The sequence below is a fragment of the Gilliamella sp. W8128 genome (assembly GCF_016100545.1).
GTDB classification, from domain to species: Bacteria; Pseudomonadota; Gammaproteobacteria; order Enterobacterales; family Orbaceae; genus Gilliamella; species Gilliamella apis.
Window position 1 is genome coordinate 288,357 of sequence record NZ_JACFSE010000001.1, and the last position, 57,671, is coordinate 346,027.

At 34.2% G+C, this 57,671-nt stretch carries 52 protein-coding genes (2 of these 52 cut by a window edge); 37 read left to right on the forward strand and 15 right to left on the reverse strand.

The window, feature by feature from the left end; all coding sequences use genetic code 11:
• Nucleotides 1–407, forward strand: the end of a protein-coding gene (gene fucO / locus H3U97_RS01315) for a lactaldehyde reductase (protein WP_065651827.1). 748 nt of this gene lie to the left of the window's left edge; 407 of the gene's 1,155 nt are visible here — the last part of the coding sequence; the start codon falls outside the window, past its left edge; it ends in the stop codon at nucleotides 405–407.
• A gap of 68 nt (nucleotides 408–475) precedes the next feature.
• On the forward strand, nucleotides 476–790 hold the full coding sequence (rhaM, locus tag H3U97_RS01320; RefSeq protein ID WP_065651828.1) for an L-rhamnose mutarotase: 315 nt from the start codon (nucleotides 476–478) through the stop codon (nucleotides 788–790).
• Between the two features lie 70 nt (nucleotides 791–860).
• Here rhaM and H3U97_RS01325 read toward each other — a convergent pair whose 3' ends face one another.
• The 3 genes from H3U97_RS01325 to H3U97_RS01335 all read right to left on the reverse strand — a co-directional run bounded on the left by H3U97_RS01325 (nucleotide 861) and on the right by H3U97_RS01335 (nucleotide 4,646).
• Nucleotides 861–1,706, reverse strand: coding sequence for a helix-turn-helix domain-containing protein (locus H3U97_RS01325; RefSeq protein ID WP_034903780.1), 846 nt, complete (start codon nucleotides 1,704–1,706; stop codon nucleotides 861–863).
• Between the two features lie 17 nt (nucleotides 1,707–1,723).
• A complete protein-coding gene (gene rhaS / locus H3U97_RS01330; RefSeq protein WP_198197695.1) occupies nucleotides 1,724–2,542 on the reverse strand; it encodes an HTH-type transcriptional activator RhaS in 819 nt (272 codons plus the stop codon).
• A gap of 688 nt (nucleotides 2,543–3,230) precedes the next feature.
• The gene (locus H3U97_RS01335; protein WP_198197697.1) at nucleotides 3,231–4,646 is read right to left on the reverse strand and encodes a sodium:proton antiporter; all 1,416 of its coding nucleotides are present in this window, start codon (nucleotides 4,644–4,646) and stop codon (nucleotides 3,231–3,233) included.
• A 202-nt stretch (nucleotides 4,647–4,848) separates the two neighbouring features.
• On the opposite strand from H3U97_RS01335, the gene rlmF reads away from it, so the two are divergent.
• From rlmF to H3U97_RS01360, 5 genes are all read left to right on the forward strand, one after another.
• On the forward strand, nucleotides 4,849–5,826 hold the full coding sequence (gene rlmF, locus H3U97_RS01340) for a 23S rRNA (adenine(1618)-N(6))-methyltransferase RlmF (protein ID WP_065579276.1): 978 nt from the start codon (nucleotides 4,849–4,851) through the stop codon (nucleotides 5,824–5,826).
• Between the two features lie 536 nt (nucleotides 5,827–6,362).
• Complete coding sequence (locus tag H3U97_RS01345; RefSeq protein WP_198197699.1) at nucleotides 6,363–7,598, forward strand: hypothetical protein; 1,236 nt, start codon at nucleotides 6,363–6,365, stop codon at nucleotides 7,596–7,598.
• 32 nt (nucleotides 7,599–7,630) lie between these two features.
• Nucleotides 7,631–8,164 (forward strand): hypothetical protein, encoded by a 534-nt coding sequence (locus tag H3U97_RS01350; RefSeq protein WP_065579274.1) that lies wholly within the window; start codon nucleotides 7,631–7,633, stop codon nucleotides 8,162–8,164.
• A 272-nt stretch (nucleotides 8,165–8,436) separates the two neighbouring features.
• A complete protein-coding gene (locus tag H3U97_RS01355; RefSeq protein WP_065579273.1) occupies nucleotides 8,437–9,225 on the forward strand; it encodes a siderophore-interacting protein in 789 nt (262 codons plus the stop codon).
• A 16-nt stretch (nucleotides 9,226–9,241) separates the two neighbouring features.
• Nucleotides 9,242–9,817, forward strand: coding sequence for an ACP phosphodiesterase (locus tag H3U97_RS01360; RefSeq protein WP_034901972.1), 576 nt, complete (start codon nucleotides 9,242–9,244; stop codon nucleotides 9,815–9,817).
• Between the two features lie 78 nt (nucleotides 9,818–9,895).
• Here the strand turns inward: H3U97_RS01360 and H3U97_RS01365 are convergent, their stop codons facing one another.
• Entirely contained in the window at nucleotides 9,896–11,944 is a 2,049-nt protein-coding gene (locus H3U97_RS01365; protein WP_198197701.1) for a 3-hydroxybutyrate oligomer hydrolase family protein, read from the reverse strand.
• A gap of 60 nt (nucleotides 11,945–12,004) precedes the next feature.
• Nucleotides 12,005–12,907, reverse strand: coding sequence for an HTH-type transcriptional activator IlvY (ilvY, locus tag H3U97_RS01370; protein ID WP_034901974.1), 903 nt, complete (start codon nucleotides 12,905–12,907; stop codon nucleotides 12,005–12,007).
• A 199-nt stretch (nucleotides 12,908–13,106) separates the two neighbouring features.
• On the opposite strand from ilvY, the gene prfC reads away from it, so the two are divergent.
• The 12 genes from prfC (at nucleotide 13,107) to H3U97_RS01430 (ending at nucleotide 28,365) form a co-directional block, all read left to right on the forward strand.
• On the forward strand, nucleotides 13,107–14,699 hold the full coding sequence (gene prfC / locus H3U97_RS01375; protein WP_086357175.1) for a peptide chain release factor 3: 1,593 nt from the start codon (nucleotides 13,107–13,109) through the stop codon (nucleotides 14,697–14,699).
• A 339-nt stretch (nucleotides 14,700–15,038) separates the two neighbouring features.
• Nucleotides 15,039–17,918: a pitrilysin gene (ptrA, locus tag H3U97_RS01380; RefSeq protein ID WP_198197703.1), complete on the forward strand. Its 2,880-nt coding sequence runs from the start codon at nucleotides 15,039–15,041 to the stop codon at nucleotides 17,916–17,918.
• Nucleotides 17,919–18,018: 100 nt separating this feature from the next.
• A complete protein-coding gene (locus tag H3U97_RS01385) occupies nucleotides 18,019–18,891 on the forward strand; it encodes a helix-turn-helix domain-containing protein (protein ID WP_065651838.1) in 873 nt (290 codons plus the stop codon).
• 27 nt (nucleotides 18,892–18,918) lie between these two features.
• The gene (gene aroA, locus H3U97_RS01390) at nucleotides 18,919–20,202 is read left to right on the forward strand and encodes a 3-phosphoshikimate 1-carboxyvinyltransferase (protein ID WP_370545667.1); all 1,284 of its coding nucleotides are present in this window, start codon (nucleotides 18,919–18,921) and stop codon (nucleotides 20,200–20,202) included.
• Between the two features lies 1 nt (nucleotide 20,203).
• Complete coding sequence (gene cmk, locus H3U97_RS01395) at nucleotides 20,204–20,884, forward strand: (d)CMP kinase (RefSeq protein ID WP_034901979.1); 681 nt, start codon at nucleotides 20,204–20,206, stop codon at nucleotides 20,882–20,884.
• Nucleotides 20,885–21,012: 128 nt separating this feature from the next.
• Nucleotides 21,013–22,695 (forward strand): 30S ribosomal protein S1, encoded by a 1,683-nt coding sequence (gene rpsA / locus H3U97_RS01400; RefSeq protein ID WP_034901981.1) that lies wholly within the window; start codon nucleotides 21,013–21,015, stop codon nucleotides 22,693–22,695.
• Between the two features lie 99 nt (nucleotides 22,696–22,794).
• Nucleotides 22,795–23,085, forward strand: a complete 291-nt coding sequence (gene ihfB / locus H3U97_RS01405) for an integration host factor subunit beta (RefSeq protein ID WP_034901983.1) — start codon at nucleotides 22,795–22,797, stop codon at nucleotides 23,083–23,085.
• Between the two features lie 226 nt (nucleotides 23,086–23,311).
• Nucleotides 23,312–25,597 (forward strand): DNA internalization-related competence protein ComEC/Rec2, encoded by a 2,286-nt coding sequence (locus H3U97_RS01410; protein ID WP_198197708.1) that lies wholly within the window; start codon nucleotides 23,312–23,314, stop codon nucleotides 25,595–25,597.
• Between the two features lie 90 nt (nucleotides 25,598–25,687).
• Nucleotides 25,688–26,701 (forward strand): tetraacyldisaccharide 4'-kinase, encoded by a 1,014-nt coding sequence (gene lpxK, locus H3U97_RS01415; protein WP_198197709.1) that lies wholly within the window; start codon nucleotides 25,688–25,690, stop codon nucleotides 26,699–26,701.
• Entirely contained in the window at nucleotides 26,698–26,883 is a 186-nt protein-coding gene (locus H3U97_RS01420; protein ID WP_086360439.1) for a Trm112 family protein, read from the forward strand. The genes lpxK and H3U97_RS01420 overlap by 4 nt, the downstream gene beginning before the upstream one ends.
• Nucleotides 26,884–26,904: 21 nt before the next feature.
• Entirely contained in the window at nucleotides 26,905–27,669 is a 765-nt protein-coding gene (gene kdsB / locus H3U97_RS01425; RefSeq protein ID WP_065579265.1) for a 3-deoxy-manno-octulosonate cytidylyltransferase, read from the forward strand.
• A 3-nt stretch (nucleotides 27,670–27,672) separates the two neighbouring features.
• Nucleotides 27,673–28,365: a DUF2461 domain-containing protein gene (locus H3U97_RS01430; protein WP_198197710.1), complete on the forward strand. Its 693-nt coding sequence runs from the start codon at nucleotides 27,673–27,675 to the stop codon at nucleotides 28,363–28,365.
• Between the two features lie 43 nt (nucleotides 28,366–28,408).
• Here H3U97_RS01430 and H3U97_RS01435 read toward each other — a convergent pair whose 3' ends face one another.
• Nucleotides 28,409–29,071, reverse strand: a complete 663-nt coding sequence (locus tag H3U97_RS01435) for a MarC family NAAT transporter (RefSeq protein ID WP_133052222.1) — start codon at nucleotides 29,069–29,071, stop codon at nucleotides 28,409–28,411.
• A 238-nt stretch (nucleotides 29,072–29,309) separates the two neighbouring features.
• Between H3U97_RS01435 and H3U97_RS01440 the strand changes: the two genes are divergently transcribed.
• Entirely contained in the window at nucleotides 29,310–29,675 is a 366-nt protein-coding gene (locus H3U97_RS01440) for an AraC family transcriptional regulator (protein WP_198215730.1), read from the forward strand.
• Nucleotides 29,676–29,776: 101 nt separating this feature from the next.
• Here H3U97_RS01440 and ssb read toward each other — a convergent pair whose 3' ends face one another.
• Nucleotides 29,777–30,292 (reverse strand): single-stranded DNA-binding protein, encoded by a 516-nt coding sequence (gene ssb / locus H3U97_RS01445; protein ID WP_065613309.1) that lies wholly within the window; start codon nucleotides 30,290–30,292, stop codon nucleotides 29,777–29,779.
• 216 nt (nucleotides 30,293–30,508) lie between these two features.
• Here ssb and corA point away from each other — a divergent pair, with 216 nt between their 5' ends.
• The 4 genes from corA to H3U97_RS01465 all read left to right on the forward strand — a co-directional run bounded on the left by corA (nucleotide 30,509) and on the right by H3U97_RS01465 (nucleotide 33,299).
• Nucleotides 30,509–31,450: a magnesium/cobalt transporter CorA gene (gene corA / locus H3U97_RS01450; protein ID WP_065613307.1), complete on the forward strand. Its 942-nt coding sequence runs from the start codon at nucleotides 30,509–30,511 to the stop codon at nucleotides 31,448–31,450.
• A gap of 199 nt (nucleotides 31,451–31,649) precedes the next feature.
• Nucleotides 31,650–32,609, forward strand: a complete 960-nt coding sequence (locus H3U97_RS01455; RefSeq protein ID WP_198197712.1) for a glucokinase — start codon at nucleotides 31,650–31,652, stop codon at nucleotides 32,607–32,609.
• A gap of 22 nt (nucleotides 32,610–32,631) precedes the next feature.
• Nucleotides 32,632–32,880: a YcgL domain-containing protein gene (locus tag H3U97_RS01460; protein WP_081298923.1), complete on the forward strand. Its 249-nt coding sequence runs from the start codon at nucleotides 32,632–32,634 to the stop codon at nucleotides 32,878–32,880.
• Nucleotides 32,877–33,299: a YcgN family cysteine cluster protein gene (locus H3U97_RS01465; RefSeq protein ID WP_086320071.1), complete on the forward strand. Its 423-nt coding sequence runs from the start codon at nucleotides 32,877–32,879 to the stop codon at nucleotides 33,297–33,299. The genes H3U97_RS01460 and H3U97_RS01465 overlap by 4 nt, the downstream gene beginning before the upstream one ends.
• 27 nt (nucleotides 33,300–33,326) lie before the next feature.
• Here the strand turns inward: H3U97_RS01465 and H3U97_RS01470 are convergent, their stop codons facing one another.
• Together H3U97_RS01470 and H3U97_RS01475 are read right to left on the reverse strand one after the other, a co-directional pair.
• Nucleotides 33,327–33,884 (reverse strand): YggT family protein, encoded by a 558-nt coding sequence (locus H3U97_RS01470; protein WP_065579258.1) that lies wholly within the window; start codon nucleotides 33,882–33,884, stop codon nucleotides 33,327–33,329.
• 36 nt (nucleotides 33,885–33,920) lie between these two features.
• Entirely contained in the window at nucleotides 33,921–34,622 is a 702-nt protein-coding gene (locus H3U97_RS01475) for a YggS family pyridoxal phosphate-dependent enzyme (protein WP_065613303.1), read from the reverse strand.
• Between the two features lie 36 nt (nucleotides 34,623–34,658).
• On the opposite strand from H3U97_RS01475, the gene H3U97_RS01480 reads away from it, so the two are divergent.
• Nucleotides 34,659–35,603 (forward strand): type IV pilus twitching motility protein PilT, encoded by a 945-nt coding sequence (locus H3U97_RS01480; RefSeq protein ID WP_086320068.1) that lies wholly within the window; start codon nucleotides 34,659–34,661, stop codon nucleotides 35,601–35,603.
• Between the two features lie 155 nt (nucleotides 35,604–35,758).
• Here the strand turns inward: H3U97_RS01480 and H3U97_RS01485 are convergent, their stop codons facing one another.
• Nucleotides 35,759–35,923, reverse strand: a complete 165-nt coding sequence (locus tag H3U97_RS01485) for a hypothetical protein (RefSeq protein ID WP_198197716.1) — start codon at nucleotides 35,921–35,923, stop codon at nucleotides 35,759–35,761.
• A 167-nt stretch (nucleotides 35,924–36,090) separates the two neighbouring features.
• Here H3U97_RS01485 and H3U97_RS01490 point away from each other — a divergent pair, with 167 nt between their 5' ends.
• The 4 genes from H3U97_RS01490 to H3U97_RS01505 all read left to right on the forward strand — a co-directional run bounded on the left by H3U97_RS01490 (nucleotide 36,091) and on the right by H3U97_RS01505 (nucleotide 39,549).
• The gene (locus tag H3U97_RS01490; RefSeq protein ID WP_198197718.1) at nucleotides 36,091–37,467 is read left to right on the forward strand and encodes a hypothetical protein; all 1,377 of its coding nucleotides are present in this window, start codon (nucleotides 36,091–36,093) and stop codon (nucleotides 37,465–37,467) included.
• A gap of 141 nt (nucleotides 37,468–37,608) precedes the next feature.
• Complete coding sequence (locus H3U97_RS01495; protein ID WP_198197720.1) at nucleotides 37,609–38,163, forward strand: hypothetical protein; 555 nt, start codon at nucleotides 37,609–37,611, stop codon at nucleotides 38,161–38,163.
• 71 nt (nucleotides 38,164–38,234) lie between these two features.
• Nucleotides 38,235–39,044, forward strand: coding sequence for a pyrroline-5-carboxylate reductase (gene proC, locus H3U97_RS01500; RefSeq protein WP_198197722.1), 810 nt, complete (start codon nucleotides 38,235–38,237; stop codon nucleotides 39,042–39,044).
• 295 nt (nucleotides 39,045–39,339) lie between these two features.
• Nucleotides 39,340–39,549 (forward strand): cold shock domain-containing protein, encoded by a 210-nt coding sequence (locus H3U97_RS01505; RefSeq protein WP_065579252.1) that lies wholly within the window; start codon nucleotides 39,340–39,342, stop codon nucleotides 39,547–39,549.
• Nucleotides 39,550–39,976: 427 nt separating this feature from the next.
• Here the strand turns inward: H3U97_RS01505 and H3U97_RS01510 are convergent, their stop codons facing one another.
• From H3U97_RS01510 to H3U97_RS01520, 3 genes are all read right to left on the reverse strand, one after another.
• Nucleotides 39,977–40,459, reverse strand: coding sequence for a thermonuclease family protein (locus H3U97_RS01510; RefSeq protein ID WP_086361774.1), 483 nt, complete (start codon nucleotides 40,457–40,459; stop codon nucleotides 39,977–39,979).
• Nucleotides 40,460–40,552: 93 nt separating this feature from the next.
• The gene (fabA, locus tag H3U97_RS01515) at nucleotides 40,553–41,074 is read right to left on the reverse strand and encodes a bifunctional 3-hydroxydecanoyl-ACP dehydratase/trans-2-decenoyl-ACP isomerase (protein WP_065579250.1); all 522 of its coding nucleotides are present in this window, start codon (nucleotides 41,072–41,074) and stop codon (nucleotides 40,553–40,555) included.
• Nucleotides 41,075–41,211: 137 nt separating this feature from the next.
• Nucleotides 41,212–42,987 (reverse strand): Lon protease family protein, encoded by a 1,776-nt coding sequence (locus H3U97_RS01520; RefSeq protein WP_198197724.1) that lies wholly within the window; start codon nucleotides 42,985–42,987, stop codon nucleotides 41,212–41,214.
• A gap of 190 nt (nucleotides 42,988–43,177) precedes the next feature.
• Between H3U97_RS01520 and H3U97_RS01525 the strand changes: the two genes are divergently transcribed.
• Nucleotides 43,178–44,950, forward strand: coding sequence for a DUF3413 domain-containing protein (locus H3U97_RS01525; RefSeq protein WP_198197726.1), 1,773 nt, complete (start codon nucleotides 43,178–43,180; stop codon nucleotides 44,948–44,950).
• 25 nt (nucleotides 44,951–44,975) lie between these two features.
• Here the strand turns inward: H3U97_RS01525 and lipA are convergent, their stop codons facing one another.
• Nucleotides 44,976–45,935 (reverse strand): lipoyl synthase, encoded by a 960-nt coding sequence (gene lipA, locus H3U97_RS01530; RefSeq protein WP_198197728.1) that lies wholly within the window; start codon nucleotides 45,933–45,935, stop codon nucleotides 44,976–44,978.
• Between the two features lie 10 nt (nucleotides 45,936–45,945).
• Nucleotides 45,946–46,566, reverse strand: a complete 621-nt coding sequence (lipB, locus tag H3U97_RS01535; protein WP_198197730.1) for a lipoyl(octanoyl) transferase LipB — start codon at nucleotides 46,564–46,566, stop codon at nucleotides 45,946–45,948.
• 377 nt (nucleotides 46,567–46,943) lie between these two features.
• Here lipB and aceE point away from each other — a divergent pair, with 377 nt between their 5' ends.
• The 7 genes from aceE to H3U97_RS01570 all read left to right on the forward strand — a co-directional run.
• Nucleotides 46,944–49,610, forward strand: coding sequence for a pyruvate dehydrogenase (acetyl-transferring), homodimeric type (aceE, locus tag H3U97_RS01540; RefSeq protein ID WP_198197732.1), 2,667 nt, complete (start codon nucleotides 46,944–46,946; stop codon nucleotides 49,608–49,610).
• 12 nt (nucleotides 49,611–49,622) lie between these two features.
• Nucleotides 49,623–51,215: a pyruvate dehydrogenase complex dihydrolipoyllysine-residue acetyltransferase gene (gene aceF / locus H3U97_RS01545; RefSeq protein ID WP_198197734.1), complete on the forward strand. Its 1,593-nt coding sequence runs from the start codon at nucleotides 49,623–49,625 to the stop codon at nucleotides 51,213–51,215.
• A gap of 16 nt (nucleotides 51,216–51,231) precedes the next feature.
• Nucleotides 51,232–52,656, forward strand: a complete 1,425-nt coding sequence (gene lpdA, locus H3U97_RS01550; RefSeq protein ID WP_065651856.1) for a dihydrolipoyl dehydrogenase — start codon at nucleotides 51,232–51,234, stop codon at nucleotides 52,654–52,656.
• Nucleotides 52,657–53,079: 423 nt separating this feature from the next.
• Nucleotides 53,080–54,165 carry a peptide chain release factor 1 gene (prfA, locus tag H3U97_RS01555; protein ID WP_065579244.1) on the forward strand — a complete coding sequence of 362 codons (1,086 nt, stop codon included), beginning with the start codon at nucleotides 53,080–53,082 and terminating at the stop codon, nucleotides 54,163–54,165.
• Complete coding sequence (gene prmC / locus H3U97_RS01560) at nucleotides 54,162–54,998, forward strand: peptide chain release factor N(5)-glutamine methyltransferase (protein WP_198197736.1); 837 nt, start codon at nucleotides 54,162–54,164, stop codon at nucleotides 54,996–54,998. The genes prfA and prmC overlap by 4 nt, the downstream gene beginning before the upstream one ends.
• A 17-nt stretch (nucleotides 54,999–55,015) precedes the next feature.
• Nucleotides 55,016–55,870, forward strand: a complete 855-nt coding sequence (kdsA, locus tag H3U97_RS01565) for a 3-deoxy-8-phosphooctulonate synthase (RefSeq protein WP_198191948.1) — start codon at nucleotides 55,016–55,018, stop codon at nucleotides 55,868–55,870.
• Nucleotides 55,871–56,306: 436 nt separating this feature from the next.
• Nucleotides 56,307–57,671, forward strand: partial view of an OprD family outer membrane porin gene (locus H3U97_RS01570; protein ID WP_198197738.1) — the 5' portion only. The gene runs 51 nt beyond the window's last position; only the first 1,365 of its 1,416 coding nucleotides appear in the window; the start codon lies at nucleotides 56,307–56,309; the stop codon falls past the right edge of the window.

The following is a 57,671-nucleotide window of genomic DNA, read 5'->3' on the forward strand; positions in this document are numbered from 1 at the left end:
GAATGGGTTTTTCAAATGTGGGTTTAGGATTAGTTCATGGAATGGCACATCCACTCGGAGCTTTTTATGGTACACCTCATGGTGTGGCTAATGCCGTCCTTTTACCTCATATAATGGCTTACAATGCTGAATTTACTGGTGAGAAATATCGCGATATCGCTAAAGCAATGGGAGTCGCTGCGACGGAAAACATGACAATCGAACAAGTTAGAAAAGCTGCTGTTGATGCAGTTAAACAACTTAACGTTGATGTTGGTATTCCTGCAACATTAAAAGAGATCGGCGTAAAATTAGATGATATTCCTGCGCTAGCCCAAGCTGCTTTTGATGATGTTTGTACCGGAGGTAATCCTCGCGATACTAACGTAAGAGAAATTGAGCAACTATATCATTCTATTTACCAATAAAAATGACACAATGAAAGTGAAATAGGTTAAACACAAAGTTAACCTATTTCAAATAAAAAGGAATTATTATGATAAGAAAAGCGAGTATTATGCAGGTTCATCCTGATAAACATGCAGAGTATAAGAAGCGGCATGATGAAATATTTCCTGACTTAGTGAAGGAACTTAAAGCACATGGAGCTCACAATTACTCAATCTTTTTAGACAGCAAAAGAAATCTACTTTTTGCCTATGTCGAAATTGAATCTGAGGAACGTTGGGATGCTGTAGCTAAAACAGCTGCTTGTCAAAAATGGTGGGCTTTTATGCAAGATATCATGCCAAGCAATTCTGATAACAGCCCGATTAGTGAATCATTAACTGAAGTTTTTTATTTATTATAAAATATTCCTCTCTTTAATACACATAAAAGAGAGGAAACTAAATATATAATCATTTCTATACACTCAATTATCACTTCTTATCGTTAAATTGGGCTCGATATTCGGAAGGAGTCTGATTGGTCAGCTTTTTAAACACAGATGAAAAATAGTTACTATCATCATAACCACATTCTGCCGCAATCATACTAATCGAATAATCAGTAGTTCTAAGTAAAGACATTGCATCACATAGACGTCTTTTTTGTAAGTAGCCAGTAATAGTCATCCCTGTTTGACTTTTAAATAAGCGACTAAGTGAACGGCTTGCGATATGATTTTCTTTGCAAAAAACATCAATATTAAATGGCGTCGCAATACTGTTATGAAGAGCTGTGAACAATAAATCCAATTGATGAGTAGCAGTAGGTAGAGCTACCGTTGGAGCTTGTTTAATCCGATCTAACAAAATAACCAACTGCAAAAACAGAGCCTCAGATAAATGAACGGAGGCTAAATTGTTTTTCTTAGACTCAACATCTAACTGTTCAATAAGTGGTGATAAAAGTTTAAGGGATGAAGGTTGAATACGCCAAGAACGTTCATTATGTCTAGCAGTCACTTTAGGTAAATAAGACTCAATAGTGGATGATAAAAATAGTGATTCTCTCAAATATAAAATATTATCCAATCTAAGGTCATTAACAGATTCATAGCCATGCACATCTTTCGGATTAATATATAAAATATCACCACTGGTAATAGGATAAACATATTCATTCCAATGATGCAGCCCATTACCAGAACAGACAATCACAATTTCATTAAAATCGTGGTTATGCAAAGGAAAGGGTTGTTGATGATCACGTCTTTCGACAGTAACAGTATTTATCTCCGAAATAAAATAGTCTTGTTTATATAAACGTAAACATTTTTCCATAGACTGTTCCTGATTGATTAATGATAACGTTTATCTGGATTATTACGTAATGTTTGTGGCGAAAACGTAAATTCTTGTTTAAAACAGGTTGAAAAATAAGCACTGTCATTAAAACCACACTCTTGTGCAATAGTTGTGATGGATTTATTGCTGTAAATTAACTGTGTGTAAGCATTAGCCAACCGTAGCTTTATTAAATATTTTTGTGGTGTGATACCAATTTCATTCTTTATATGTCGATGAAAAGAGCGTAATGATAATGAAAATTGCTCAGTTAATTGTGCCCAATTAATTGGCTCCTTAAAATTGATTTGTAACCAACGTAGAAGTTGTTTAACGCGATTATCATAGGAACCAGAACCCTGATTAACATAAAGATTATTATTAAAAATCAAAAGTAATTGTAAAAATAAACTCTCCTGAATAGCATTTGATTGATTTGGCGTTAATTGCTTAATAATCGATTGAATATTTTCATCAGTTTTTTTATCAAAAAAGTAATGTGACTGAGTTGGGTCAGGATTTGGGATTAACTGGTTTATCCCATTGATAAAATGAAAATTTTCAGGGTCTCTAAACAAAATATTGGTCAAATGCAAATCATCAACGTTCTCGTATAAATGACAGTCGGAAGCCTTAATATAAAACATCATGCCTGGATATAAATCAAAAAGTCGCCCATTCAATATGTGTTTACCGTATCCGCTAGTTACAATAACGATCTCATTGAAATTATGGGTATGTTCAGGATAAACAGGTTGTGGTGTTCGAGGCTCAATGGCGATATTTTGATCGCTAGACGAGAAAAAATCTTTATCAAGTAACATCTCAATCATTCTGAACCTCACTTCTTTTTAAAACTTACCACCACATTCTAAAAAGTAAATCGAAATCTCACCTTTAATATTTGGACAGCTAACCTAATATTTTGGCTATAAATTATAGCTATGCAGGACTTTTTATTAAAAATGTGCGAAGCTTCACATTTTTAAAATTTTTCCGTTTAAAAGTTCATCAGAACGCGATTGAATACCAAGCAGTTGAAGTTTTTTTATAGAATAAAAATTCTAAAATTTTTATTTGTTTCGATAACGTTAGTTATGATATTTATTGTTTGCTATAAATTGATTTATAGTAAAAATAAAAAATATATATGGTGATATTAATTATTTTTCTGACTTGGTGAGGGTGTTTTTTATACAAAATAGCAGAGCATTTTTAATTATCATCAAAACTTTCAGGTATATCTGTTTCTTTCAAAATGCAAAAAAATAATTAACCGTGAACTAAAAAACTACTCAAGTCACTCTGACTTATTATTATGGAGGTGCTCATTTTTTTAGTTATAGTTTATAGAGCGATGTTAGCAAAGATGATAAAAGAGAAAAAATAACGTTTGTGCAATGCTTAAGGGGGGCACACAGAAAGTGTTTTTAAATGTTAGCCTATCATTGTTACCCACACAAATTCATAGATGTTGCAATTGAAATTTATCTTAATGTTTTATAACGAACTATGGAACATTTACAATACAAAAAATACCAAATTATCAATAATAAATATTGGGATTAAAATCCCTATTGACCATTTCATATAGCCAAAAAAGCTTGGCATAATAATTTTATGTTGTGTGGCAATACTTTTAACCATAAAGTTAGGTGCATTACCAATGTAACTTAATGCCCCCATAAATACGGAACCCATTGAAATTGCCAATAGTGTGTCTGCATAAGTGGTCATTAAAGTAGTTGCATTACCGGATGCTAAATTAAAAAACACCAGATAAGTTGGTGCATTATCTAAAAATCCTGACAATGAACCCGATAACCAAAAATACATACTGTTTATTGGTGTGGCTTGTTCACTGGTGACCAATGATACTACTGAACTTAACGTGCCATCATTACCGGCACGTAAAATTGCCAGAACGGGCACTATAGTAATAAAGATACCAATAAATAGTTTGGCAACTTCTTTGATTGGATCCCAATTAAATTCATTGCCAGCTCGTACTTGCTTTGGCGTGATCAGTATTGAAAGAATCGTTATAGCAATAAAAAGACCATCACGAACTAGATTTTCTAATTCAATTTGTGATCCTAATAACATGAAATTTATCGCTGGATGCCAAATACCAGATAAAAGCACACTAGCAATTATCGCCATTAGCAAACCGATATTTTTTAGACCGTATAATTTAACTACTTCTGACCTTTGAGAAAGGGGAATATTGCCATATTGCTTAACATAATAATATCTATCGATAAAATAATAGATGATGAGTAATAAACCTGATGTCAAAATAACTGGCAATAACATATGGTTAACAGTCCAGAAAAAATCCACTCCTTTTAAAAAACCAATGAATAATGGTGGATCACCTAACGGCGTCAAACCACCACCAATATTGGCGACTAAAAAGATAAAGAAAATTACTGTGTGAACTGAATGGTGTCGTTGCCGATTAGCTCGCAGTAATGGCCGAATCATTAACATAGCTGCGCCAGTTGTTCCCATAATTGAAGCGAATACCACACCAATGGCTAATAAAATAACATTTGATTTTGGCGTACTTATTTTATCGCTTTTGATAAGGATACCACCAGAAACAGTGAACAATGCCAACAGTAATAATATAAAAGGGATATACTCTTCAATAATGGCATGAGCTGTTAATTGAATTGTGGTAGATAAGCCAAAAGAAAATAATGCAGAGCCTAGAAATAGTAACGTCCAAACCAAAACAATTTTGCCATAATGATGATGCCACAGTCGGGCTAAAAATAGTGGACATAATGCGATAGAAAGCAAAATTCCAACAAATGGGATAGTCCAAAATAACGATAACTCCTGCCCATTAAACTCGCTTGCATGTAGTTGAAAAGAGATTAGCATTAAACTAATAAATGGTATTATTGATAATTTGGATAGACGTTTCATTGCGTTATTATGTGAATTGAAAGTGGCAGATTATAACAAATCCACAATTAATTTTCGAATTAGTTACACTTAAATAAAATTTAGTTTAACAGTAATAAAAAATTTGAGGAGAGGGGTTTTTTTAACCTAAAAGCTTTGGCTATTTTCGCATATTTATGTAAAAAGGCTATAATAGCCGGCAATTTTTCATATCGGATTATTCATGCAGACAACATCGCCAATGATTAATAAAGATGTTTTACATCGACGTAATAAGCATATTAATGGTTACCCATTTGATTTACTTATTAAAACGTTACCAGCATTATCTAACTTTGTTAAACCTAACCAATATGGTCGGGTAACGATTGATTTTTCTAATCCTGTTGCTGTGAAGATGCTAAATAAAGCACTTTTATTGCACTATTATCGACTCTCTTATTGGGATATTCCAGACGATTACCTATGCCCTCCAATTCCAGGGCGAGCAGATTATATCCACTATTTGGCTGATTTATTAGCTCAAGATAATCAGAATAAGATCCCAACAGGTAAGAGAATTAGCATGTTAGATATTGGGGTTGGTGCCAATGCCATTTATCCAATTATTGGTTGTGCTGAATATGATTGGTCATTTGTAGGTAGTGATATCAATCCAACATCAATCAAGGTTGCGTCGTTAATAGCAAAATCTAATGAATTATTAAAAAATAACCTACAATGTCGTTTACAACCCAACAGCGATGCTATTTTTGCAAATATCATTAAGCCGAAAGAATTTTACTTGGCAACTTTATGCAATCCTCCTTTTCATAATTCAAAGCAACAGGCTCAAGCGAGTGCTCATACAAAACTACAAAAATTGGGTAAATTAAGTTCAGAAAAAGATCAAGTTGTGCTTAATTTTGGAGGACAACATGCTGAACTTTGGTGCAAAGGAGGAGAAAGTGCATTTATAGCCAAAATGATTGCCGAAAGTGTTAACTATAAAACACAATGTCTATGGTTTACTTCGTTAGTGTCGAAAAAAGAATCGCTGACAAGGATAAAACAACAATTAAAAAAAGCATCCGTAACTGAATACCAAATTATACCCATGGCTCAAGGTAAAAAAATTAGCCGTTTTGTTGCATGGACATTTTTCGATCGAGAACAACGACAAAAACAGGTCAAAAATTTTGAGGAAAGGCGAGAACTGTAATAAGAGTTTTTTAATTGTAAAATGAATAAATTGTCCATCAATGTAAAGTATTTCATTAACAAATTTTTACATAAAAAGTTATTACAAATCTAATATTTTACTTTACTATGTAACAGATGTATTTTTTTACATTCACCATTTAGAATAATATTATTTTTTTTATGATATTTAATGTATGTGTTTGAAAATTATATGTAAATTATAGCAAGGATTAGCGAAAATATGTTAAAATATGGTCTTAATCGGGCATCGGGCATCGGGCATCGGGCATCGGGCATCGGGCATCGGGCATCGGGCATCGGGCATCGGGCATCGGGCATCGGGCATATAAACACTTATCAATAAAAAATTTTAGTCAATTACGTATAAAGATACGTTATTCATATAAATCATCCAATTTAATTTATTCATTATATTTATTCTCCTTATTATTGAGCTTTAATATTAATGCTTTAACCGTTCAAACTGTTAACGTTATTCACGGGAATAACCCTGAAGTTATAAATACACAAATAGCTGCAGATAAACATGGTTTTATGGTAAACGGTGTATTTTATAGTGAATTTAGCGGTAATATCAAAGAAAACGAAATTAAAGAGTTTGATGCTAATTTAACTTTTAATCAATTTGCCATACAGCGATTTAATTATCAATCATTAGACAATCGAATGAATTATCAAGATCGAGACGGTGATGATATCGATCCTATTCAACCATTTCTAACCACGGAAACCACTTGGCAATGGTTTGATGCTAATGGCAATAAAATTTCTACTAGCGATAAAAATAAGATAATTGGTTGTGGAAGTGGTTATCCAATGCCATTAATGTTAGAAATAACTAATCAAGTACAAACTTTCTCGCAATATGGTCAACCGAGAAAAAGTGATTTTGTAACAATAAAAAAGGTCTACAAAATTGCAGTAAAATCTGAATTGTGTTATGCCAAACCTTATGCGACAGAACTAGTGCCTGAATATCAATGGGATGGTATTAACCCAGATGATAGTTATAGTTGGAATGATCCTAATTTTGCGCAAAGGGATCCAAAGAATGGCGGTGGTTATTCAAGTGATTATGTCCCTAATATGGGCTATAAAGTTAATCCGACTGAGTCATCAGGGAAAAAATTTCCAACTACAGGATTTTCTGGGGCAAAATTTCAGCTAGTTATGACGGGTAATCAAATGGATTATGAATTCAGTATTCCAATTAATCCTGGTAATAAAGTCAGTATAGATAGTAGGGGTTATATTACATTAAATGATAAACCTACAGGACCAGTTACTGTACGTGCAACACTGATTCGAAATAATAATGTCATCCATGAGTATACTTTTAATCCTACTGATATATGGGTTATTCCACATATTGGGCAGATCACTATTGAGCAAGCAGTGCAGATTTGTGGCGGTCGTAATAACATGCTATCTATAACAGAACTTTCAGATTCACCTAGAGCTTATGATTTTTATAACCTAACCTCTTTAGATCATCTTAGTAATAGTGCTACCAGACAAATCGGGAAATCTGTATTTGGTGAGTGGGGATGGGTTACTAAGGATGGTTATCCTGATTCAAATTGGCAAAAAATGAGCCGTGATATAAGTTCATTTGTTGGAAATTATTGGGCTAAGGAAATTAATAAGGATAATCCTAGATTGGGATTTGTAGTTCATAGTCATGATGGTTTTGTCGGGCAACAACCATATGATTTTTTTCTTGGGCCAACATATCGTACTCACTATGCGAACGCTCTTTGTAGAAAATAAATTGGGTTATTACTTATTAGACAAGAATCATTATGAAGATGTTACAAAAATTTTATCAACAAGATCAATTTAAAGGTATATTACTATTTAAAGAAGGTATGTTTTTGCGTGCTTATAATCAAGGCGCTTTTCTTTTAACTGAGCATTTAGGCTGTTGCCTAAATCTACGTTTTATGCAGTTTAAAAAATATCCTAATCGTCAGATTGTGGTGTGTGGTTTTCCCGAATCAAAGTTGACCGAGCGATTGCCAAAAGCGGTGAAAACCGTTTTTGGCGCTGAGCTTAGAATGGATTACGATACTGAACAATATCATCAGTGGTTAAAGCGACGTTGGCATGAAGAGAGAGTAGCGAACGAAATGTCAAAAGCCGACATCGAGCCGTTGAAAACGAGCAAGGCGTCGGCGTCGGAGCCAGCGGATATAGATAAAAAACTATACAAAATAGAATTAAAATTAAGTAAACAACAACTCATTTATTTAAAATATTGGCAAAGCGATAGCCATATAATCGATACAGATAAAGAGTTCATCAAAAATATAAAAAAACAATTATTCAAAACATGATCTAGTTATTTTCTGAAATTATTATTAAGTAGGTTATTTTTCGTATAATTTCAGATAAGTATGATATATAGGCACTATATATCAAATAGTTAGATTTATTAATAATTGGGTAATCCTCAAATTTTGAGGAAAGGGGTTTTTCAGTGACAGCTTAATAACGATATCGTTAATTAACTATAAATTAACTTATATTTTCATAGTCAAAATTAATAGTATTAGCTATTTTTTGTTGTATGATGTTTCTGTTATATCAACAATATAAGGATCATCATATGCAAGAGAAGCCAAGAAAAGCAATTATTAATGCGTTATTAACAGTTATTAAAGTTGAACAGTTATCTCATAGTTTTTTACGTTTGCATTTTAGCTGTGATAAGCCGTTGATGGTCAACCCTAATTGGATCTGTCCTCATTTAAAATTACTCTTTGCTGATCCTTTGACTGATGAAATTACTTTTCCGCAATTAGACGAAAATAATAAAATCATGGTAAGTGATCGAATTCGTCAATTAGCGCGTAGTTATAGCATTCGTGGTTATGATGAATCCACCAATCAGTTAATCATTGATTTTGCTATTCATTCTCATGGATTAGCGACGGGTTGGGCTCAAAAGGCTAAAGTAGGCGATCAAGTTGGTATTGTTGGTACCGCAGGTAAATTAGAATTTGATAATCAATTTTTAGTTTTAATGGGCGATATTTCTGCAGCGCCAACTATATGTTATACCGTAGAAAATTTACCTAGTTCTCAAAAAGCATTAGCTTTTATTGAAGTTAACCACAAAACGGATATTGTTGAGCTCCCAATCAACAAAAATGTAACAGTTCAATGGTTCGTTAAGGATGTAAATGCTCCTAATCAATTAATTGAAGCTGTAATGAACATTGATTTGAGTGATCAAGAAAATATATTGTTTTGGGGAGGAATGGAAAGATCATTAGCACAACAATTACGCCATTCAATCAAAGATAAATATCTTAATTTAGAACCTAATGCAATTCAGATCACCAGCTATTGGCGAGAAGGATTTGCTGAAGGCGAATTTAAACATCGTGATTGATGGCTGGTAGAGAGTTGTGAATATTCTTGCGCATTTACATTTAGCAACAATTGCCAATAGCTCGTTAATTGGCAATACAGTTGCTGATTTTGTAAAAGGTGATCCTTATCAGCAGTATCCGACAGAGATAGCTGATGGCATTATGTTGCATCGAAAAGTTGATAATCTTACTGATAGTTTTCCCTCTGTTAAACAAGCAAAAATGTTATTTAGAAATAGTCATCAACGTGTTGCTCCAATTACGCTTGATATTGTTTGGGACCATTTTTTATCAAAGTATTGGCATGATTTTGGTTCAAGTCAAACTTTATCGTCATTTAATATTATGACTAAAAGGCATATTCAGCCATATATTATTGATTATCCAAAAAATTACCAATCTTTTATGAATGCAATGTGGCGAGAATCTTGGCTAGAAAATTACGCTTCAATCGATTTTATTGCGAAAGTATTAAAAGGTATGGCACAGCGAAGACCAAAGCTTTATTTATTGCAAGAAACTATTATTGATATCAAGCAAAATTATAATGCATTAGAAATACTTTTTTTTGATTTATACCCGAAAATATGTACATTTGTAAAATCGGCATAAGTTAATGAGACAATGGTTATCGTATAATTTAGTTATATAAACTCATTCGATAACCATTAAAAAAATCAAATAGTTTTATTAAGGTAGAGCGATTTTTTTATCTTCCAATATTATTAAGTTATTGATATCTGGTTTTTGAGTTATTGGTACTAAGTTTTCAATTGTCGCTTGCGGAGCTTGACCAATGCTGCCTCCTCTTGGCTTAGTACGAATTATCTGGCTTTCAGGTAATGTCGTATTGTTAGTTAGATTAGCCCATAACCACTCAATGGCATCTTCACCGTAATAATCAATAGCCAATAATGTATTATCAAATGGTGATTTGCCGTCGAGATAACTAGCATTTTCAACTTCGATATAACGTAGTTGTGATTCTTTTCCTTCTACTGCACTATTTAAAGCAACATAAGGGCGAGATGTATGATCTATTAACTGTTTGACATTATTTTGTCCATGTACAATAAACGTTTTAATTTTATTTAAATTTCCGGTTGCTTGTACTTGTTTGAGTCCATCAATAACTCGTTTCTCGGTTATTTTTTCTCGTAAACAAATTGCTCCTTTAATACCATAATCTATTTGATTTTCAATTTCAGAACTTGAGTACCATGCTCGTCTTGGTGAAACGATATCTTTATTTACAACAAGATCAATAGCGGTAACATCTTTATCTGCCCAAATAGGTAAATGACCATTAGATAGTGACCATATTTCAGAGAAGTTTACTTCTTTTAACGGCATTACTTCGCCAAAATTATAGAGTCGATCTTGTTGAGTGCTGGCCACAGAATAATCGCACATGTTTTCTGTAACATCAAAACGACCATATGAACTGATATATTGATACGGAAAGGCAATAGACTCTTTATAATAAAAATAGGGTAACTGGATCTCCATCTCTGGTCGCCAACCATAATCATGTAATTTGTCTAGGGCTTCTTTAGGTGTTCCTGTAGTTAATAATTTAGCTTTTTTTAGTGCATCACAGCGATTTTGTGAATAAAGATATTTTAACGCATAAGGAACATTATTGTCTGACTTATTAGGCTCAATTGCCGGGATGGCACAAGGAATATAAAGTGCTGCTAAGGTAGCATAATCAGGAATTGAATTATATTTTAAACTTCTAGCACTAGTTTTATTTTGGATTGAAAGTGAGGTAATATCTGGGTTTGGTTGTATTTGTGGATTAACCGCAACAATACCATCAATGATACCATTTTTATCTAATTCACCAGCCTTCAAAGCTGCACTAGCACCATCCTCAGCTCCATAGATTAATATCAACGTATTATCCGCGTTAAAATCGCGAGTGTTTGTGGCTGAAAATCTATCATTTATTTCATAAAGTGCAAATTCAATAGAATTTAAAATATATTTGCCCCAATTATGTTCAGGATTTTGTTTTGAATGTAACTGTTTAACGGCATATCTATTTGGATTATTTTCGATAAAAATTTCTCTATTTTTAATCTTAGGATTAAATAATAGATTATCTTTTGCAATTTTTCCTTCTATAGTGAAACCTTGCTGATTTGTAATATCGTAAATACCATTCCCCAATCCTTTATCGTTATAAACTACTGCACAATTGTGTTTTAGTCCCCAAAGCCCACGAATTTGCATATCTTTGGCGTTATATAAACCGTCATAATTGCTAGCGGGAACGGCCACTATACATGGTTTTTTCTTATCAAAATCAACGGGAATTTGTAATAGAATACCGACATTTCCTTCTTTAAGTGTCGCTAAAATTTCGCTACCGGCTATTTTTCCGTCAAACAATGGTGACAAGTTTTTCTGTTTAAAGCCAAATAATTGACCCTCTCCAGTTTTTGTATCAATAAAACGATTTAGTTTGGCTCGACGAAGCTCCTGCGTCGTGGGATTAGCTGGATCAGCAAATTTGAATTTTTGTATCATTGATGATAAAGGTGTGAAGCCAATGCCGGCTGTAACCAGATCGTCGCTATCACCATCATAGTAATTTGAACTGTGAATAGTAATCCATTGTGGTTTTGGTTTGTAGGGATTGTTTTGCTCGGTATAGCCTATATTCGGAATTGTAAGTAGTGGTAAAAATAGTAATGATGTTAAAGTTTTTATATTTCTGATTATTAAGGTCATTACAGCAGCTTCCCATTTTTTAATTAGTTTAGTTTTCCATTTTATGATTGATTATATAATTTATTCATTAGACGGTAAATTTTGCTTTCCAAGAGCCCAAAACGCCGAAATAATTTTTTCAGATAATCGTCTTTTTTGAACGCATATACCGACATCAAATGGTTGCATTAAATTGGTTGACCATTCAGTAATTCGCTCGCGTACTCTTTCTGGGCTGTTTTCCATTACCACTTTTGGCAATAATGCCACACCGCATCCTAAAGCAACCATAGATACAATTGCCTCATGTCCTGCAACTGTTGCATAAATTCTAGGACAGGTTATTTTTTGTTGTTTGAACCATAAATCAATTCTTTGTCGGCTGGGGCCATGTTCTGGCAAAATGAAAGGAATGTTATGCCAATCCGGCGTTTTTTGATGTAACTTATCACTAAATGAGCTATTGAGTTTAGGAATTAATAAGACCATTTCAATCTCACCTAATTTTATAAATTCAACACCAGCTGGTAATTGTTTAGGTTTGCCTGCAATGGCAAGATCAGCCTGATTAGATTGAATTTTTTCAACTGCATCAGCGGCATCACCAGTAGATAGTTTTATTTCAACTAGTGGATAATGCATGCGGAAGCGATCTAATATATCAGGTAAATGGCTATAGGCAGCCGTTACCGAGCAAAATAATGTTAATTCTCCGACCAATTGTTGAGTAGATTGATCTAACTCGTGCTTTAATTGTTGATGTAGATTTACAACTTGTAGAGCAAATCGTTTAACTTTTTCGCCTTCATGAGTAATTTGAACTTGTCGATTGTCGCGAATAAATAATTGATGGCCAAATTGTTCCTCAAGGCGTTGGATTTGCCTTGAAAGTGTGGATGGGCTAACATGCATTGCATCAGCGCTCATACTAAAATGACATGTCTCACACAAATGTAAAAACAATTTTAGGTCACGAATATTCATATTAATGGTTATTCTCAGATATTTCTAATATTAAACACTATTACCAAATAGTGATTATATCATCATCAGTATTAAATGCCGCTATTATGCATAGATATATCAATAAGGCAAATAGCAAAATAGTCTTCTTCAATGGCAATATATATGTAGACCTGTTAGAATACGCCATTATTTTTGCTTAGCTAAATTGATTAATTTTATGACAGAACAAGCTTATTTAGACGAAGTTAAGGCTCGTCGTACTTTTGCTATTATCTCTCACCCAGATGCGGGTAAAACGACTATCACCGAAAAAGTATTGTTGTTTGGACAAGCGATTCAAACTGCGGGTACGGTTAAAGGGCGTGGTGCAAATGCTCAGCACGCTAAATCAGATTGGATGGAAATGGAAAAACAGCGTGGTATTTCGATCACCACATCGGTTATGCAATTTCCTTATAATGATTGTTTAGTTAACTTACTTGATACTCCTGGGCATGAGGACTTTTCGGAAGATACTTATCGAACATTAACGGCTGTTGATAGCTGTTTAATGGTTATTGATGCGGCAAAAGGTGTTGAAGATAGAACACGTAAATTGATGGAAGTAACGCGTTTACGCAATACGCCAATTTTGACTTTTATGAATAAACTTGATCGTGATATACGTGATCCAATGGAGTTGCTTGATGAAGTTGAAAACGAACTTAACATCATGTGCGCACCAATTACCTGGCCAATTGGTTGTGGTAAATTATTTAAAGGCGTCTATCATTTAGCGAAAGATGAGACCTATCTTTATCAAACAGGTAAAGGTCATACTATTCAAGAAGTTCGTATTATCAAAGGTTTAGATAATCCAGATCTCGATAACACAATTGGTGACGATTTAGCACAGCAACTTCGTGATGAGCTTGAATTAGTACAAGGTGCATCAAATGAGTTCGATCTGGAAGCATTTTTATCTGGTGATTTAACCCCAGTATTTTTTGGTACAGCGCTTGGGAATTTTGGTGTTGATCATATGCTTGATGGTTTGACAGCTTGGGCTCCGACGCCTCAACCTCGCCAGACCGATAAACGTGAAGTTGCCGCTACTGAAGAAAAATTTACTGGTTTTGTATTTAAGATCCAAGCCAACATGGATCCTAAACATCGAGACCGAGTTGCTTTTATGCGTATTGTATCGGGTAAATACGAGAAAGGCATGAAGTTGCGTCATGTTCGTATCGCAAAAGATGTGAACATTTCTGATGCGTTAACCTTTATGGCTGGTGATCGAGATCATGTTGAACAAGCTTATGCTGGTGATATTATTGGTTTACATAATCATGGCACTATACAGATTGGTGATACTTTCACTCAGGGTGAAGATCTTAAATTTACCGGTATACCTAATTTTGCCCCTGAGCTGTTTCGTCGTATTCGTTTAAAAGATCCTCTTAAACAGAAACAATTATTAAAAGGTTTAGTTCAGCTTTCAGAAGAAGGTGCTGTACAAGTATTCCGTCCAATTGCCAACAATGATTTAATTGTTGGAGCGGTAGGGGTGTTGCAATTTGACGTAGTTGTTGCGCGTTTAAAATCTGAATACAACGTAGAAGCGATTTATGAGCCAGTAAATGTAACAACGGCTCGTTGGGTTGAATGTAGTGATGGTAAGAAACTTGAAGATTTTAAACGAAAATGTGAGCAAAATTTAGCACTAGATGGTGGTGATAATCTATCTTATATTGCGCCGAGTATGGTTAATCTAAATCTAACACAAGAACGTTATCCAGATGTGGAATTTAGAAAAACACGTGAGCATTAATTGATTACTTGGTAATTAAGATTAACAATGAAAACACCATTAATGATCTAATTAATGAGGAAGGGCTATTTTTTGGCCCTTTTTATTTATTAATTTATTGTATTTTTAATACGATAATGTTAGTTTAACCATATCTTTTAGATAATTGCTTTTTTCTTGCGAAATCGGCTATCGCTATATTGCTCTCTTCTATTAATAAAGCTGTAATTAATCATACCTTCTATATACCTTTATATTCTTAAATTTTGACTGTAATTTTGTATTCCAAATAATAAATTATTCTTTTTCATTTATATTTATATTTCGATTATACTGTCTTTTAAATTAGGCGAGAATTCTATGAATAACATGAAAACTAAAACACTATTTATTACTGCATTAACTGTTTTTACATTTAATAGTTCATTTGCTATTGAGAATAAGCATGAACATTCTGTGTTATCAAATAAAGTTCAGCAAAGCGAACGAGATGATCGTCAATATGAAGTCATTGAACTTGATAATAAAATGCGAGTTTTATTAGTTTCAGATCCAAAAGCGACTAAATCTCTTGGTTCTATAGCTTTGCCTGTTGGTTCATTATATGATCCAGTGCTTCAACAAGGTTTAGCCCATTACACAGAGCATATGGTGCTAATGGGATCGAAAAAGTATCCTAAACCGTCAAGTTTTACAGAATTTTTGGCGCGACATGCAGGTAACTATAACGCGTCTACTAGCGGTAATCGCACCGCATTTTTCTTTGAAGTTGAAAATGGTGTAATTAATACTGCATTAGATTATTTAGCTGATGCGATTGCTGAGCCAATTTTTGATCCTAAATTTGCTGATAAAGAACGAAATGCCGTCAATGCAGAAATGACGATGTATCGCTCAAGTGATGGTTTTCGTATTCAGCAAGTTGATTCTGAAACAATTAACCCTGATCACCCAGCAGCACAATTTTCGGGAGGAAATCTAGAAACTTTAAGTGATAAAGATAATAGTAAATTACAAGATGAACTAGTTAACTTTCATGATAAATATTATTCAGCTAATATTATGGTGGGGGTTATTTACAGTAATCAATCCATTGAAAAATTGGAAACTTTAGCTGAATCTACTTACGGTCAAATTCCTAATAAAAATATAGTCGTTCCGCCAATTACCAAACCAGCGATTACTCAGGAGTTTACTGGTAAAGAAATTACCATGTTACCGGCTCAACCTAGAAAAATGTTGTCTTTAAAATTTCCGATTGAAAATGATATCGATAAATTTACTGATAAAACCAATGAGTACCTTATCTATTTAATTAGTAATAATAGTAAAAATACTTTAGCTGATCAGCTACAAAAACAAGGTTTGATTGAAGCTATTCAAGCAACTTGTGATAGTAAATATTATGGTAATAGTGGAACATTTAATATTAATGTCATTTTAACTGATGAAGGCTTGGCGCAAAAAGACAAAGTGATTGCAGCTATATTCAATTATTTACAATTAATTGAAAAACAGGGCGTTTCAGAAGCTTATTATGATGAGATAAAAAAAGTTTTTGCTTTATCCTTTAAGTATAAAGATGTTAACCGTGATATGTCTTATGTCGAATGGTTATCAGATCAGATGCTACTTTATCCGGTTAAAAATGTATTAGATGCGGATTATGTTGCGGAACATTTGAATAAAGAAGCTATCATCAATCGAATCAAAAGTTTTACTCCTGACAATGCCAGAGTGTGGTTGATTGCCCCAAATCAAACTACCGATAAAACTGCATATTTTCTCAATGCGCCTTATAAAGTAGATAATATCAGTGATGAATTAAAAACAACGTGGACTAATTTAGCTAAAGATTTTTCGTTTAGTTTGCCGGAATTAAATCCTTATATCCCAGATAATTTTAATATAATTCGTCAAAATAGCGATCAAATTCAACCAGCTACATTTAGTAAACGTGGGAATCATATTCATTTTGTTAGTCGTTATTTTAATAATGATCCTAAGGCTGTGATTGCAGTTTCTTTACGTAATAATCAGGCTTTTAAAGACGCAAAAACGTCGATTGCTTTTGAGTTACTTGATTACATCGTTAGTCGTGATTTAACGCAATTACAATTTCAAGCAGGTAATGCCGGAATGTCATTATCCACTGGTCCTGATAATGGTTTAATGATAACTGCTGCTGGTTTTAATCAACATTTACCAGAAATGGTATTGGCTATTCTTAATAGCTATCGTCAAGTGGCTATTGATGAACAAAGTTTAGCATTAGCTAAATCATGGTATCTGCAACGACTTGATGGGGCAGATCATTTTGAAAGTATTCGATTAGCGTCAGAGCCAGTTCTTGCATTATCTAAGTTGCCACACTATTTTGAACGAGATGAAAGACGACAAATTACAAATACTATCACTATTAGTGATGTTGAAGCTTATCGTGATAACTTGATGACCCAATCTATACCTTATATGATTAGTTTAGGTAATATTTCAAATGAAGATTCTTTGGATCTTTATCATGCAGTGCAAAAGACATTAAAACGCGATGTTGAATTTACTCCTTTGGATGATATAGCAATTAAAACTTCGTTTACAGCGAGAATCACCCAACAAGCGAAAAGTACCGATAGCGCGTTGTTAATGACTTATTTCCCAACTAATTATGATCCGACTAAAAGTCAAGTTGTTGGTTATACATTAACTAGTATTATGTCACCATGGTTTTTTGATCAATTACGGAGTCATGAACAATTGGGTTATCTTGTAGGTATTTTTCCATTTTTCATCGGTGAATCAGTCGGGCTGGGTTTTGCTGTGCAAACTAATCAGTGGGATCCTGCTTATCTATTACAACGTTATCAAGCTTTTTACCCAACAATGTTAAATAAATTAGATGCGTTAACTGATAAGGATATTGAAGAGTATAAAAGAAGCATCATTGATGAACAGACAATGCCGCCTCAATCATTAGATGAAGAGTTTGAACGTTTAATTTCAGATTATCGTTTATCACGTTTCCAATTTGATTCGCGTGATAAAAAAATAGAACTTCTTAAGAAAATCACTAAACAAGATTTAATTGATTTTTATAAAAGTACTGTTATTGACCAAAAAGGTTTAGTAATAGCATCACAAGTGATAGGAAAAACGGAAAAAGGAGAAAAAGAACCTGAAGCTATCACTGACTATACTGAATTTAAAAATGCATCATCATTACAAAATGAATTATTAAAATAAAAGACTCAAACAGGCATTTAATCTGAAATATCATTACATTAAATTGGCATTGTACCTACCATATGGTACACTGCCAAAATCCCAATAGTTTGAGTGTATTATGATTACTGGATCAATTGATTATTGTGCTATCGGACAGCGGTTGCGGGCTTACCGTATCGCTGCTTCTCTCAGAGCTGAAGATGTTGCAGAAAGTCTTAAAATTTCTAGAGCTGCGGTTTACCGTTTAGAAAAAGGCGAAATTGTTAAAATAGAAACACTTGAACGGTTAGCCTCATTATTAGATACTTCATTTGCTAGTTTGCTAGGTATTGATACCGAATACTATTCTAGCGGTGATGGTTTTTTTGAACGTATGCGTCAATTAGAAGAACAATCTACGCACATCTATTCTCATTTTGATCCTTTTTCTTTTCTATTAACTTCACCCGATTACCTTTCCCATTTAGGTATGATGTTAAATGAGTCGAGTGAATCCATTGCCGCGCAACGATATGCAACATCATTATCGATTTTAAATGAGCGTAAGACACAATTTTATCAATCTATACCTAAAGTGATTAATCTAATCAGTTTACGTAATGTTGAGCGATTTTTGCATATTGGTTTGGTTGGTAATTTAACCATTTCCCCAGGTAAAAAGTCTGAAAGAATGTTATTGGCTCGTAAAGAAATTTATCATTTGATCAAATTGATAGAAGACCAAGCTTATGCACCAACAATTGCGATTACGGAACAAGCTATCCCATCCATCGCTTTTCAAATATTTTATCAAAATGAAGAGGCATTAGCATTGGCAATGAGTCCTTTCCGATTAGGTGAACTACCTAATATAACCACAGGGATTGCCTCAATAACATCTTCAGAAGATGCAATTAAACGTTATCGCCACTTATTTGATAAGTTATGGCAAAATAGTGCGAAAGATCATAAAGCAATCGATCTATTAAAAACCACCTTAGAAAATTTTTAAAGAATATTAAAATTACTAAAGAGAGTCATTATGTTATCTTTGACATTACAACCGATAAAAAAATTTAGTGGTACTATTAATTTACCAGGTTCTAAAAGTGTATCAAATCGTGCACTATTATTATCTGCACTTAGTCAAGGCAAAACAAGATTAACTAATTTACTTGATAGTGATGATGTTCGCTATATGCTTGACGCTTTAAAAGCGTTGAATATCAAATATCATCTGTCAGATGACCGAACAATTTGTGATATAGAAGGGGTTGGCGGTAAATTACATTCTGCTCATCCATTAGAACTATTTTTAGGAAATGCAGGGACAGCTATGCGTCCTTTAGCTGCAGCACTTTGTTTAGCCGATAATAATATTGTATTAACAGGTGAACCTCGTATGAAAGAGCGTCCAATTGGTCATTTGGTGGATGCATTACGTCAAGGTGGCGCTAAAATTGATTATCTTGAAAATGAAGGTTATCCGCCGCTTCATATCCATGGTGGTTTTACTGGAGGTAAGATTGCTGTAAATGGCTCGGTATCAAGTCAATTCTTAACTGCATTATTGATGGCAGCCCCTTTAGCTAGCAATGATACTGAAATTACTATTATTGGCGATCTAGTTTCTAAACCATATATTGATATTACAATAAAAATGATGGCAATATTTGGTGTATCGGTTATCAATAATCAATATCAGACATTTGTCATTAAAGCTAATCAAACTTATCAATCTCCTGGTAGCTATTTGGTAGAAGGTGATGCCTCTTCAGCATCCTATTTCTTAGCGGCAGCAGCAATTAAAGGTGGCACTGTTCGTGTTACTGGAGTTGGTAAAAAAAGTTTACAAGGTGATACTCAATTTGCCCATGTGCTGGAAAAAATGGGTGCCAAAATAACGTGGGCTGATGATTATATTGAGTGTTCTCGCGGGGAATTAAATGGTGTGGATATGGATATGAACCATATCCCTGATGCAGCGATGACAATTGCAACCACTGCACTCTTTGCTGATGGAACAACGACAATTCGAAATATATACAATTGGCGAGTAAAAGAGACCGATCGCTTATCGGCTATGGCTAACGAATTGCGTAAAGTTGGTGCTACTGTTGAAGAAGGAGAGGATTATATTACTATAACTCCTCCTGCAAAACTCAACCATGCAGAAATCAAAACTTATAATGATCATCGTATGGCTATGTGTTTCTCATTAGTTGCACTTTCTGATACGCCGGTAACTATTTTAGATCCGAAGTGTACAATGAAAACATTCCCTGATTATTTTGAACAATTTAAACGATTAAGTGAAATATAACATGACAAAAAATATTCCTGTTATTGCTGTTGATGGGCCAAGTGGTGTAGGTAAGGGTACATTATGTCAAGCGTTAGCAAATCACTTCAACTGGCATCTTTTGGATTCAGGTGCTATCTATCGAGTATTAGCGCTAGCAGCGTTAAAGAAAAATATTGCTTTAGATGATATTAATCAGCTAACTGAGCTCGCATTGAATTTGCCGTTAACATTTGATAGCAGTCATGATGAAGTCAAAGCATTGTTGGCAGGGGTTGATGTTTCAAAAGAGATTCGTACCGAACAAACTGGTGGAGCAGCTTCAAAAGTAGCTGCAATAAATGAAGTAAGAACAGCTTTATTACAGCGTCAACGTGATTTTCGACAATTGCCTGGATTAATTGCCGATGGCCGTGATATGGGTACAGTCGTGTTTAGCGATGCCCCTGTAAAAATATTTCTTGATGCTAGCGCTCAATCAAGAGCAGAAAGAAGAATGAAACAGTTGCAAGATAAGCAAATTCATGCTAAATTCCCCGAAATTTTGCAGGAGATAACTGCGCGTGATGAGCGAGATCGAAATCGAGCGGTTGCGCCCTTAAAGCCTGCAGTTGACGCATTAATAATTGATACCACATCTCTCTCTATCGAAGATGTTTTTAATCAAGCTATTATGTATATAAAAGAAAAACTTGCGCTATAAGTTTATATTGTAAGTAAACTTATTGTGTGAACGAAGCTCCATTATAAGGATATAAGTGGAGTAACATAAACAACCCCACAGGACAGGATGTAATGTGGACGTTAAATTTAACTTAAGTAAATAAAAATATGACTGAATCTTTTGCTCAACTCTTTGAAGAGTCTTTAAATCAACTAGACACTCGTTCTGGTAATATGATCCGTGGTACTGTCGTTGCAATCGACAAAGATGTTGTTTTAGTTGATGCTGGTTTAAAATCTGAATCAGCAATTCCAGTAGAGCAGTTTAAAAATGCCCAAGGTGAATTAGAAGTTCAAGTTGGCGACGTTGTAGACGTTGTTCTTGATTCTATTGAAGATGGCTTTGGCGAAACAATCTTATCTCGTGAAAAAGCTAAACGTCATGAAGCGTGGCTAACATTAGAAAAAGCAGTTGAAGATGCTGCAACAGTTTTAGGTGTTATCAATGGTAAAGTTAAAGGTGGCTTTACGGTTGATCTTAATGGCGTTCGTGCGTTCCTACCTGGTTCGCTTGTTGATGTTCGTCCATTACGCGATACTTCTCATATTGAAAATAGAGAGATCGAATTAAAAGTTATTAAATTAGATCAAAAACGCAACAACGTAGTTGTTTCACGTCGTGCAGTAATTGAATCTGAAAATAGCGCAGAAAGAGAACAACTTCTTGAAAATCTACAAGAAGGTTCTGAAGTTAAAGGTATTATCAAAAATCTTACTGATTACGGTGCATTCGTTGATCTTGGTGGGGTTGATGGTTTACTACATATCACTGATATGGCTTGGAAACGTGTTAAACACCCAAGTGAAGTGGTTGAAGTTGGTCAAGAACTACTTGTTAAAGTTCTTAAATTCGATAAAGATCGTTCACGTGTTTCTCTTGGCTTAAAACAATTAGGCGAAGATCCTTGGGTTTCAATTGCTAAACGTTACCCAGAAGGTACTAAAGTAACAGGTAAAGTAACTAACTTAACTGATTACGGTTGTTTCGTTGAAATCGAAACTGGTGTTGAAGGTTTAGTACACGTTTCTGAAATGGATTGGACTAACAAAAACATTCATCCATCTAAGGTAGTTAGCTTAGGTGATGAAGTTGAAGTTGTAGTTCTTGAAATTGATGAAGAACGTCGTCGTATTTCTCTTGGTCTTAAACAATGTAAACCAAATCCATGGTTACAATTTGCTGAATCACACAATAAAGGTGATAAAGTTAGCGGTAAGATCAAATCAATTACTGATTTCGGTATCTTCATCGGCTTAGATGGTGGTATTGATGGTCTAGTACATCTTTCTGATATTTCTTGGAATATGCCAGGTGAAGAAGCTGTTAAAGCTTATAAGAAAGGTGACGATATTGAAGCTGTTGTTCTACAAGTTGATGCTGACCGTGAACGTATCTCATTAGGTATCAAACAACTTGAAGACGATCCATTCAGCAGCTTTGCATCTAACTTCAAAAAAGGCGCAATTGTTAAAGGTAAAGTTACTGCAGTTGATGCTAAGGGTGCAACAGTTGAAATCGCTGACGGTATCGAAGGTTACTTAAAAGCACAAGATATTGCTCGTGAACGTGTTGAAGATGCAACTACTGCATTAAATGTTGGTGATGAAGTAGAAGCGAAAATCGTAAATATCGATCGTAAAACTCGTGCAATTTCACTATCTGTACGTGCTAAAGATGAAGCTGATGAAAAAGAAGCATTAGCAGCTGTAAATAATACTGCAACTCAAGAAGATGCATCATTTACTAACGCAATGGCTGAAGCATTTAAAGCAGCATCAAAAACTGAGTAAAAAATATTTATTCAAAGAGTAAAGAGGGCTTGCCCTCTTTTTCTTTTGTGGTATAAAATGAATAAAATATATACCACATAAAATAAATTAGGAGTGACCATGAACAGATCCGATTTAGCAGAAAGAATAGTCAACTGGCGGGCACACCTTCCTGTGCAACTTGTTGATGATGCTGTTAGAGACATTATTGAACAAATTGCTTTAGCGATGGAAAGTAATGATCGCGTTGAAATACGCGGTTTTGGTAGTTTTAGTCTTAACTACCGTGCACCACGTAAAGCTAGAAACCCTAGAACAGGAGGAAATGTTGAGGTTAAACACAAATATATTCCTCACTTTAAACCTGGGAAAGAGTTACGTGAACGTGTAAATAATGCAGCTAAAGCATAATTTCAATCCAATTAATAAAAAGCCTTTGAGTAGAATCAAAGGCTTTTTTTATTTGTTAATTAGATGAATGATTCTCAATAGAAACAGAAATAGTAATCTTTAAACTGGGATGTAGCTCTAAAATTAAAGATAAAATAATTCGTAGAAAGTTCGAACATATTAGATTGATTATTTAAACAATAATAATATGTAGAAATTGATGCGGCACTACGGTTCAATAGATTTAATGGCAATTGTATTTACCTTAGGATGTGTGCCATTAATGTTTTTGCCATCATTGCCCTCTGAAACGAGTTGGTTTGTTCTGGCTGGAGTATTCATTGTTATTATTTTAGTATGGCCGATACGACGTCATTACTATTTTTGTTTGATTGCTGTGTTTATATTAAGCTTTCTCTGGTCTACAGCAAATGCAAAACAATACTTAAGTCTAATTGAACCATATATTGACCAGACATTAGTCGTTACTGCAAAAGTTGAAACTATTAATACTCAAATTTACTCCCAAAAACAAACAAATCCATATTATGCAAAATTTTCCATTTTAAAAATTTCAGATCAGATTTTATCATCACCAGTACCTGTTATTATTTATTGGCAACAATCTGATTTAATTAAAGCAGGGCAAATTTGGCAATTAACAATAAAAACCAAAGTGACGCATAGTAATTTAAATGAAGGATCATTTGATAAACAACGTTTTGCGATTGCTAATCATACTTTGTTAAAAGCGAAAGTTATTAAATCAGTTTTACTCGAAAAAAATTTAAATATTCGACAAAGTATTGCTGATAAATGTTTAGCTTATATTAATTTGTTTAGTTATCGAGGAATTTTATTAGCATTAGGATTTGGTGACCGTTCACAGATTTCTGATCATAATCGTTTAACTATGATGCAAACCGGTGTTGCTCATTTAATGGCAATTTCAGGAATGCATATTCTGTTAGTATTCTATATTAGTAGTTTTTTGCTAAAAGGATTTGTCTTTTTTTTACCACAACGCTACAACCATTTATTGTTACCCATATTAATTGGTTGGTTAACAACGTTATGTTATACATGGTTGACTGGTTTTAATCCTCCAGCATTACGTGCTATTTTAGCTTTATCAATTTGGATATACTTGCGCTATAAAAATAATCACATTAGCGCATGGCAGAAAACTAACCGTATTATAGCGTTATTATTAATTTTTGATCCGCTAATGATACTATCTGAAAGTTTTTGGATGTCCTGTTATGCTGTGGTTAGCTTGATTTTTTTATTTGAATGGTTGCCACTAGCTAGCACGTTAAAAAATAAAAAACGATGGTACTTCATTAGATTATTACATTTACAATTTGGTTTAATATTATTATTGCTTCCTATCCAATTATTTATTTTCCATGGTATAAGTGTTGTTGCGTTGTTAACTAACTTAATTGCCATTCCTATTGTTTCGTTAATCACCTTTCCTGCGATTTTATTGGCATTATTATTTAGTTTAATGGACTGTTTTTATCTTGCTTTATGGTTATGGTTTGTTGCGCAAACTTCACTAGAATGGCTTTTTTATTGCTTAGAATATTTAAATATTTTATGGCTAAATATACCAGCGGATTTTTATTTGTTTAGTGGTATTGGTTGGATAACTATAATCATTATTCGGATAGAATTTTGGCGTCGTTTTAGCTTTACTATTGTGATTATTATAACAATGTTATTTTCACCAATTTATAAACAACCCGATTATCTATGGAGAGTTGATATGTTGGATGTTGGGCATGGATTGGCGATTGTAATTCACAATGGTAAATCAGCTATTTTGTATGATACTGGCGCAAAATGGGAAGATAGTTCAGCTGCAGAGCAAGTAATTATCCCTTTTTTACAATGGCATAATTTGAACGTTGAAGGAATTATTATTAGCCATAGTCATAATGATCATATCGGTGGCTTAAGCTATTTACAACAACGTTATCCTAATGCATGGTTAATGAGTTCATCTACTAATTTGAGTAATGATTATAACTGTTTAGCTGATCATAATTTTTATTGGAAACATTTACGCTTTAATGTGTTATGGCCGACCAAATTAGTGAGCGATCCTAATAACGGCGATTCATGTGTAATACAAATTACTGATGGTCAATTTTCAGTGTTATTGACTGGCGATTTAGAACGTAAACAAGAATATGATTTAGTGGTTAAATATAAACGCAATCTACACTCAACCATTCTACAAACTCCGCATCATGGTAGTACTACTTCATCAAGTTATCCATTCTTAAATTATGTTAATCCCTCTAATGCGCTAACTTCAACATCACGTTATAACCCATGGCGATTGCCTTCAAATAAGATAACTAATCGTTATAAAGCGCTAAATATTAATTATTATATTACAGGCAAGGAAGGGCAGATTAGTTTATTTTTTTATCCAACATCATGGCAACAGAAAACGATGCGACAAGATATCAATCCAAGATGGTATCATGATTGGTTTGGTAGTTTATCATTTTATGAGTAAAATAGAATTATTGTTAATATGGTGTACAAATTATATATTCATTCACTATATAAAAATAAAATTATTGGAACTAGCGAGCATAATAAAGTTATGATTGAGAAATTATGGTATGGTAAAAATAAATCATTTTGGTTGTTGTTGCCATTTTCATTATTGTATGGATGTATTAGCTTTATTCGTCGTCAATTATACAAGTTTGGTATATTCAAAGCATGGCAATCGCCAGTTCCCATTATTGTCATTGGTAATTTATCAGCAGGAGGTAATGGTAAAACGCCTCTGGCAATTAGTTTAATTGAAGCTTTAAAGGCTAAAGGTCTGAAGGTTGGATTAGTCTCTCGTGGTTATGGTGGAAAATCCGACCATTATCCATTAATTTTAGATGAAAATACTACCACTGCGCAGGCTGGTGACGAACCAATTTTAATTTATCAAAGAACTCAAGTACCAATTGCGGTCGCACCTAAGCGAGTCGAGGCAGTTAAAGAATTATTAAAATCATATCAATTGGATGTTGTTTTAACTGATGATGGTTTACAGCATTATGCATTAGCTCGTGATATTGAGATCGTAGTCGTTGATGGTAAGAGACTATTCGGAAACGGTTGGTGGATCCCAGCTGGCCCGATGAGAGAGCGAATAAATCGGTTGAAATCAGTAGACTTAATTATGATAAATGGTGACAGTTTAGGCGATATATCAAATCAGTATCCAGATAAAACTTATACTATGCAACTAACCCCTAGTTACGCGGTAAATCTACTGACTAATGAAAAAAGCCAGTTATCGGCATTACATCATATTTGTGCTATTGCTGGTATTAGTAATCCAAAGCGATTCTTCGATATGTTAATTAAAATGAATGCAGATTTGTTACATACTGAATCTTTTGCCGATCATCAAAATTTTAGCTTGCCATTATTAGAGAAAGTTGCTGCAAGTAATCAAACACTTTTAATGACCGAAAAAGATGCAGTGAAATGTCGACAATTTGCATTACCTAATTGGTGGTATTTACCAATTGATGCTACGATACCCGATCAGGCTATTGAAAAGATTTACTCACTATTTGTAGAAAGAAAATTACAAAGAGAAAAAAAATGAAACAACTGTTATTAAGTGCTATTGCTTGTCCTAAATGCCATGGACAATTAGAATACGATAAGCAACACCAACAATTAAATTGTCAAAAGGATCAGTTGGCTTACCCGATTAAAGATGGTATTCCGGTGTTATTAGCCAGTGAGGCAAAACCATTAAATCAATCTAATTGTGATAAAGAATAATTAAAGTTTTGAGGTAATTTTATGAGTTTTACAGTAATTATTCCTGCTAGATATGCTTCCAGCCGTTTACCGGGAAAACCACTTGCTGATATTCATGGCAAACCGATGATAATTCGAGTAATGGAACAAGCGCAAAAATCATCGGCTAGTCGAGTCATCATTGCGACTGATAACCAACAAGTTTTTAATGTAGTGCAAAGTTATGGTGGTGAGGTCGTTTTAACGAGTGATAAGCATAACTCAGGAACTGAACGTTTAGCTGAAGTCATTAATACTTTTCAACTGGCTGACGATGAAGTTATTGTAAACGTTCAAGGTGATGAACCATTAATTCCACCGATTATTATTGATCAAGTTGCTGATAATTTAGTGAATTATAAAACCGGCATGGCAACTTTAGCTGTACCGATTGATTCTGTTGAAGAAGCATTTAATCCAGGTGCTGTAAAAGTGGTTATGGATAAAGATGGTTATGCACTCTATTTTTCACGGGCGACTATTCCGTGGGAGCGTGATCGTTTTGCTAAATTGAGTGAACAACATCAACTTGATTCGATTGGTGATTTTTACCTACGTCACATTGGTATTTATGCATATCGTGCGGGTTTTATTCGTCAATATATTCAATGGGCACCTTCTGCTTTAGAACAGATAGAAATGTTAGAACAATTAAGAGTTCTTTGGTATGGTGAGAAAATACATGTAGCGGTGGCCAAACAAGCTCCAGCTATTGGGGTTGATACCCAAGAGGACTTAGATAAAGTTAGAGCATTATATCAGGAGTAATATATGGCAAATTTTACTGGCTTTACTCAAGAAGGGTTAAATTTTTTACAAGATGCTTGGATTAACAATAGTAGAGTTTGGTTTGAAGAGAATAGATCAATTTATGACAATGATTTGATCAAACCTTTTCGATTATTGGTTGAGCAACTAACACCAACCATGCTTAAAATTGATGAATGGTTTGAAACACGTCCAGCTATAGGTAAAACAATTTCACGAATTCATCGTGATACGCGATTTTCTAAAGATAAGTCATTATACCGTAGTCGTTTATGGTTGACGTTTAAACGCCCTAATCGTGATTGGAAAGAAGCTCCAGCCTATTTTTTTGAAATTGGTCCAGATAGCTATAGATATGGTTTAGGTTATTATTGTGCTTCAAAAACTACTATGGATATCTTTAGAGAAGAAATATTAAATGACCCTTCTAAATTTTTGGCGGTAGTTAATTGTGTTAAAAAACCATTTGAATTAGTAGGGGAAATGTATAAAAGACCATTAATTAAAGATCAAGATGAAAAATTATCGACATGGTACAATCGAAAGAATATTGCTGTAATGGTAACCAATAATCATATTGAAGATGTCCTAAATGGTGATTTACCGAATAAACTTGCTAAAGGTTTTAAACAGCTTTTACCTCTATATGATTATTTGATGCGAGTAGAAATGATAAAAAATATCCCAAATCTTTAGTTAACCAATACGGTAAAAATTCGTAATAAAAAAATAGCCTTCCTCAAATATTTGGGAAGTTTAATATTAATTCTTTAACTCCATTTATAATAAATTGTGTACCAACACAGACCAGTAAAAAGCCCATTATTCTTGATGTGGCTTCAATACCACTTTTACCCATAAAGCGCATTATGCTACCAGCACTACGCATACAGAACCATAAAATAATACATAATAATAAAGGTACAAGTATTGACGAAGTATAAACAACCCAAGTCGATACATTATATCCACCACTTTTTACAGTGGAAGCCATACTGATTATCATAGCAATGGTTCCCGGCCCAGCAGTACTTGGCATTGCAAGTGGTACAAAAGCGATATTATTGGATACTTCTTTCTTTTTTGCATCTGCTTCTAATGTTTTATGCGAGGGTTGTTGAGGAAAAAGCATTCTAAAACCGATAATGCCAACAATCATGCCTCCAGCGATACGTAAACCAGGGATAGATATACCGAATGTGCTCATGACCAATTGTCCACAATAAAATGAAACAATCATGATGATGAAAACATAAATACAAGTCATTTTTGACTGGTAATTACGTTCCTCATTGGTCATATCGCCAGATAGACCTAATAGCAGTACAACGGTAGTTAACGGATTAGTTAATGGAATAAACAGAATTAAACCAAAACCGACTGTTTGTATAAGTTCCAACATAACTTCAATCCAAATTGTAATAAAAGTTCTAATTAAGTATAGATGAAATATATAAAAAAGATACATTAAGTTAGGTGAAAACTAAATAAATATTAGCGCAGTACTGGTTAGTTATGAATCTTTATCTGAAGCCTTTATTTTAAACAATGGTGCTTTTAAGTTTTGTGCTAATATAATGCCGATAAATGACATACCGCCACCTCTTCGTTTAGGACAAGTGTTAATCGATCAGCTCTTAATGGAATCTAACCTTACATTCTATTTGCCAAGTTCGAACGATAAATATTTAGCTCCTATTTTAAAAGAGTTAGAATTAGATCCAGCTAATAATAAGACTCTTGAACAGTGGGCTCAAACAGTATTTACAACTGAACGAACCCTTGCAAGACGTTGCCAACAAAAATTAGGTATGTCATTTAGAATGTGGCGGCAACGGTTACGATTTTTGTATAGTATCTCGCTTTTAGAACAAGATAAATCGATTCAAGATATCGCATTTTCTGTTGGTTATAGTTCAGTATCCGCTTTTATTACTATGTTTAAAAATATCGCAGGAGTTACACCTGATCTTTACCGTGCTAACACAGGTTTTAAGAAAAGTTAAACACTATAAGTTGTCATTATTTGCGAAAAGTATGTATGAATATGGATTGAAAAAAGGCGTAATTTATACGCCTAGGTAATATAGAATTGAATAAATAACTATTAAAATGGAATATCGTCATCGAAATCCATTGGTGGTTCAGGCATAGTTGGTTGACTAGCTGCTGGTTCATTTGCTGTTGAAGGACGTGGTGTACTTGGAGCAGACGAAGTATTATTAGCACTTTGTCCCCAGTTTTGTGAGCCATCATTAAAACTATCTCCTGAACGAGAGCCTAAAATTTGTAGTGTTCCACCTACAGCATTGATCACTACTTCAGTAGAATAACGATCATTACCCGCTTGGTCTTGCCATTTACGAGTTTGTAATTGTCCTTCTAAATAAACTTGAGTACCTTTTTTAACATATTCGCCAGCAATTTCAGCTAATTTACCAAATACAACAACGCGATGCCATTCGGTACGATCTCGGTTTTCACCAGTTTGTTTATCTTTCCAAGTTTCTGATGTAGCAACACTAAAATTTGCGACAGCGTTACCGTTTGGCATGTACCGAACTTCTGGATCTTGACCTAAATTCCCTACTAAAATGACTTTATTAATACCTCTATTTGCCATTATACACTCCTAACAATTACATAAATATTTGATATGTATTATTGTATCATGAGACTTAATTAACATCACCGAATTTAATTTAAATTTGGAATTAAGTATCCAAAATTTTAAAATACAGAAAGATTCGCTTTATCATAGGAATTTTTTACTATAACGAGTATAATGCCTGCCATTTGTAGATATTATATCTTAAACATTTTTTCTCCTGGAGGCCTTATGATTAATGCGTTTGGATTAAAAAACAAACAATTAGTAAAAATTAATGAAGGCGATATTAAAAATGCGATCTGGATTGACTTAATTGAACCAGAAGAAGCAGATCGTGAAGTCATTTTGACCAATTTAGGTCAAAATCTAGCAACAAGTATTGAACTTGATGATATTGAGGCATCAGCCCGTTTTTTCGAAGATAATGAAGGACTACATGTTCACTCATTCTTCTTTTATGAAGATGCGGAAGACCGAGCCGGTAACTCAACAGTAGCATTTACGATACACAATGGTCGCTTATTTACATTGCGTGAACGTGATTTACCTGCTTTCCGTCTATACCGAATGCGTTCACGTTATCAAGGCATGAATGATGGTAATCCATACGAAGTATTATTGGATTTATTTGAAGTTAAAGTTGAGCAATTAGCCGATCAGATCGAAAATATTTATAGCGAGCTTGAAGAGTTAAGCTTAATTATTATGGATCGTTCATCTCAGGAACATTATGATGAGGCAATTACATCTTTAGCTGAATTAGAAGATACTGCTTGGAAAGTACGACTTTGTTTGATGGATAGTCAACGTGCGGTTAATTATTTAGTGCGCCGAGCAAAAATGCCTACAGATCAGTTAGAACAAGCACGAGAAGTAATACGAGATATTGAATCATTAGTACCACATAATGAATCTTTGTTCCAAAAAGTAAACTTTTTGATGCAAGCGGCTACCAGTTTTATCAATATTGAACAAAGCCGAATAATTAAAATTTTCTCAGTTGTTTCGGTCGTATTCTTACCACCAACAGTGGTTGCATCGGCTTATGGAATGAACTTTGAAAACATGCCTGAACTGAAGTGGGAATATGGCTATCCTTTATCCTTATTATTGATGTTACTAGCAGGCATTGCCCCTTACATTTACTTTAAAGTTAAAAAGTGGTTATAGTAGGTTATTTCCTTCAAATTCTAAATATCATCCGCTAACATTTTGTTAGCGGCAATAATTCCATTAGTGAATTCAGTTAAAGCAATCTAGTTAAATCAATCTAAATAGTCCATAATATTACTCATTATGTTATAGCATTAATTGAATTGATTAAATTAGTGTTTATCTAGAAAGATTTTATTTTTTAAAAGGGAATAACATGAGTAAATATGCACTAGTTACTGATATTGGTGGAACCAATGCCCGATTTGCACTTTATAATTTAGATAGTAATGAATTATCAGCGATAACTAAAATCCTCATTTCAAAAGATGATGTATTGCTTAATTTGATTAAGACTTATTTAACATCACAATCTGTAACTATTGAGATGGCTTGTATTGCTATAGCATGTCCAATTAATGAAGGTGATTTAATTGAAATGACGAATAATAATTTGTCATTTTCTCGCTCTGAATTGATTAGAGAATTGAATTTAACTAAGCTTGAAGTTATCAATGATTTCACTGCAGTGTCGTATTCCATCCCTCGATTATCATCAGATGATGTGATAAAAGTTGGTGGTGGTGAAGCTAATCTTAATTATCCAATAGCAATCTATGGTGCAGGAACGGGTTTAGGCGTTTCACATTTAATTAAATTAAACGAACATTGGCTTAGTTTATCCGGTGAAGGTGGACATACTGAATTACCAATGGTTAATGAAGAAGAAGATCGAATTTTACAACAGTTACGTAACAAATTTGGTCGGGTATCTTCAGAAAGATTTCTATCTGGTAATGGTATTGTTAATATCTATCAAGCATTATTACAAATTAATAATCAACCGATTGAAGATATCACGCCAGATATAATCGTTAATAAAGCATTGTCTAATAGTTGTCCTATTTGCTTAGCTACTTTAAATTATTTCTGTACTTTTATGGGACGATTTGGGGGTAATTTGGCTTTAACACTTAATACCCAAGGCGGTGTGTATATTGCGGGCGGTATTGTTCCTCGATTCATCGAATTTTTTAAATCATCACCATTTAGAGAAGCATTTGAACACAAAGGTCGTATGTCTTTTTTAGTTAAAAAAATTCCTGTTTATGTCATAACGCATAAAGATCCAGGATTATTTGGTGCTGGAGTTTATTTACAAAATAGCCTGAAATAATTGAGAGGTAAGATGTAATTTTATGATGTGGTGTTATATCTATAGAAGTAGCAAAAAAGAAAACTGTTATTTATATATGGAATGTGAAAATGATTTTTCACATATACCGGAAAAGATAATGTCAATTTTTGGTGCGCCAGTCTTTGTTATGAAAGTATTGCTTGATGGTAAAAGGCGCTTTGTTGTTGGAACAGCAAATGAAATTGAAGAAAAGATCAAAGAGGATGGATTTTTTTTACAAATGTTAAATGAAGATGATTTTAAAGTATGATTGAACCTTTTTGGGAACATAAAACCTTAGATCAGATGAGTGATGATGAATGGGAACAACTTTGTGATGGTTGTGGTCAGTGTTGTCTGAATAAATTAATGGACGAAGATACTGATGAAATCCTATATACGAATGTTGCCTGTAATTTGCTTGATTCAAATACTTGTCAATGTAAGCATTATCATACCCGTTTTGATTATGAACCTGATTGCATAAAATTAACACGGGAAAATTTACTGACAATCGAATGGTTACCAAAAACTTGTACTTATCGTTATTTTTCCGAAACAGGAGTATTACCAGAATGGCATCCGCTGATTGTCGGTAATAAAAAATTAATGCATAAGTTAAAAATATCGGTTAAAAATAGAATTGTTTATGAAAAGGATGTTATTTTCTGGGAAGATCATATTATTTAAAAGAGAGCATAGGCTCTCTTTTAATTTTTAGAATGCCAGCCACAAATTACCGAGAAGATCGATTGCCAATAAATTCAAAAACATCAATATAAAAACAACTACCATAAATGAAAGATCAATCATGCCAATTGGTGGGATAATTCGGCGAATTGGTGCAATTAAAGGTTCGGTTAGCTGAGCAAGCAATTCATCTGCGACTGATTGGCCTCGACTAACCCAACTTAAGATAGCCCTAAAGAATAATAACCAAAATAATAAATGTCCAAAAGCATGTACCATGGCAGCTAAAGCAAATAAAAGATAATAAGGGCTCCAAATAGGTGCATCAATGCCTTCAAACCGGTAGATAAACATAACTTTAAGTAATGCAATCAGATAAAAAACGAGCCAGGTTGCTGTATCAATACGCCCGATAGATGGAATTAATCTACGTAACGGACCAATTACCGGTTGGGTAATACGCACAATGAACTGGGTAAACGGATTATAAAAATTGACTCTTGCTTGTTGCATCCACAACCGTAGAATAACGACGTATAAGCAAATAGTTAAAATAGCCCTTCCTAAGAAGATTAACGATATCATTGATTACTCCTAAAATATAACTTGCTCAGCAATATATCATACATATTGTCTGGCACCAAAAATTGCGCTGCCAATACGAACCATTGTACTTCCAGCCTCAATAGCAGCTTGCATATCACCAGACATCCCCATAGATAATGTATCTAAAAATGGATAATCAGTTTTTAAAGATTCCAAAAGCTGATTCATCTGTTTAAAAACAGCAAATTGTTTAGCAAAATCATTTTCAATCTCAGGGATAGCCATTAAACCGCGTAGTCTTAAATTCGGTAATGTAATAATCTGTTTTATCAAATCAGCTACTTCATCTATTGCAACGCCAGATTTGGTCTGTTCATTGCTGATATTTACCTGAATAAGAACATTTAATTTATCCATTTCTGTCGGGCGCTGTGAATCAAGACGTTGGGCAATTTTGAAACGATCAATGGTATGCATCCAATCAAAATTTTCAGCTACTAATTTAGTCTTGTTCGATTGTAATGGACCGATAAAATGCCAAACAATAGGGGAATCAGGCATACTTTGTTTAAAGTGTGCAATCTTCTCAACACCTTCTTGAACATAATTTTCCCCAAATGATAATTGACCAGCATTTATCGCTTGTGAGATTAATTCTACAGGTTTGGTTTTACTAACTGCAATAAGTTCGATTGATTTGGGATCTCGACCGCAATCTAGAGCAATTTTGTTAATTTTGTTTTTAATTGTTATTAAATTGTCATGTACTGTGTTCATTTGAATTCCCAATTAAAGAGTGGTTAGTTAAAAATAATGTTAAATTCAATGTTGGCCTTTAGTGTAACGCAAAAAGCCTCTGATTTGCATCTTTCTAGTGGTGAAGTACCGTGCATTCGCATTAATGGAAAATTGAAATTTATCTCAAGTGATAAATTATCACCAGTTAAGCTAAAAATTGATTTATTAAATTTACTCGATGATGATCAAAAAGTAACTTTACAACAACATCAGCAGATTGATTTTGCTTATTATCTTGAGAATGTGGGAAGATTTAGGGTGAATATTTTCTATCAACAACGGGGAATTTCAGCTGTATTTAGAATTATTAACCAACAAATCCCAACTTTATGTGAAATTGAGGCACCGGAAATATTGAAAAAACTGGTAAATGTAGAATCAGGAATTATTTTAGTTACCGGTGCAACTGGTAGTGGGAAATCAACAACGTTAGCGGCTTTAATTCAATATATTAATCAGATTGCAGCTAAACATATTATTACATTAGAAGATCCCATTGAGTTTATTTATCAAAATGAAAAGTCTCTAATTCAGCAAAGAGAAATCTCACATTTTAGTGAAGCAATTGATAGCTTATTAAGACAAGATCCTGATATTATTATGTTCGGTGAATTACGTAATAAAACTACGATTCAAGCCGCATTAATTGCTGCTGAAACTGGGCATTTAGTTTTTGCTACTCTACATACTAATTCAGCAATTGAAACTATTAATCGTATAATTGATGTATTTGAATACGGATCACGTGAGTTAATACGAACTCAATTATCTAGTAGTTTACAAGCAATTATCTGTCAAAAACTAATCCCATATAATGATACTCGCAAAGCGATATTCGAAGTGCTTATTAATACACCTGCAGTGAGTAATTTAATTAGTGAAGGTAAAATAAAACAAATATTGTCGTTAATGCAGACTGGTCAAAAAAGTGGAATGAAAGTGATGAGTGGGGAAAAATAGCAACTTTAAGAATCTTAACAAAATTTAACAAATCGAGTTTGCTGGATTTTGCAAATTTAATTATAATTCATGAATCGAATAGTTTATGAAAATTTGATCAAGTCGTAAAATTAACATTATGACAAAGGACTGAAAATATGTTAAAATACAGTTGTTTAGAGGCCAGCCAGCCAGCCAGCCAGCCAGCCAGCCAGCCAGCCAGCCAGCCAGCCAGCCAGCCAGCCAGCCAGCCAGCCATAATCCTTCATCGAGTTTAGTTTCTTCTTTTTATAGAATTTTAATTGAATTCCCGTTATTTTTACAAAAAAAGATAGTTTCAAAATTTAATACATATCTATTTTCAATATTTAATTCTAACATCTATTTTTTATTCAGTAGCTTTCTGAGCGACAAAATTTATAAATTTTGCTTCATATTGCAAAAAAGGGGGGAAAATAAGCGAAAATTTTCAATTGCATTATTTATCTTACTATCACTAAACTTATTAATGATAGAAGAGGTATTTGCTTTAACTTCCCAAACTGCGAATGTGGTACATGGTAGTAGCCCTTATATTAGTTTTGACGGAGGATATACAGCTACGGATTCCGTCTTACCATTAATATCAATAACATTACCAGAAAATAAGGTAATAAATTCTGTAGAGGATAGATCAACACCTTCAAATCCAATATTTATAAATAAAGTATCTCCAGTATTTAGTGATATTAATACTTATTTGCCTCATGATAAATATCCGTCAGTGGGGTTGTCTAATATAATATTAACTAATGATTTTTGGGCGGATAATGATGGAGATCAATTGAATATTATTACTGGCAATTTAAATGTGAAATGGCAGAACTCATTAGGTGAGGATATAACTGAGTTTATCAAATCAAATCCAAATAGTGATTTAGACGCTTGTAAATCTCCTTATAAATTAACAATTACTGTAGATGATGGAATTTTAGTTACTAATTATGGTATTCCTAATCAAGGTAATTTTAATGGAGGTAGCCATAGTTATTATATTTCTACAAATTCACCGAAAGCATGTTATGCAAAACCAAGTATTTTAAATGGTACAGGAGTTTTTTTAGGTCCTCCTGAACAATGGGATGCAAATAAAGGTTTTAAACGTCAAAATATTGCAATTCCTGATAGCAATTTTCCGACTACTGGTTCACATGGTTTAGATTTTGAACTAATACTTGAGGGAGTAACTTCTCAACAAGTGATATTAGTTAATGGTACAACTATTTCGCCGATATCAGGAAATGGTGTTTCTTTATTATTAACACCTAAAAGTAATAATGTTCTAAATATTAAATTACTTGGCCCTAATCATAAATCAGCATCTAAAATATTTTCACCATCATTATTTAAAATTTATGCTGATAATGCAAAAAAACAGCTATTGTATAGTTTTAATCTATCTCGTTGGTATATCGCTAATTCTGAAGGACCAAGAGAAAAAGGGGAGGTCAATACAACCTTTGAGACTGCTAAAATTTATTGTCAGCAGTTAGGCGCCTATCGGTTACCTAGTGTTCGAGATTATAGCAATGGTAATAGTGCAGACTGGCATGAAGGTATACCTAATTTTAATCATTTTGAATATCAACGACGCATTAGTTATAAAAATACTCAATCACAATGGGTTGGTGGCATTTTTAACGAATGGGGGATGACTTATACTGATGAAGGTGAATATATAGATAGTGATTGGCTTTATTGGCATGGCTATTGGAGTAGTGATGTATATGTTAATGGAAATCCATATTATGTAGATCCAAGTGTTTTAGGTGGAGGTAGTGGTATTGTTCATGCCTATCCTGCTACTTATCCAAATATCAGAGTTGCATGTGTAAATGCATATTAGTATATCAATTAGTAAGCTTGTAGTGCGTAGCACACCAAGCATTGAATTTAGTAACAAATGTATTACGAACCTTATTGTGCATAGCACGGTAAGGTTCGTCATGTCATCTACTTAAAAAATATACAGTGAAAATAATTAGTAATGAATATTGAAGATAAAATTAAATTAACAGAACAATCTTTAGCAATATACTTTATCAAGGATAGTGGGATATTTTGTCGAATGTATAATGAGTCAGCGTATATAGTGACCCATTTACTAAAGCATAAACTAAAATTGCAAGTCAAACAAATTAAAAAAATGAATAACCAATTTATTATAAGTTGTGGGCTTCCAATAGATAGCGTTTTAAGCCGTTTTCCTGATGTAAAACAGACTGACTGGGGATATATTTTATCTAAAAAGTTTGATATGAGTTGTTATCAGGACTGGCGTTTATATCAAATTCATCAGGCTAAAGCTAAAATGGTAAAAGATAGCCAATACTCTCAATATGAGAACATATATAATAATCGAAAAATCAATGGGATAGAGTTATTAAGTGAAAACTTTAGATTAACAGCGGAACAAGTAGTATATTTATTAAAGCGAAAAGAGGGTAAGTATCCAACCAACTTTGATCATAACTTTTTATCGGAGCTAGCATTAAATATTAGATCATTTTCTCAAAAACATTTATCGGGTAAAACTAAATAGCAAACTTTGAGTATTTATTGAAAAATGTACTATAATTATCCAACTGACTTTTTTGATAAAGGTGTAAATAAATGGAACAGCGTATAGGTTTTATCGGTATAGGTAACATGGGGAATGCTATTTTACAAGGTATTTTGGTAAGTAATATTGTACCTGGCTCGCAAATTTATGTTTATGACCCTCACCTTGAAAAAGGCCAAGCTTTAAATCAGTCTTACTCAATTAATAATTTGGCTTCGGCAAGGGATGTGGCACGAGAATCGGATATTGTCTTTGTTGCCGTCAAACCTAACATTATTGCTGATGTATTAAGTGATATTCAAAAAGAATTAAAAAAGAATACTATTGTTATCTCCATTGCAGCTGGTGTAACAATTAAAACTATAGCGAAATGTGTTGGTTATGAGCAAAAAATAGTGAGAGTCATGCCAAATACTCCAGCATTAGTCAATGCCGCTATGTGTTCAATCACACCTAATACAGAAGTTAGTGATGAAGAATTAGCTATTGTGCAGAAATTATTAAATTGTATCGGTGAAACAGAAGTCGTACCTGAATATTTAATTGATGCCGTAGTAGGAGCAAGTGGTTCCTCTCCCGCTTTTGTGTTTATGTTTATTGAAGCGCTTGCTGATGGAGCAGTTAAAGGTGGTTTATCTAGAAAACAAGCGTATAAATTTGCCGCACAGGCAGTATTGGGCTCGGCAAAATTGCTACTTGAAACTGGTAAGCATCCTGGCGAGTTAAAAGATATGGTTTGTTCACCCGCTGGTACGACAATTGAAGGTGTACAAATGTTAGAGGCAAAAGGATTTAGGGCTGCCATCATTGAGGCTGTAGATGCTGCTATTAAAAAATCTAAAGAATTAGCAGAAAAATAAAAAAATTAACATGATTAATAACAATTGGTTACTAATCATGTTAGGAAAATTTACAAATTAAAAAAAACATTGCTTGTATTGTTCATCTATTTATGAGTTAATAGTCGCCAGCATATTACATGCAGATTTATTTTGTAACATTTAGATTTATGCAGTTTGTAGTTTACTTTAATCACGTTTGTATTAGTTTTCTTCAGTCTTGTCTTCTCTTTGTTAATAAGTAGTCTAGGTTTTATGTTTTCAAGTATTGCCTTTTATGGTAGAGATTAATTTATTTATTTATAGGAAGATTATTATGTCTAAAAAAACTGGTCAAGTTAAATGGTTCAATGAAAGTAAAGGTTTTGGTTTTATTTCTCCTTCAGACGGAAGTAAAGATGTGTTTGTTCACTTCTCTGCGATTTCTGGTGATGGTTTTAAAACTCTAGGCGAAGGTCAACAAGTAGAATTTTCTATCCAAGATAGTGCTCGTGGTCCAGCTGCTGCTGATGTTACAATCATCTAACTGATTGTTTAATCTTGCCAGTAATTTTTTACTGGTAAGATTCTCTTCTATTATAGAACTTACCTTATTCCATTCTTCATTCTTATATTATCCCGATAACATCAATAAAATTTTAATTTTATAAAATTAGTGATTTAGAAATAAAGATTCAAAAAAATAAGTCCTATTTTTAACTTCATTTGGTTTATCTACGGTCTGTATGGCTGAATTAATTGAAAATTGTAAAACTTATTTTGATAAAGTGGATAGTATCTGATGATGAACTTAATTAACGACAAACGGCTTTGATTGAGCAAAATTTAGAATTATCCAAATAACTGTTTTCGGCGATTCCAGCTGAAAAACAAGGGGAAGGTTATAATCAGACAAAAGAAACATTACAACCATTTGAAGCTATGTTATCTAGTAAAAAATAAAAAATTTAAAATCATTTATTACGATAACGAAATTCCCACGGCGCTATAGGATGTTTATCTTTCCATAGTCCTTTTTTATTTTGTTTAGCTTTTGACTCAAGTTTCAACATATCTTTATTTTTTACGACGCCTTTATAGCGATAAGCCCATGCAAAACCATTTGCTACCATTTTTGCATTAATATTGATTTTTGCTAGGTATATGGTTCCTAGTGTACGCTGATAGATATCTTTATTGCTTTCTTGAACAAAAACATTTTTTCCGGCAATTAATGAAGCTAAATATTTTCTTGACGCATTACCATATGCTTGACGGCTTTCTGGTGCATCAATATCAAGCAAACGAACGCGTATTTTTTGTTTTTTTAGCGTGAGTATATCTACAGTATCACCATCAATAACTTTAACCACTTTACCGTTAAAATCAGCTTGAACTTGGCTAATTACAATTAAGGATAATACAAATGAGAGTAAAAATTTTCGAAAAAAGTACATTATAGGCCAGCTTTAGAATAGCAAATAAAAAAATACTCCCTGCCAATATTCAGTTAATCACTGACACTAAACAAGGAGTTATATTTTCAGGAATTAAAATTCAGAAGTATCTTTAAATAATCCTACTTTAAGATCAGTTGCTTCGTAAATTAATTTACCATCAACATAAACTTCACCATCACCGATACCCATAATTAATTTACGGTTAATAACGCGTTTAAAATTAATTTTATAAGTAACTTTTTTATTATGAGGTAATATTTGGCCTTTTAATTTTAATTCACCAACACCAAGTGCCCGACCTTTACCTTTACCACCAATCCAGCCTAAATAAAATCCGACTAATTGCCATAATGCATCAAGCCCAAGACAACCAGGCATTACTGGATCATTTTTGAAATGACATTTAAAAAACCATAAATCAGGATTAATATCTAATTCAGCTTCAACATAGCCTTTACCAAAACTACCACCGTCTTCGTTCATTTCGATAACACGATCCATCATTAGCATTAAATCAGAAGGTAATGGAGGTCCATCATGACCAAATAATTCACTATTGCCTGATTTAATCAAATCTGCTTTATCATACGAAGATTTACGTTCAAATGTCATAAAAAAACCTTTTATTTTGTTGTCATTACATGATTGCATATAAAATAATTATTAAATATAAAACAAATAATTATTATAATCTGTAAAATTTTATATTAATATTTGATTGATTCCATCAATGGAATTTGGGTTTCAGTTTATTGTGTATTGTTACTTTTTGCAATTTTTTTCCAGCGACTGAGCCAACCATCGTGTTTTCTATCTTGAACTAACATTGATTGCATACGCGCATGGATCAATTTATAAAGACTAATTTTGTTTTCATCTTTAAAAGGAATACCGGTTAATAAATAGAGTGCCTCAGCGACATGTTCTACAGCCCAAATTGAAAATTTATCATTGTTAATAGCCTCAATAACCTCATCACTTAAACTCAAATGACGTTGATTACTAGCAGGAATAATTACACCCTGTTGACCAGTTAAACCTTGATGCTGACAAACAGCAAAAAAACCTTCGATTTTTTCATTTACGCCACCAATTGATTGAACATGACCAAATTGGTCAACCGACCCTGTGACCGCTAATTGCTGATCGATAGGTTGATTGGACAGTGCACTAATAAGGGCGCAAAGACCGGCAAGAGAGGCGCTATCGCCATCAATCTCACTATATGATTGTTCAAACACCAAAGATGTAGAAAATGGCAGTTGATGATTAATGGCAAACTCCGACATAACAAATGCTTGCATAATCATCATTCCTTTCGAATGAATATTACCTGCAAGATCGGTTTTACGTTCGATATCAATCAATTCACCGTCACCAAAATGAACTAAACAGCTTAAACGTGTTGGTTCGCCGATGGCTTTAGGATAGCCCGGATACTCAATAACCGATAAGCCATTAATCTGGCCAACCACTTGCGACTTAGTATCAATCATGATTTGATTGGTAAAGAATTCATCATGGAATCGCTCGGTTAAATAATTTTCTCGCCATGTTTGCTGTTCTAAAGCTTTGCTGACTGCTAATGTATCAATATTCTCATTTTGTACAAAATAAGATGAATTTATTAATAATGATTGAATCCACTCAATGCTGAGCGGTAGATAATACTGATCACCGGTATATCTTGTTGCATGCTTGTAAATTTTAGCAAAAGCTGTTTTTTCAATTTTTGGTAATGCTAGTTGGCGACTAATAAATTGTAAGTAATTCATCCAATCATTGATTTGCCGAGGTTCAGTTACTTTTAATTCACTTTCAAATTCAGCATAAATAGAAGATGAATAAAATTCAGGTTCAAATTCCTGTAATTCAGCTAAAGATAATCTATCACCAACTAAGATGATGCGTAGATCTAACGGCATGGCTGGAATCGATAATGGTAATGGGTGCGAATCATCTGCTGAAAACCATTCAAAGGTTTGCGACATAACCATTTGTTTTAATTTAGACCAAACATGTGGTTGAGCAAGCAGAGAACGTAAGCCTAAAATTAAAACGCCACCATTAGCTTGGTGAACTAATCCCGCTTGTAATTTAACTGGACTGTTTTCTGGTTGGCGAACACAACCAAAAAGTTTTTCAATATCAACTACTGTTGCCGTTAAACAATCATCTTGAACTGCAAAATTATCTTGTTTACTTTTCGCTTGCGTTAGTGTGATTTTATTTTCACTAAAATAATAACTATAACCTAGAGTTGTAGTAGTTAAACTTGGTTTTACGGATTGTTTAAGGAGATCGAAAAAAAGTTCGTTTTCGGAAGCTTTTAGTAACATAAAACGCGAACGATAATGTGTATTACTATTTTTACATAATAGTGACACGGCAGCAGCAACGCGAGGTTGCCATGATAGTACATTTGTTAATCCTTCACTGAATAAATCGGTTTTAATATCGTTATTATTTAAAATGTAATTTATATCAGGTTGGACTTCTTGAGAGTTGAGTTGTTTGATTGCCAAAGTATTGTCTTTTCTATTAGCTATATTATTAAATTAAATTATAACAAGTATCGATTATAACGCCAACAAATAACCAATCCCTTTGTGCTAACAAATAAAAAAATTACAGAAAGATTTTTAAAAATCAGTTAAACTGTGGGGTAAATTTAGTTTAGTTTTTCTTGATTACTACCACTAACAACAATTAAATATGCTCAAACTCAAAAATAATCATATCAAAGACGACCAAACCTCGCAGATAGTCAGTTGGGGGCATTGGTTTACCCTATTTAATATTTTTGTTGTTATTGTCCTTGGTAGTCAATATTTGTTAATTGCTGACTGGCCTCGAACTTTTATGGGTCGTTTTTATGCAATCATTAGTGCTATAGGACATTTTAGTTTTCTCACCTTTATAGCCTATTTAATTTTACTGTTTCCACTAAGCTTTTTTATTCACTCTTCTCGTTGGCAACGAATCATTGCTACTGTCGTCGCTACAATAGGAATTAGTTTACTTCTGATTGATATTGAAGTGTTTTCTCATTTTAGAATGCACCTTAATCTATCTATATGGCAATTATTTACTTCGGACAAAACATCTTTTTTAAATAGTGCTTTTATTCTTATTCCTTTTATTCTTTTAATTGAGATATTATTTGCCATTTGGAGTTGGAAAAAGTTACGTAGCTTAAGTAAACGGAAACGTTATGCTAGACCAGTTGTTATCGGTTTTATTCTTTGTTTTGTTTCATCACATTTAATTCATATTTGGGCTGATGCTAATTTCTATCGCCCAATAACTATGCAACGTTCAAGTTTACCGCTCTCTTATCCATTAACTGCCCGTCATCTTTTGGAGCGTTATGGATTTATTGCCGAAAATGATTACCGAAATAGAACTATTCAGGAAGGTAATCCATTTGCAATTGCTATTGAGTATCCATTGGATCGAATTAGTTTTGATGAAAAGCAAAATAAGCAGAATGTTTTAATAATCAATATTGATGGTTGGAATAATCAATTATTAGCGAACAATATGCCTTGGCTTAAGGAATTTGCTAATCAGAATATTAATTTTATTAATCATTATGCTGCCAGTAGTCAGGCTTATTTAAATAATTTCTCACTATTTTATGGTTTAGATCCTAATTACTATAATAGTATCCTTGCTGGTCATAAGACATCGGTTTTATTCGATACAGTAACCAAACAGCATTATAACCTCGGTTTATTCTCTGCTGACGGCTTTTCTGAGCCTCTTTACCGTTATGCGTTATTGTCTAACTTCTCAATCCCTGATGGTAAAAAACAAAACAATAAGCTTACTACTGATTATTGGATGGCATGGCATGACGAACAGAACAAACTTGAGAATCATGCGCCTTTATTTTCTGTCATACAATATTCTCTTGCTAATAAAAATAAAAAAATACCAGTAATGGAATTAGAATCAGAGGCTAAAAAACTCGATCAATATTTAGAATCTTTGATTGCTTATTTAAAATTATCCAATGCATATGAGGACACGATAATAATTATTACTGGTTCAAATGATCTAAAAATAGATGAAGCCAAAAAATTAGTACAGCATAATACTGAAAATAGCTTTAATCGTGAGGCATTGAAAGTGCCATTGATTATTTCATGGCCAGGTAGGGAAATAAAACAAATTAGTACTATTACCTCACAAACAGATATCTTAAGAACATTAATGCAAGATGCATTTAATGTTACCACTCCAGCGCAGCAGTACAGTCAGGGTCGAAATTTATTTAATCAGTCTAATCGGGAATGGATTTTAGCTGGTAGTGAAAATCAAATTGCTGCGCTTTATGATCATAATACTGTGGTTATTGATGCATTTGGGCGGTCTAAAATTTATGATTTAAACGGTAAACAATTGAAAGGCGAAAAAATCAGCTTACCAATCTTCTTACAAATTGTTACCGAAAATCGTCGCTTTATTGTTGTTGATAATTAATTGCTAAATTTGTAAGAGGTGATATTTATTTCACCTCTTTTCCCATTGCTTGCAAATCGGCATGATAAGAAGAACGGACAAACGGGCCACAAGCAGCATGGGTGAATCCCATTGCTAAAGCAGCCTGTTTTAATTCTTCAAATTCTTGAGGTGAAACATAACGCTCCACTGGTAAATGATATTTACTCGGTTGTAGATACTGACCTAAAGTTAACATAGTCACGCCATTACTGCGTAAATCTTTTAGTACTTGAATGAGTTCTTCATTTGTTTCACCTAATCCAACCATTAAACCTGATTTTGTTGGAATATCTGGATGTCTTTCTTTAAAAGAAGCAAGTAATTTTAGCGATCCTTCATAATTAGCTCCAGGACGAATTTTTTTGTATAAACGAGGAATGTTCTCCAAATTATGGTTAAACACATCTGGTGGATTTTCGCTTAAAACCTCTACCGCTTCATCAATACACCCTCTGAAATCAGGTGTTAATGTTTCGACTTTAATATTCGGACTTAATGCTCGAATTTCTTGAGTACAAGATGCAAAATGGCTAGCCCCTCCATCTTTTAAATCGTCTCGGTCAACAGATGTTATAACTACATAACGTAATTTCATCTCTTGAATCGTTAATGCAAGTTTATTTGGTTCTTCACGGTCAGGTGGTAATGGACGCCCATGAGCAACATCACAGAAAGGACAACGGCGAGTACAAATATCGCCTAATATCATAAAAGTTGCTGTACCGTGATTAAAACACTCCGCCAAGTTAGGGCACGATGCTTCTTCACACACTGAATGTAATCCATGCTTACGCATAGTGTTTTTAATATGGGCAATATTATCGTTATGTGCAGATAATTTAATTCTCATCCAATCAGGTTTTTTTAATGGAGCGACTTCCTCAACCGTAATGGTTGGGATGAGGCGCGTTTTATCAGCGTCACGATATTTGGAACTACGGATTTGATTTTCAGTATTTTGCATATTTAATATCTTAGTTGTTTGGTAACTGATTAATAAAATTATCAGTTAATAACCGGTTAATCTCTTGACGATCAATTTGTGCAATATGATGCTTCATATGAGTCATTTTTAAACCTGCATAACCACACGGATTAATATAATTAAACGGTGTTAAATCCATATCAATATTCAACGCTAAACCATGTAAAGTGCATCCATGTTTAATATGCAATCCTAGTGAGCAGATTTTTTGTTGATTGATGTAGACACCAGGCGCATCTGATTTTGAATAGGCGGTAATACCAAAGTGTTTTAATGTTTGAATAACACTATTTTCTAGATAATGGACGACATCACGAATACCTATTTTACGCCTTTTTAAATCAAGTAAGATATACATAATTTGCTGTCCGGGGCCATGATAGGTAATTTGACCGCCACGATCAGTTTGTATCACTGGAATGTCAGTAATGGTTAGTAAATGTTCTGGTTTACCTACTTTACCTTGAGTAAAAACCGGTAAATGCTCAACAAGCCAGATTTGATCTATAGTTTGTGCATCACGCTGATTAGTAAAATCGTGCATAGCTTGATAAGTCTGTAGATAAGGCAACATACCTAATTGTTTAATAACAACGTCTTTATTTGGCATATCTAACATTGGTTAAGTTGTAATTTATCAATAAATTTACATCTATATAGCAGATTTTACTATAACTTGACAACCATCATATATTCAATGTATAACTCTTAACAAGAGATTCTTACTATACCCACAAATTAAATTTGATTTTTATCAAATAATTATCATTTTTATCAAATTAATAATTGAAATGGTTGATTAATTTAATAGGAATTAACATTCTTTTATAACCGTCAGTTTACTTTACTTTTTAATGGAAAATGGCAGACTGATATCATTAAAGCATCCGTAATGCGAAAGTTGGAGCTTGTAATTTTAGTTATGGCGTCTGTTATAGCTAAGGATAGCAAAAACTGCATTTTTTAAAACAAAAAAGAGGTTTTTATATGTCGGACATGCAAATGAATGATATCGATCCAGTTGAAACAAAAGATTGGCTGGAAAGTTTAGATTCTATTATTCGTGAAGAAGGCGTCGAACGTGCCCAATATATTATTGAGCAAATTGTCAATAAAGCTAGAGATGGAGGCGTTCCCTTACTCTTCGGTTCTTCAACCAGTAATTATATAAACACTATCCCGGTAGAAGATCAGCCTGCTTATCCCGGCGATTGGGAAATTGAAAGACGCATCCGTTCCATTGTTCGTTGGAATGCAATGATGATGGTTCTTCGAGCTTCTAAAAAAGATTTAGAACTGGGTGGTCATATGGCATCATTCCAATCTGCAGCGACATTTTATGAAGTCTGTTTTAACCATTTTTTCCGTGCTCGCAATGAAAAAGATGGTGGTGACTTAATTTATTTCCAAGGTCATATCTCTCCAGGTATTTATTCTCGGGCATTTATTGAAGGCCGATTAACCGAAGAACAATTAGATAATTTCCGTCAAGAAGTGCATGGTAAAGGATTATCATCTTATCCTCATCCAAAATTAATGCCTGAGTTTTGGCAATTTCCAACTGTTTCAATGGGATTAGGTCCAGTTAGCGCTATTTACCAAGCTCGCTTTTTAAAATATCTGAATCATCGTGGATTGAAAGATACCACTGAACAAACCGTTTACGCATTTTTAGGTGATGGCGAGATGGATGAGCCAGAATCAAAAGGTGCAATTACAATTGCTACACGTGAAAAATTGGATAACTTAGTATTTGTCATTAACTGTAATTTACAACGCTTAGATGGTCCAGTTACCGGTAATGGCAAAATTGTTAATGAATTAGAAGGCGTATTTGCTGGTGCGGGTTGGAATGTAATTAAAGTGCTTTGGGGTGATCGCTGGGATAAATTATTACAAAAAGATAAATCAGGAAAATTAATTCGCTTAATGAATGAAACGCTTGATGGTGATTACCAAACCTTTAAATCTAAAGATGGTGCTTATGTTCGTGAGCATTTCTTTGGTAAATACCCAGAAACTGCAGAATTAGTAAAAGATATGTCTGATGAAGAAATATTCAGACTTAATCGTGGTGGTCAAGATCCTGAAAAAATGTTTGCTGCATTTGCTAGAGCAAAAGAAACGAAAGATCGTCCAACAGTGATTTTAGCACATACTATTAAAGGTTATGGTATGGGTGCAGCAGCAGAAGCTAAGAACATTGCGCACCAAGTGAAAAAAATGAATATGGATGGTGTTCGTCATGTTCGTGACTTCTTCAATATTCCAGTTACTGATGATGCACTTGAAAAATTACCTTACATTAAATTTGAAGAACATACTCCTGAATACAAATATATTCATGAACGTCGTCAAGCCCTACATGGTTATGTGCCGTCAAGATTGACTAAATTCTCAGGAACTGTCTCAATTCCTCCTTTAACTGAATTTGCACCATTACTTGAAGCGCAATCGAAAGAAATTTCAACCACAATTGCCTTTGTTCGTGCACTTAACATTATGTTAAAAGATAAAGAATTAGCGCCTCGTTTAGTGCCGATTCTTGCTGACGAAGCTCGTACCTTTGGGATGGAAGGCTTATTCCGCCAAATCGGTATTTATAATCCACATGGTCAACAATATACGCCACAAGATAGAGAACAAGTGGCTTATTATCGTGAAGATGAAAAAGGCCAAATTCTTCAAGAAGGCATTAATGAATGTGGCGCAACTGCATCATGGATTGCCGCGGCAACATCGTACAGCACTAATGATTACCCAATGATTCCATTTTACATCTATTACTCAATGTTTGGTTTCCAACGTATTGGTGATTTGATGTGGGCAGCTGGTGATCAACAAGCGCGTGGCTTTATGATCGGCGGTACTTCTGGCCGAACAACCTTAAATGGTGAAGGCTTACAACATCAAGATGGTCATAGTCATATTCAAGCGTTAACTATCCCTAACTGTGTATCTTATGATCCGGCTTATGCATATGAAGTTGCTGTTATTATGCAAGATGGTTTACGTCGCATGTATGGTGAACAAGAAAACGTTTACTATTATATTACTACACTTAATGAAAACTATGCTCAACCTGCAATGCCAGAAGGGGCAGAAGAGGGTATCCGTCGTGGTATTTATAAGTTAGATACTGTTGAAGGACAACAAGGTAAGCCTACTGTTCAATTATTAGGTTCTGGTTCAATATTACGTCATGTTCGTGAAGCTGCAGATATTCTAGCTAAAAATTACGGTATTAGCTCAGAAGTGTATAGTGTAACTTCATTTACCGAATTAGCTAGAGATGGACAAGATTGTGAACGTTACAATATGTTACATCCGAGTGAACCAGCGAAAGTTCCTTATGTTGCTCAAATAATGAATAATAATCCAGCAGTTGTTTCAACTGATTATATGAAACTTTATGCAGAACAAATTCGTGGATTTGTACCCGCAGAAAGCTACAGAGTATTAGGTACTGATGGATTTGGTCGCAGTGACAGCCGAGAAAATTTACGTCATCATTTTGAAGTCGATGCATCTTATGTTGTGATTGCCGCATTAGGAGAACTAGCTAAACGTGGTGATATTCAAACAAGTGTTGTTGAAGACGCGATTAAAAAGTTCGACATCAATGCTGATAAGCTCAATCCACGTAATGCATAAGAGGTAAAAATAATGACTATTGAAATAAAATTACCTGATATCGGAAGTGATGAAGTTGAAGTAACAGAGATTTTAGTTAAAGTTGGCGACAAAGTGGATGTAGATCAATCGCTATTGACCGTCGAAGGTGATAAAGCGTCGATGGAAATACCGGCACCACAAGCCGGGATTGTAAAGTCGATCATCGTAAAAGTTGGCGATAAAGTTACCACTGGTGTAAGTATTATGGAATTTGATGACAGCGGAACAGAGACTGCAGCAGATAAACAAGAAACGACCGCACCAGTTGCCGCACCATCAGCAGCCCCAAGCGCAAGCCAAGTGGTTGATGTTAATGTACCTGATATTGGTGGTGATGAAGTTGAGGTCACTGAAATTTTAGTTAAAGTTGGTGATTCAGTTTCCGTTGATGATTCACTTATAACAGTAGAAGGCGATAAAGCCTCAATGGAAGTGCCTGCTACTATTGCTGGTATGGTGAAAAGCATTTCAGTAAAAATTGGTGATAAAGTTAAAACTGGCTCAAAAATTATGGAATTTGAGACAGTAGCTAGCAGTGCACCAGTAAAAACTGATGTCGCACCTGTGGCAGCAGAAAAACCAGCTACTGCAGCTCCAGTTGCGAATACTAACAATAATTCTGCTGCGCCTGTTGCACCTGCAAATACCAATGAATTTGTAGAAAATGATGCTTATGCACATGCAACTCCTTCTGTTCGTCGTTTAGCTCGCGAGTTTGGTGTTAACCTTGCTAAGGTACAACCGACTGGCCCTAAACATCGTATTTTACGTGAAGATATTCAAGCTTACGTAAAAAATGCTGTCAAACAGGTTGAAAATGGTGGCGCTGGCGGTGCATTACCTGGCTTATTACCGTGGCCAAAAGTTGATTTTAGTAAATTTGGTGAAGTTGAATCATTACCATTAACTAAAATTCAAAAAGTATCAGGTGCCAACTTACATCGTAATTGGGTAATGATTCCACATGTTACTGAGTTTGATGAAACAGATATCACTGAATTAGAAGCTTTCCGTAAACAACAAAATGCCGAAGCGGAAAAGAAAAAACTGGATCTGAAAATTACGCCACTAGTGTTTATTATGAAAGCAGTAGCCAGCGCTTTAACCGCTTATCCGCGTTTTAATAGTTCATTGTCTGAAGATGCACAAACTCTTATCATCAAAAAATACATTAATATCGGTGTAGCCGTTGATACTCCTAATGGTTTAGTTGTGCCGGTATTTAAAGATGTGAATAAAAAAGGCATTATTGAACTTTCTCGGGAACTTGCAGAAATTTCCAAAAAAGCTCGTGATGGCAAACTAACTGGTAGTGATATGCAAGGTGGTTGTTTCACCATTTCTAGCCTAGGTGGTATTGGAACGACTTCATTTACACCAATTGTAAATGCACCTGAAGTAGGTATTTTAGGTGTATCTCGTTCTAGTATGAAACCAGTTTGGAATGGTAAAGAATTTACACCTCGCTTAATGTTGCCATTATCTTTATCTTTCGATCACCGCGTGATCGACGGAGCAGATGGTGCACGCTTCCTAAGTCATATTGTTAACGTCTTATCCGACTTACGTCGTTTAGTGATGTAGTGGAGGAATATAGATTATGAGTCAAGAAGTTAAAACACAGCTTGTCGTTTTAGGTGCAGGTCCAGCGGGTTACTCCGCTGCCTTTCGCGCTGCCGATCTTGGGTTAGATGTCACCTTAGTTGAACGCTATTCAACTTTAGGTGGTGTGTGTCTAAATGTGGGTTGTATTCCATCTAAAGCATTGCTACATGTTGCTAAAGTTATGGATGAAGCCAAATCATTGACTGCGCACGGCATTCATTTTGGAACACCAAAACTAGAATTGGATAAAGTACGAGCTTGGAAAGAAAAGGTTGTTAATCAATTGACTAACGGCCTTGCTGGCATGGCTAAAATGCGTAAAGTCAATGTCATTCAAGGTGAAGCACAATTCACTGGTAGTCATACCATGGATGTTACTTCATCCAAAGGTATAACTAAAATTACTTTTGATAATGCTATCATTGCCGCTGGTTCAAGACCTATAACTTTACCTTTTATCCCACATGAAGACCCTCGCATTTGGGATTCGACAGATGCATTAGCATTAACTACTATTCCTAAAAAACTACTTTTAATGGGTGGTGGTATTATCGGTTTAGAAATGGGGACGGTTTATCATGCATTAGGCTCAGAGGTAGATGTGGTTGAAATGCTTGATCAGGTCATTCCAGCAGCCGATAAAGATGTGGTGAAAATCTTTACTAAACAAATTCAAAAGAAATTTACTTTAAGATTAGAAACTAAAGTAAGTACTGTTGAAGCAAAACATGATGCAATTTATGTCACCATGGAGAAAAAAGACGGAACCATTGAAACTCATACTTATGATGCGGTACTAGTGGCAATAGGCCGTACTCCAAATGGTAAACTGATCAACGCTGAAAAAGCTGGTGTAAATGTGACTGATCGTGGCTTTATCGAAGTCGATAAACAGATGAGAACAAATGTGCCTCATATTTATGCTATTGGTGATATTGTTGGTCAACCGATGCTAGCGCATAAAGGTGTTCATGAAGGTCATGTGGCAGCAGAAGTTATTGCTGGTAAAAAACATTATTTTGATCCAAAAACTATACCATCAATTGCTTATACTGAACCTGAAGTTGCTTGGGTAGGTTTAACTGAAAAAGAAGCAAAAGCAAAAGGTTTAGATTATGAGGTTGCTATATTCCCATGGGCGGCATCAGGTCGAGCGATTGCTTCTGATTGTTCAGAAGGGATGACTAAATTAATCTTTAATAAAGCTGACAATCGTCTTCTTGGTGGTGCTGTAGTTGGGGCAAATGGTGGTGAATTACTTGGTGAAATTACACTAGCAGTTGAAATGGGTTGTGATGCTGAAGATATTGCATTAACTATCCATGCTCACCCAACGTTACATGAATCAATAGGTTTAGCGTCTGAGATTTATGAAGGATCGATAACTGATTTGCCGAATGCGAAAGCAGTTAAAAAATAGAGACTTTTTATTTTATTGTTATCATTGAAATAATGCCGTTAGTTTGCTAACGGCATTTTATTTTTCTAATCAAGATTTTCAAAAATTTAAAATATTCAATATATTGGGTTATGGCTTAAAAAGCATCCCAATCAATAACATAATCAATCATAATGATGTTCATCATAGGGATAAACATTAAAGCCAAATTAAATACTACAGAGTCCTACGAAATTATCTGTACCAAACTCATTTAATCTTAATAGAAAATTTTGAGGAAAGGGGTTTTTTAATCAAAAATAACCAACTAATTTTAAAATAAATATAAAAAATAACCTTATATTAATGATTATTTCGCTATTATAAGTAGGAACTGTATTTTAAAGGCAATTAAGTATATAATGCCGGGCTAATTCATTTAATCATTAGCCAAAATAAAGAGTTATGAAACCTTCAATTATCAGCAAGTTGGAAACGCTACAAGAGCGTTACGAAGAGGTTCAAGCATTACTATCTGATGCAGCGGTTATAGCCGATCAAAACCGATTTCGTACCCTTTCAAAAGAATATGCGCAGTTAACCGATGTGGTTAAATGCTTCGCTAATTGGAAGCAAACACAAGAAGATATTGAAACCGCAAAAATGATGCTTTCTGATCCGGAAATGAGTGAAATGGCTCAAGAAGAGTTAAACGAAGCATTAAGCCAAGTAGAGCAGCAAGAAAAACAGTTACAAGTTCTATTGTTACCTAAAGATCCAAACGATGATTACAACTGTTTTGTTGAAGTCCGAGCTGGTACTGGTGGTGATGAAGCGGCTATTTTTGCTGGTGATTTAGCCAGAATGTATACTCGCTATGCTGAATCTCGCAATTGGCGTGTCGAAATCATGAGTTCAAATGATGGAGAACATGGCGGATATAAAGAAGTTATCATGCTAGTGAGTGGTGATGGTGTATATGGACAGTTAAAATTTGAATCTGGTGGCCACCGAGTTCAACGTGTACCAGAGACTGAATCACAAGGACGAATACACACATCGGCCTGTACTGTTGCTGTTTTACCAGAAATTCCAGAAGCTGAAATGCCAGAAATCAATCCTGCAGATTTGAAAATTGATACTTATCGATCATCAGGTGCCGGTGGTCAGCATGTTAATACTACCGATTCAGCAATTCGTATTACCCATATTCCAACTGGCATTGTAGTTGAATGTCAGGATGAACGTTCACAGCACAAAAATAAAGCTAAGGCGATGTCAGTATTGGCTGCCCGTATTCAAGATGCTGAAATGCGTAAACGTCAACAAGAGGAAGCGTCAACCAGACGTAATTTACTTGGTTCAGGTGATCGTTCAGATCGTATTCGAACTTATAACTATCCTCAAGGTCGAGTTACCGACCATCGTATCAATCTTACTATTTATCGTCTAGATGAGGTCATGGAAGGTAAATTGGATATGTTGATTGAACCAATTGTACAAGAATATCAAGCAGATCAACTTGCAGCGTTAGCGGAACAGGATGAATGACCTATTTACAATGGCTTAAATCTGCATCACAAACTTTAACCGAAAGCGAAAGTCCAAAACGTGATGCTGAAATTTTATTAAGTTTTGTCACACATAAAACACGTACCTTTTTGATGGCTTTTAGTGAAACATTATTAACTGATGATGAACTAATTGCTTTAGATGGCTATTTAAAAAGACGTCAAGAAGGGGAACCGATTGCCTATATCACTGGAGAAAAGGAATTTTGGTCATTGAAGTTTAATGTTTCAAATTCGACCTTAATTCCAAGACCAGATACCGAAAAAGTTGTTGAATTAGGTTTAGAGTATTTGCCGAAAGTCCCTTGTGAAGTTTTAGATTTGGGAACAGGAACCGGTGCTATCGCGATTGCTATGGCCACTGAGCGACCAGATTGTTTATTTACGGCGATTGAGAAAAATAAAGATGCTTTGATTTTAGCCCAAAAAAATGCCAATCAAATAGGCGTGAACAATGTTTATTTTTTGCAGGGTGATTGGTATAAACCAATTAAAAATCGTAAATTCTCAATGATAACCAGTAATCCTCCATATATCGAGCCAACTGATATTCACCTATCTCAAGGCGATGTTCGCTATGAACCAAGAAGTGCCTTAGTTTCTGAGGATGATGGCCTTGCTGATATTAAAGTAATAATTCAAGGGGCTACCAAGCATTTAAATCAATATGGTTGGCTGCTTATCGAACATGGCTGGAAGCAGGGCTTAGCGGTACAAACTATCTTTAAACAACATGGATTTCAATTAGTTGAAACCATAACCGACTATAGTGGCAATGACAGAGTCACCCTAGGTCGTTGGTTTAAACCTTAACTAGGAATAAATTTATGATTAAACAAAAAAGAGTAAAAGTCGGTAATATTACGGTAGCTAATGATTTACCATTTGTATTATTTGGTGGTATGAATGTGCTTGAATCTCGCGATTTAGCGATGAGAATATGTGAGCACTACGTAACAGTAACCGATAAATTAAATATTCCTTATATCTTTAAGGCTTCTTTTGATAAAGCGAATCGTTCATCGGTTCACTCTTATCGAGGACCAGGATTAGAAGAAGGAATGAAAATATTCCAAGAATTAAAACAGCAGTTAGGGGTTAAAATTATTACTGACGTGCACACTGAAGAACAGTGTCAACCTGTGGCTGATGTTGTTGATGTTATTCAATTACCGGCTTTTTTAGCAAGACAAACCGATTTAGTTGTAGCAATGGCGAAAACTGGTGCAGTAATTAATGTAAAAAAACCTCAATTTGTTAGCCCAGGCCAAATGGGTAATATTGTCGAAAAATTTGAAGAAGCAGGTAATGACCAAGTGATTCTTTGTGATCGTGGTAGCTGTTTTGGTTATGATAATCTAGTTGTTGATATGCTTGGCTTTAATGTCATGAAGAAAGTCAGCCATGGATCGCCAGTGATTTTCGATGTAACTCATGCATTACAATGTCGTGATCCAATGGGAGCAGCATCAGGTGGTCGTCGTGGTCAAGTTACTGAGCTTGCTCGTTCGGGGATGGCCGTTGGTATTGCAGGACTATTTTTAGAGTCTCATCCAGACCCGAGTAGTGCAAAATGCGATGGTCCTTCCGCATTACCATTAGCAAAACTCGAACCATTCTTACAACAGATGAAAGCCATTGATGAACTCGTTAAAAGCTTTGCAGAGCTTGATACTGAAAAATAATTTAACTTCAAAATGACTAATTATTAAGAGAAATGCTATGCATTTCTCTTTTTTATTGCCTGTTTTTTATCAGCGACTTGTTTTTAATTATTACTCTTTGCTAATTCCTTTCTTAATGTCATCTCCGCAAAATTTAGAAAAAATAATTAATTAATTTATTCGGTAAAAAAAGCGTGGCGAATTTCACTAAAAAAAGCCAAATTTTTATTTTTTTGGTGATTTAGATCACGAATTTAGATCAATTAATTTGCGAACTAAAATATGTTTATGCATTATAAAAATGCATATTTATCCTATTTCTACCTTAAATATGTTCCAAAAATGTTGTTTAGATAGCAATTCAAAGTAGTAATAAATTCAGTTTGACTTATAAAAACCAATTAGTTATTAGGGAATTTAGTGGTCAGTTACACAGTATAATTTTAGGGAAGCAACTATGAATCATAATAATTTACCGGTTTTACCCTGTCGTTTTAATCTTTTTACTAAACTTTTTTTATCTATTACCGTGTTAACCAGTATATGTCCAGCACAAGCTGAGTATGTCAGTAATTTTGTCGATGATGCATCATTAACTGGAAACATATTTTTCTGGAATCGTGATCGGGAAAGAAAAAACCTTGACGAACATAAATACCAAAAAAACCTCAGACATTCATCATTTAATACCAATTTAGACTTTAGGTCAGGTTATATTGCCGATCGACTTGGTATTGAATTAGGTGGTTATGGCGCTTGGGAAGTCAGTAATGGCGGTAACGGGCATCCAAATGAGATTGGTTTTAGTGGTGCTAATACTCGTTGGAATGAAGATTGGAAAAAAGATGTTAGTGGCTTAAGTTTTTATAAAGCACAACTTAATTTTAAACTTGATGAGTTGTTTTGGATCAAGGCCGGTTATATTCAACCTTCTGGACAAACTTTATTAGCTCCGCATTGGAGTTTATTACCAGGTACTTATCGGGGAGCAGAAGTTGGCACCGTACTTGATTTTGATGCTGCTGGTGCTTTATCCATGTCCTATATGTGGACAGATAAATACAAAGCGCCTTGGTATAAACGCCTCTATGAATTCAAACGCTGGGGAAAAGGCAAAAAAATCAATTTTCTACACTCAGCCGGTATGAAATATGATTTTAAGAATGATCTTGTACTTGAAAGCGCCTTTGGCCAAGCTCAGAATTATATGAATCAATTTTTTGCGAAAGCTTCTTATAAAACAGATGTGTTAAATAATCCACTAACCATGAGTTATCAGTTTTATGGCGCTAAAGACCAATCTCATAAAGGTGCCAATGTTTATGATGGTTTAGCGTGGTTGCAAGCAGCGACTTTAGGTTACCAAGTTGGTCCTGTTGGTTTACGACTTGAAGGTGTGTCTGTAAAAGCAGAAGGTGAACAAGGGTTCTTCTTACAACGTATGACGCCTGATTATGCATCATCTAATGGGCGATTAGATGTTTGGTGGAATTCACGTTCTGACTTTAATGCCAATGGCGAAAAAGCGGCATTTTTTGAGGTCACCTATGATCTAGGCCATTTAAACCATTATTTAACAGGTTGGAAAACCGGTGCATCTTATGCTTATGGTTGGGATGCCAAACCAGATTCAAAAGCAAAAAATCAAAAAAATCGTTTAGTAGAATCGGCTTATAATTTTGATTTAGGTTATACAATTCAAGATACATGGGCTAAAGATACTTCATTCCAATTACACTACACTAAATATAACAACCATGAAAATCATATCAACAGCTGGGGCGGTGGTTATGGCAACATTTTCCAAGATGAACGTGATATT

Bases quoted from the DNA above. Each gene is read 5' to 3' on its own strand.
- H3U97_RS01470 (WP_065579258.1), bottom strand. From the start codon at position 33,884: ATGATATCGTTAATCTTCTTAGGAAGGGCTATTTTAACTATTTGCTTA.
- aceE (WP_198197732.1), top strand. From the start codon at position 46,944: ATGTCGGACATGCAAATGAATGATATCGATCCAGTTGAAACAAAAGAT.
- H3U97_RS01505 (WP_065579252.1), top strand. From the start codon at position 39,340: ATGTCTAAAAAAACTGGTCAAGTTAAATGGTTCAATGAAAGTAAAGGT.
- prfC (WP_086357175.1), top strand. From the start codon at position 13,107: ATGACAGAACAAGCTTATTTAGACGAAGTTAAGGCTCGTCGTACTTTT.
- H3U97_RS01525 (WP_198197726.1), top strand. From the start codon at position 43,178: ATGCTCAAACTCAAAAATAATCATATCAAAGACGACCAAACCTCGCAG.
- ihfB (WP_034901983.1), top strand. From the start codon at position 22,795: ATGAACAGATCCGATTTAGCAGAAAGAATAGTCAACTGGCGGGCACAC.
- rpsA (WP_034901981.1), top strand. From the start codon at position 21,013: ATGACTGAATCTTTTGCTCAACTCTTTGAAGAGTCTTTAAATCAACTA.
- H3U97_RS01495 (WP_198197720.1), top strand. From the start codon at position 37,609: ATGAATATTGAAGATAAAATTAAATTAACAGAACAATCTTTAGCAATA.
- rhaS (WP_198197695.1), bottom strand. From the start codon at position 2,542: ATGATTGAGATGTTACTTGATAAAGATTTTTTCTCGTCTAGCGATCAA.
- rhaM (WP_065651828.1), top strand. From the start codon at position 476: ATGATAAGAAAAGCGAGTATTATGCAGGTTCATCCTGATAAACATGCA.
- fabA (WP_065579250.1), bottom strand. From the start codon at position 41,074: ATGACATTTGAACGTAAATCTTCGTATGATAAAGCAGATTTGATTAAA.
- H3U97_RS01440 (WP_198215730.1), top strand. From the start codon at position 29,310: ATGGAATCTAACCTTACATTCTATTTGCCAAGTTCGAACGATAAATAT.
- corA (WP_065613307.1), top strand. From the start codon at position 30,509: ATGATTAATGCGTTTGGATTAAAAAACAAACAATTAGTAAAAATTAAT.
- H3U97_RS01345 (WP_198197699.1), top strand. From the start codon at position 6,363: ATGGTAAACGGTGTATTTTATAGTGAATTTAGCGGTAATATCAAAGAA.
- H3U97_RS01430 (WP_198197710.1), top strand. From the start codon at position 27,673: ATGGCAAATTTTACTGGCTTTACTCAAGAAGGGTTAAATTTTTTACAA.
- ilvY (WP_034901974.1), bottom strand. From the start codon at position 12,907: ATGAATATTCGTGACCTAAAATTGTTTTTACATTTGTGTGAGACATGT.
- lpdA (WP_065651856.1), top strand. From the start codon at position 51,232: ATGAGTCAAGAAGTTAAAACACAGCTTGTCGTTTTAGGTGCAGGTCCA.
- H3U97_RS01510 (WP_086361774.1), bottom strand. From the start codon at position 40,459: ATGTACTTTTTTCGAAAATTTTTACTCTCATTTGTATTATCCTTAATT.
- H3U97_RS01435 (WP_133052222.1), bottom strand. From the start codon at position 29,071: ATGTTGGAACTTATACAAACAGTCGGTTTTGGTTTAATTCTGTTTATT.
- H3U97_RS01335 (WP_198197697.1), bottom strand. From the start codon at position 4,646: ATGAAACGTCTATCCAAATTATCAATAATACCATTTATTAGTTTAATG.
- ssb (WP_065613309.1), bottom strand. From the start codon at position 30,292: ATGGCAAATAGAGGTATTAATAAAGTCATTTTAGTAGGGAATTTAGGT.
- H3U97_RS01355 (WP_065579273.1), top strand. From the start codon at position 8,437: ATGCAAGAGAAGCCAAGAAAAGCAATTATTAATGCGTTATTAACAGTT.
- kdsB (WP_065579265.1), top strand. From the start codon at position 26,905: ATGAGTTTTACAGTAATTATTCCTGCTAGATATGCTTCCAGCCGTTTA.
- rlmF (WP_065579276.1), top strand. From the start codon at position 4,849: ATGCAGACAACATCGCCAATGATTAATAAAGATGTTTTACATCGACGT.
- ptrA (WP_198197703.1), top strand. From the start codon at position 15,039: ATGAATAACATGAAAACTAAAACACTATTTATTACTGCATTAACTGTT.
- H3U97_RS01465 (WP_086320071.1), top strand. From the start codon at position 32,877: ATGATTGAACCTTTTTGGGAACATAAAACCTTAGATCAGATGAGTGAT.
- prfA (WP_065579244.1), top strand. From the start codon at position 53,080: ATGAAACCTTCAATTATCAGCAAGTTGGAAACGCTACAAGAGCGTTAC.
- H3U97_RS01455 (WP_198197712.1), top strand. From the start codon at position 31,650: ATGAGTAAATATGCACTAGTTACTGATATTGGTGGAACCAATGCCCGA.
- aceF (WP_198197734.1), top strand. From the start codon at position 49,623: ATGACTATTGAAATAAAATTACCTGATATCGGAAGTGATGAAGTTGAA.
- lpxK (WP_198197709.1), top strand. From the start codon at position 25,688: ATGATTGAGAAATTATGGTATGGTAAAAATAAATCATTTTGGTTGTTG.
- H3U97_RS01420 (WP_086360439.1), top strand. From the start codon at position 26,698: ATGAAACAACTGTTATTAAGTGCTATTGCTTGTCCTAAATGCCATGGA.
- H3U97_RS01365 (WP_198197701.1), bottom strand. From the start codon at position 11,944: ATGACCTTAATAATCAGAAATATAAAAACTTTAACATCATTACTATTT.
- lipB (WP_198197730.1), bottom strand. From the start codon at position 46,566: ATGCCAAATAAAGACGTTGTTATTAAACAATTAGGTATGTTGCCTTAT.
- H3U97_RS01410 (WP_198197708.1), top strand. From the start codon at position 23,312: ATGGCAATTGTATTTACCTTAGGATGTGTGCCATTAATGTTTTTGCCA.
- lipA (WP_198197728.1), bottom strand. From the start codon at position 45,935: ATGCAAAATACTGAAAATCAAATCCGTAGTTCCAAATATCGTGACGCT.
- H3U97_RS01490 (WP_198197718.1), top strand. From the start codon at position 36,091: ATGATAGAAGAGGTATTTGCTTTAACTTCCCAAACTGCGAATGTGGTA.
- prmC (WP_198197736.1), top strand. From the start codon at position 54,162: ATGACCTATTTACAATGGCTTAAATCTGCATCACAAACTTTAACCGAA.
- H3U97_RS01325 (WP_034903780.1), bottom strand. From the start codon at position 1,706: ATGGAAAAATGTTTACGTTTATATAAACAAGACTATTTTATTTCGGAG.
- H3U97_RS01475 (WP_065613303.1), bottom strand. From the start codon at position 34,622: ATGAACACAGTACATGACAATTTAATAACAATTAAAAACAAAATTAAC.
- cmk (WP_034901979.1), top strand. From the start codon at position 20,204: ATGACAAAAAATATTCCTGTTATTGCTGTTGATGGGCCAAGTGGTGTA.
- proC (WP_198197722.1), top strand. From the start codon at position 38,235: ATGGAACAGCGTATAGGTTTTATCGGTATAGGTAACATGGGGAATGCT.
- H3U97_RS01460 (WP_081298923.1), top strand. From the start codon at position 32,632: ATGATGTGGTGTTATATCTATAGAAGTAGCAAAAAAGAAAACTGTTAT.
- H3U97_RS01385 (WP_065651838.1), top strand. From the start codon at position 18,019: ATGATTACTGGATCAATTGATTATTGTGCTATCGGACAGCGGTTGCGG.
- H3U97_RS01350 (WP_065579274.1), top strand. From the start codon at position 7,631: ATGAAGATGTTACAAAAATTTTATCAACAAGATCAATTTAAAGGTATA.
- H3U97_RS01480 (WP_086320068.1), top strand. From the start codon at position 34,659: ATGTTAAATTCAATGTTGGCCTTTAGTGTAACGCAAAAAGCCTCTGAT.